The organism is Homoserinimonas flava (genome assembly GCF_054969005.1).
In genome coordinates this window covers 113007-162926 of record NZ_JBUEQS010000004.1, presented here as the reverse complement: position 1 = coordinate 162926, position 49920 = coordinate 113007, and the positions used below count along the sequence as shown (strand labels likewise).

The 49920-nt window shown below is 66.5% G+C and carries 52 protein-coding genes and 1 tRNA gene (1 of these 53 cut by a window edge); 23 read left to right on the top strand and 30 right to left on the bottom strand.

Translation table 11 applies throughout. The features are described from left to right. The coding region (locus ACY48M_RS12965; RefSeq protein WP_462820716.1) for an integrase core domain-containing protein at positions 1-130 on the top strand (130 nt) is incomplete at its 5' end. On the opposite strand, the gene ACY48M_RS12960 is transcribed toward ACY48M_RS12965, so the two are convergent. Beyond that, positions 131-754, bottom strand: coding sequence for a DUF3027 domain-containing protein (locus ACY48M_RS12960; protein WP_462820710.1), 624 nt, complete (start codon positions 752-754; stop codon positions 131-133). Next, positions 747-1127, bottom strand: coding sequence for a cold-shock protein (locus ACY48M_RS12955; RefSeq protein WP_462820709.1), 381 nt, complete (start codon positions 1125-1127; stop codon positions 747-749). The genes ACY48M_RS12960 and ACY48M_RS12955 overlap by 8 nt, the downstream gene beginning before the upstream one ends. 106 nt (positions 1128-1233) lie before the next feature. On the opposite strand from ACY48M_RS12955, the gene ACY48M_RS12950 reads away from it, so the two are divergent. The 3 genes from ACY48M_RS12950 to ACY48M_RS12940 all read left to right on the top strand — a co-directional run bounded on the left by ACY48M_RS12950 (position 1234) and on the right by ACY48M_RS12940 (position 5255). Beyond that, on the top strand, positions 1234-1497 hold the full coding sequence (locus tag ACY48M_RS12950) for a hypothetical protein (RefSeq protein ID WP_462820708.1): 264 nt from the start codon (positions 1234-1236) through the stop codon (positions 1495-1497). A 53-nt stretch (positions 1498-1550) separates the two neighbouring features. Beyond that, positions 1551-3464, top strand: a complete 1914-nt coding sequence (locus tag ACY48M_RS12945; RefSeq protein ID WP_462820707.1) for a helicase-associated domain-containing protein — start codon at positions 1551-1553, stop codon at positions 3462-3464. A 147-nt stretch (positions 3465-3611) separates the two neighbouring features. Then, complete coding sequence (locus tag ACY48M_RS12940) at positions 3612-5255, top strand: DNA repair helicase XPB (protein WP_462820706.1); 1644 nt, start codon at positions 3612-3614, stop codon at positions 5253-5255. 157 nt (positions 5256-5412) lie between these two features. On the opposite strand, the gene ACY48M_RS12935 is transcribed toward ACY48M_RS12940, so the two are convergent. Together ACY48M_RS12935 and folP are read right to left on the bottom strand one after the other, a co-directional pair. Continuing rightward, a complete protein-coding gene (locus tag ACY48M_RS12935; protein ID WP_462820705.1) occupies positions 5413-6147 on the bottom strand; it encodes a pyrimidine reductase family protein in 735 nt (244 codons plus the stop codon). After that, a complete protein-coding gene (gene folP, locus ACY48M_RS12930) occupies positions 6140-7042 on the bottom strand; it encodes a dihydropteroate synthase (protein ID WP_462820704.1) in 903 nt (300 codons plus the stop codon). Before folP ends, ACY48M_RS12935 begins: the two co-directional genes overlap by 8 nt. An 84-nt stretch (positions 7043-7126) precedes the next feature. Here folP and ACY48M_RS12925 point away from each other — a divergent pair, with 84 nt between their 5' ends. The 3 genes from ACY48M_RS12925 to ACY48M_RS12915 all read left to right on the top strand — a co-directional run bounded on the left by ACY48M_RS12925 (position 7127) and on the right by ACY48M_RS12915 (position 9925). After that, positions 7127-7819 carry a response regulator transcription factor gene (locus ACY48M_RS12925; RefSeq protein ID WP_462820703.1) on the top strand — a complete coding sequence of 231 codons (693 nt, stop codon included), beginning with the start codon at positions 7127-7129 and terminating at the stop codon, positions 7817-7819. A gap of 55 nt (positions 7820-7874) precedes the next feature. Then, positions 7875-9554 carry a sensor histidine kinase gene (locus ACY48M_RS12920; protein WP_462820702.1) on the top strand — a complete coding sequence of 560 codons (1680 nt, stop codon included), beginning with the start codon at positions 7875-7877 and terminating at the stop codon, positions 9552-9554. Positions 9555-9634: 80 nt separating this feature from the next. Further along, positions 9635-9925 carry a WXG100 family type VII secretion target gene (locus ACY48M_RS12915; protein WP_462820701.1) on the top strand — a complete coding sequence of 97 codons (291 nt, stop codon included), beginning with the start codon at positions 9635-9637 and terminating at the stop codon, positions 9923-9925. Between the two features lie 108 nt (positions 9926-10033). Here ACY48M_RS12915 and groL read toward each other — a convergent pair whose 3' ends face one another. From groL to ACY48M_RS12890, 5 genes are all read right to left on the bottom strand, one after another. Then, positions 10034-11668: a chaperonin GroEL gene (gene groL / locus ACY48M_RS12910; RefSeq protein WP_462820700.1), complete on the bottom strand. Its 1635-nt coding sequence runs from the start codon at positions 11666-11668 to the stop codon at positions 10034-10036. A gap of 115 nt (positions 11669-11783) precedes the next feature. Then, positions 11784-12818 carry a DUF3048 domain-containing protein gene (locus ACY48M_RS12905; RefSeq protein WP_462820699.1) on the bottom strand — a complete coding sequence of 345 codons (1035 nt, stop codon included), beginning with the start codon at positions 12816-12818 and terminating at the stop codon, positions 11784-11786. A gap of 93 nt (positions 12819-12911) precedes the next feature. Next, positions 12912-13115, bottom strand: a complete 204-nt coding sequence (locus ACY48M_RS12900; RefSeq protein WP_462820698.1) for a cold-shock protein — start codon at positions 13113-13115, stop codon at positions 12912-12914. Positions 13116-13377: 262 nt separating this feature from the next. Beyond that, complete coding sequence (locus tag ACY48M_RS12895; protein ID WP_462820697.1) at positions 13378-13950, bottom strand: LytR C-terminal domain-containing protein; 573 nt, start codon at positions 13948-13950, stop codon at positions 13378-13380. Positions 13951-13989: 39 nt separating this feature from the next. Then, positions 13990-14247 carry a DUF3263 domain-containing protein gene (locus ACY48M_RS12890; protein WP_462820696.1) on the bottom strand — a complete coding sequence of 86 codons (258 nt, stop codon included), beginning with the start codon at positions 14245-14247 and terminating at the stop codon, positions 13990-13992. A 92-nt stretch (positions 14248-14339) separates the two neighbouring features. Here ACY48M_RS12890 and ACY48M_RS12885 point away from each other — a divergent pair, with 92 nt between their 5' ends. Continuing rightward, positions 14340-15470 carry a heme/hemin ABC transporter substrate-binding protein gene (locus ACY48M_RS12885; RefSeq protein WP_462820695.1) on the top strand — a complete coding sequence of 377 codons (1131 nt, stop codon included), beginning with the start codon at positions 14340-14342 and terminating at the stop codon, positions 15468-15470. Here the strand turns inward: ACY48M_RS12885 and ACY48M_RS12880 are convergent. Further along, positions 15425-16423 carry a DUF2332 family protein gene (locus ACY48M_RS12880; protein ID WP_462820694.1) on the bottom strand — a complete coding sequence of 333 codons (999 nt, stop codon included), beginning with the start codon at positions 16421-16423 and terminating at the stop codon, positions 15425-15427. The two genes, ACY48M_RS12885 and ACY48M_RS12880, sit on opposite strands and share 46 nt — an antisense overlap. A 12-nt stretch (positions 16424-16435) precedes the next feature. After that, positions 16436-19330, bottom strand: a complete 2895-nt coding sequence (locus ACY48M_RS12875; RefSeq protein ID WP_462820693.1) for an HtaA domain-containing protein — start codon at positions 19328-19330, stop codon at positions 16436-16438. Between the two features lie 216 nt (positions 19331-19546). Between ACY48M_RS12875 and msrB the strand changes: the two genes are divergently transcribed. Next, positions 19547-19978, top strand: coding sequence for a peptide-methionine (R)-S-oxide reductase MsrB (gene msrB, locus ACY48M_RS12870; RefSeq protein WP_462820692.1), 432 nt, complete (start codon positions 19547-19549; stop codon positions 19976-19978). Positions 19979-20031: 53 nt separating this feature from the next. Next, positions 20032-20108, top strand: a tRNA-Thr gene (locus ACY48M_RS12865). Positions 20109-20147: 39 nt separating this feature from the next. On the opposite strand, the gene ACY48M_RS12860 is transcribed toward ACY48M_RS12865, so the two are convergent. Together ACY48M_RS12860 and ACY48M_RS12855 are read right to left on the bottom strand one after the other, a co-directional pair. Further along, complete coding sequence (locus ACY48M_RS12860; RefSeq protein ID WP_462820691.1) at positions 20148-20675, bottom strand: RNA polymerase sigma factor; 528 nt, start codon at positions 20673-20675, stop codon at positions 20148-20150. Beyond that, complete coding sequence (locus ACY48M_RS12855) at positions 20672-21457, bottom strand: hypothetical protein (RefSeq protein ID WP_462820690.1); 786 nt, start codon at positions 21455-21457, stop codon at positions 20672-20674. The genes ACY48M_RS12860 and ACY48M_RS12855 overlap by 4 nt, the downstream gene beginning before the upstream one ends. A 138-nt stretch (positions 21458-21595) precedes the next feature. Between ACY48M_RS12855 and ACY48M_RS12850 the strand changes: the two genes are divergently transcribed. Together ACY48M_RS12850 and ACY48M_RS12845 are read left to right on the top strand one after the other, a co-directional pair. Next, a complete protein-coding gene (locus ACY48M_RS12850; RefSeq protein WP_462820689.1) occupies positions 21596-22510 on the top strand; it encodes a hypothetical protein in 915 nt (304 codons plus the stop codon). After that, on the top strand, positions 22507-22860 hold the full coding sequence (locus ACY48M_RS12845; RefSeq protein ID WP_462820688.1) for a GntR family transcriptional regulator: 354 nt from the start codon (positions 22507-22509) through the stop codon (positions 22858-22860). Before ACY48M_RS12850 ends, ACY48M_RS12845 begins: the two co-directional genes overlap by 4 nt. Before the next feature lie 58 nt (positions 22861-22918). Here ACY48M_RS12845 and ACY48M_RS12840 read toward each other — a convergent pair whose 3' ends face one another. After that, positions 22919-23122, bottom strand: coding sequence for a hypothetical protein (locus ACY48M_RS12840; protein ID WP_462820687.1), 204 nt, complete (start codon positions 23120-23122; stop codon positions 22919-22921). Positions 23123-23316: 194 nt separating this feature from the next. Here ACY48M_RS12840 and ACY48M_RS12835 point away from each other — a divergent pair, with 194 nt between their 5' ends. Both ACY48M_RS12835 and ACY48M_RS12830 read left to right on the top strand, forming a co-directional pair. Continuing rightward, positions 23317-24216 carry an ABC transporter ATP-binding protein gene (locus ACY48M_RS12835; protein WP_462820686.1) on the top strand — a complete coding sequence of 300 codons (900 nt, stop codon included), beginning with the start codon at positions 23317-23319 and terminating at the stop codon, positions 24214-24216. Further along, positions 24216-25835 carry an ABC transporter permease gene (locus tag ACY48M_RS12830; RefSeq protein WP_462820685.1) on the top strand — a complete coding sequence of 540 codons (1620 nt, stop codon included), beginning with the start codon at positions 24216-24218 and terminating at the stop codon, positions 25833-25835. Before ACY48M_RS12835 ends, ACY48M_RS12830 begins: the two co-directional genes overlap by 1 nt. A 10-nt stretch (positions 25836-25845) precedes the next feature. Here the strand turns inward: ACY48M_RS12830 and ACY48M_RS12825 are convergent, their stop codons facing one another. After that, on the bottom strand, positions 25846-26772 hold the full coding sequence (locus ACY48M_RS12825) for a DsbA family protein (protein WP_462820684.1): 927 nt from the start codon (positions 26770-26772) through the stop codon (positions 25846-25848). A 448-nt stretch (positions 26773-27220) separates the two neighbouring features. Between ACY48M_RS12825 and ACY48M_RS12820 the strand changes: the two genes are divergently transcribed. Together ACY48M_RS12820 and ACY48M_RS12815 are read left to right on the top strand one after the other, a co-directional pair. Then, the gene (locus tag ACY48M_RS12820) at positions 27221-28315 is read left to right on the top strand and encodes an ABC transporter ATP-binding protein (RefSeq protein ID WP_462820683.1); all 1095 of its coding nucleotides are present in this window, start codon (positions 27221-27223) and stop codon (positions 28313-28315) included. Between the two features lie 89 nt (positions 28316-28404). Next, a complete protein-coding gene (locus ACY48M_RS12815) occupies positions 28405-29721 on the top strand; it encodes a DUF4032 domain-containing protein (RefSeq protein WP_462820682.1) in 1317 nt (438 codons plus the stop codon). A 33-nt stretch (positions 29722-29754) separates the two neighbouring features. Here the strand turns inward: ACY48M_RS12815 and rlmB are convergent, their stop codons facing one another. The 8 genes from rlmB to ACY48M_RS12775 all read right to left on the bottom strand — a co-directional run bounded on the left by rlmB (position 29755) and on the right by ACY48M_RS12775 (position 37273). Continuing rightward, positions 29755-30774, bottom strand: a complete 1020-nt coding sequence (gene rlmB / locus ACY48M_RS12810; protein WP_462820681.1) for a 23S rRNA (guanosine(2251)-2'-O)-methyltransferase RlmB — start codon at positions 30772-30774, stop codon at positions 29755-29757. 9 nt (positions 30775-30783) lie between these two features. Further along, entirely contained in the window at positions 30784-32217 is a 1434-nt protein-coding gene (gene cysS, locus ACY48M_RS12805; RefSeq protein ID WP_462820680.1) for a cysteine--tRNA ligase, read from the bottom strand. Between the two features lie 52 nt (positions 32218-32269). After that, a complete protein-coding gene (locus ACY48M_RS12800; RefSeq protein WP_462820679.1) occupies positions 32270-32980 on the bottom strand; it encodes a winged helix-turn-helix transcriptional regulator in 711 nt (236 codons plus the stop codon). Next, a complete protein-coding gene (gene pstB / locus ACY48M_RS12795) occupies positions 32977-33747 on the bottom strand; it encodes a phosphate ABC transporter ATP-binding protein PstB (protein ID WP_462820715.1) in 771 nt (256 codons plus the stop codon). Before pstB ends, ACY48M_RS12800 begins: the two co-directional genes overlap by 4 nt. A gap of 140 nt (positions 33748-33887) precedes the next feature. Further along, a complete protein-coding gene (gene pstA / locus ACY48M_RS12790) occupies positions 33888-34799 on the bottom strand; it encodes a phosphate ABC transporter permease PstA (RefSeq protein WP_462820678.1) in 912 nt (303 codons plus the stop codon). After that, entirely contained in the window at positions 34799-35752 is a 954-nt protein-coding gene (gene pstC, locus ACY48M_RS12785; protein WP_462820677.1) for a phosphate ABC transporter permease subunit PstC, read from the bottom strand. Before pstC ends, pstA begins: the two co-directional genes overlap by 1 nt. Before the next feature lie 46 nt (positions 35753-35798). Beyond that, entirely contained in the window at positions 35799-36767 is a 969-nt protein-coding gene (locus ACY48M_RS12780; protein ID WP_462820676.1) for a PstS family phosphate ABC transporter substrate-binding protein, read from the bottom strand. Between the two features lie 161 nt (positions 36768-36928). Next, positions 36929-37273, bottom strand: a complete 345-nt coding sequence (locus ACY48M_RS12775) for an ArsR/SmtB family transcription factor (protein WP_462820675.1) — start codon at positions 37271-37273, stop codon at positions 36929-36931. A gap of 84 nt (positions 37274-37357) precedes the next feature. On the opposite strand from ACY48M_RS12775, the gene ACY48M_RS12770 reads away from it, so the two are divergent. The 4 genes from ACY48M_RS12770 (at position 37358) to ACY48M_RS12755 (ending at position 41227) form a co-directional block, all read left to right on the top strand. Then, positions 37358-38671, top strand: a complete 1314-nt coding sequence (locus ACY48M_RS12770; RefSeq protein WP_462820674.1) for an FAD-dependent oxidoreductase — start codon at positions 37358-37360, stop codon at positions 38669-38671. A gap of 85 nt (positions 38672-38756) precedes the next feature. Beyond that, positions 38757-39824, top strand: a complete 1068-nt coding sequence (arsB, locus tag ACY48M_RS12765; RefSeq protein ID WP_462820714.1) for an ACR3 family arsenite efflux transporter — start codon at positions 38757-38759, stop codon at positions 39822-39824. Continuing rightward, the gene (locus ACY48M_RS12760; protein WP_462820673.1) at positions 39821-40810 is read left to right on the top strand and encodes a metalloregulator ArsR/SmtB family transcription factor; all 990 of its coding nucleotides are present in this window, start codon (positions 39821-39823) and stop codon (positions 40808-40810) included. The genes arsB and ACY48M_RS12760 overlap by 4 nt, the downstream gene beginning before the upstream one ends. A 15-nt stretch (positions 40811-40825) precedes the next feature. Further along, positions 40826-41227, top strand: a complete 402-nt coding sequence (locus tag ACY48M_RS12755) for an arsenate reductase ArsC (protein ID WP_462820672.1) — start codon at positions 40826-40828, stop codon at positions 41225-41227. Positions 41228-41269: 42 nt separating this feature from the next. Here ACY48M_RS12755 and ispD read toward each other — a convergent pair whose 3' ends face one another. Then, on the bottom strand, positions 41270-42442 hold the full coding sequence (ispD, locus tag ACY48M_RS12750; RefSeq protein ID WP_462820671.1) for a 2-C-methyl-D-erythritol 4-phosphate cytidylyltransferase: 1173 nt from the start codon (positions 42440-42442) through the stop codon (positions 41270-41272). Between the two features lie 137 nt (positions 42443-42579). Continuing rightward, the gene (locus tag ACY48M_RS12745) at positions 42580-43062 is read right to left on the bottom strand and encodes a CarD family transcriptional regulator (protein WP_462820670.1); all 483 of its coding nucleotides are present in this window, start codon (positions 43060-43062) and stop codon (positions 42580-42582) included. A 163-nt stretch (positions 43063-43225) separates the two neighbouring features. Between ACY48M_RS12745 and ACY48M_RS12740 the strand changes: the two genes are divergently transcribed. Beyond that, positions 43226-43687, top strand: a complete 462-nt coding sequence (locus ACY48M_RS12740) for a hypothetical protein (RefSeq protein ID WP_462820669.1) — start codon at positions 43226-43228, stop codon at positions 43685-43687. A 45-nt stretch (positions 43688-43732) separates the two neighbouring features. Here ACY48M_RS12740 and ACY48M_RS12735 read toward each other — a convergent pair whose 3' ends face one another. Together ACY48M_RS12735 and ACY48M_RS12730 are read right to left on the bottom strand one after the other, a co-directional pair. Next, positions 43733-44425 (bottom strand): response regulator, encoded by a 693-nt coding sequence (locus ACY48M_RS12735; RefSeq protein ID WP_462820668.1) that lies wholly within the window; start codon positions 44423-44425, stop codon positions 43733-43735. Next, the gene (locus ACY48M_RS12730; protein ID WP_462820667.1) at positions 44422-45591 is read right to left on the bottom strand and encodes a sensor histidine kinase; all 1170 of its coding nucleotides are present in this window, start codon (positions 45589-45591) and stop codon (positions 44422-44424) included. The genes ACY48M_RS12735 and ACY48M_RS12730 overlap by 4 nt, the downstream gene beginning before the upstream one ends. A 176-nt stretch (positions 45592-45767) precedes the next feature. Between ACY48M_RS12730 and phoU the strand changes: the two genes are divergently transcribed. Further along, positions 45768-46421 (top strand): phosphate signaling complex protein PhoU, encoded by a 654-nt coding sequence (gene phoU / locus ACY48M_RS12725; RefSeq protein ID WP_462820666.1) that lies wholly within the window; start codon positions 45768-45770, stop codon positions 46419-46421. A gap of 86 nt (positions 46422-46507) precedes the next feature. Here phoU and ACY48M_RS12720 read toward each other — a convergent pair whose 3' ends face one another. Then, on the bottom strand, positions 46508-47254 hold the full coding sequence (locus ACY48M_RS12720) for a phosphoglyceromutase (RefSeq protein ID WP_462820665.1): 747 nt from the start codon (positions 47252-47254) through the stop codon (positions 46508-46510). A gap of 146 nt (positions 47255-47400) precedes the next feature. Between ACY48M_RS12720 and ACY48M_RS12715 the strand changes: the two genes are divergently transcribed. Then, positions 47401-47865, top strand: a complete 465-nt coding sequence (locus ACY48M_RS12715) for a hypothetical protein (protein WP_462820664.1) — start codon at positions 47401-47403, stop codon at positions 47863-47865. Positions 47866-47874: 9 nt separating this feature from the next. Here the strand turns inward: ACY48M_RS12715 and ACY48M_RS12710 are convergent, their stop codons facing one another. Both ACY48M_RS12710 and ygfZ read right to left on the bottom strand, forming a co-directional pair. Then, positions 47875-49002, bottom strand: a complete 1128-nt coding sequence (locus ACY48M_RS12710; protein WP_462820663.1) for an FUSC family protein — start codon at positions 49000-49002, stop codon at positions 47875-47877. 29 nt (positions 49003-49031) lie between these two features. Beyond that, positions 49032-49920: the 3' portion of a CAF17-like 4Fe-4S cluster assembly/insertion protein YgfZ gene (gene ygfZ / locus ACY48M_RS12705; protein ID WP_462820662.1), read on the bottom strand. The gene runs 239 nt beyond the window's last position; only the last 889 of its 1128 coding nucleotides appear in the window; its start codon lies off the right edge, out of view; its stop codon occupies positions 49032-49034.

The following is a 49920-nucleotide window of genomic DNA, read 5'->3' as shown; positions in this document are numbered from 1 at the left end:
CAGCGACGAATCACGAGCCGACACCTATCAGGCCTGGCTCCATCACTACAATCACCACAGACCCCACACCGGCATCGGCGGAGCCCGACCCTCAGACCGCGTTCACAACCTCACGGGGAACTACAGCTAGTTAGCGGTCGTCGTCATCCTCATCGGAGTCGTCGTCTGACTCGTCGTCATCCTCGTCCGACTCGTCTTCGTCGTCATCGTCGTCGGAATCATCCGAGTCGTCGTCATCATCCGCGTCGTCATCATCCGCGTCGTCATCATCCGCATCGGCAAGCACGTCGATGTCGACCCCGTCGAGGTCGCCACCGTGCAGCAACGCTTCGTCGTCATCATCCGGGTCGTCGTCGTAGTAGTCGTCATCGTCTGACTCGTCATCATCGGAGTCGTCGTCGTCAGAGCCATCGGATGCAGCATCCGCTTCGGCCGCCGCGGCCCGTTCGGCCTCTTGCGCAGCCTCGTAGTCGGCGAGCCGGTCGGCCCACGGCACCCACTCGGGCGACAGCAGTGCACCATCGCCTGGGGTGAGCTCGGTCTCGAGCACGGTCGGCTCTGCACCCTCGACCTGGGCGATGCTCACCGTCCAACGCCAGCTCGGATACCCGGCCTTCTTCGACTCGAAATACACCGTGACGGTGCCCTGACCCTCATCGATTGAGCCTGCGGGCTCGCCGATGGTCGCCTCCGGCGTCATCTGCAAGAGGGCGGTCTTCGCCAGTGCGAAGGGGTCGGCGAGAGGCTCAGGCATCCAGCTCATCCGCGACCTTGCGCAGCATCGCCGCGATCTTGCGGCTGTGAGCGTTGTCGGGGTAGCGACCGCGTTTGAGGTTCGCACCGATGCCGTCGAGCAGCTTGACGAGGTCTTCGATGATGATCGACATGTCGTCGGCCGGCTTGCGGTTGATCTTGGTGAGGCTCGGCGGGGCTTCGAGCACGCGCACCGACAGTGCCTGGGCACCGCGCTTGCCGTCGGCGATGCCGAACTCGAGTCGTGCACCCGGGCGCACGGTCGTGCCTGCGGGAAGAGCGGACGCGTGCAAGAAAACCTCCTGGCCGTCATCAGATGTGATGAAGCCGAAGCCCTTCTCGTCGTCGTAAAATTTCACCTTGCCGGTTGGCATGGCCCACCCTCTCGATAGTGATCTTGCTGCGCGTGCGCGCGATGTGGTGCGCGGTGCGCTGTGACCTGTAAGCCTAACCGGCTTCGCATGGCCCTATCCTTGTCAGGTGAGCATTTCAACACCGGAACCGGCCAATCGACTGCAGCGCATCCTCGCGTTCATGATCGCTGGGCTCGTCATTGTCGCCCTCATCTGCTTCGCCGCATCCCTCGTTGGCTACGCCACAGGGGCCATCGCCGATGAGGTCACCACCTTCTGGGCGGCCATCGTGATGCTCCCAGGGTTCGCGCTTCCGGTTGCGCTGCTGCTCACCATCGGGCTGCTCGTTGTGACCGCCGTCCGCAGATCGCGCGCCAACCGCCCCAGCTAGACCCACCACCACGACGGTCTCAGCAACGGCGCCGAGACGGAACGCAGGCCACTATGGGCAACACCCTCACGCTCGCAACACGCCTGCGCGCGATGGCCCCCGCAGACCTGCACGACGCCCTCGCCGCACGCGAACTTGGGCTCACCGCCACGGCGACCGCTGGCATCCGTGACTACTTCGACCTCGCCGATGCGCTGCTCGAGCACGGCGCCATCCAACAGACCCTCACGCGGCTCGACCGCCTCACCCTCACCTGCCTTGCCCTGCTCGCCCGCGAACAGCACGCCATGACCGCGTCGCAGGTCGCCGGCGCCATTGCCGCCCTGAGCCCGGATGCCCCGGCGCTCGACAGCGTCGGCGAGCGCCTCGACCGTGCCGCGACACTGCTGCTGCTGCACCGCGTCGATGACACCTACGCCTGCTACGACGGCGTAAGCGAGCAGTTGCGGTCGTGGCATGTTTTTGGCCTGCCGACCCTCGAACAGCTCGCGGGCGACATGGCCGGCGGGGTGCTCGAGCCGGTGCCAGACGTCGAACGACGCTTCGTCGACAAACTTGCCGCCGAGCGGGCGTTCGCCGCGACGAGCGCCGTCACCGAACTGCTGCTCGAGCTGGAGCGGCAGCCGGCCCGCGAACTCGCGAAAGGCGGCGTCGCCCTGCCCGACGCCAAACGGCTCGCCGCCGCCATGCTCGTCGACCTCGACACGGTTGCCGCCTACATTTCGCTCGCCGAACGCGGTCAGCTCGTCTGCCGCGAATCGGGCACCTGGATGACGACCGAAGCTGGCAACGCCTGGCTCGGGCAGGCGACGAGCGCACGCTGGCGCGACCTCACCACCGCGTGGTTCTCTCGACTGCCCGGCGACATCCAGCACCTCCTCGCCGAACGTGCCAACGCGGTGTGGGGCGACGGGCTCCGCTCCTACATCGACTGGCTCTACCCTGTCGGCGGCGAATGGATGGATGAGCGGGTCACCGCCTACACGCGCGACGCCGAACTGCTCGGCATCACGGCCGGTCAGGCGCCGAGCGGGCCGGGCGCCCTCCTGCTCGCCGACCGCGCCGCCGAAGCCGAGGAGGCGATCCGGCCGCTGCTCCCCCGCGAGGTCGACACCGTGTACCTGCAGCACGACCTCACCGTCGTCGCCCCAGGGCCACTCGAGCCGGCGATCGACGAACGCATCCGCGTGCTCGCCGACGTCGAACACCGCGGCCTCGCCACCACCTACCGCATCTCCGCCGCCACCGTAAATCGCGCGCTCACCGCGGGCGAAACCGCTGAGAGCCTGCGCGAGTTTCTTGAGAGCATCGCCAGCACTCCCGTGCCGCAGCCCCTCAACTACCTCATCACGGAGGGCGCGGCCCGCTACGGGCTCATCCGTGTCGGGCATCTCGATGGCGAACAGCTCGACCCCAACGACCCGGCCCACGGCGCACGCAGCTACCTCCGCTCCGACGAGGTCGACCTGCTGCGCACGATCGCCGTCGACCAGTCGCTCTCCTCCCTCAGCCTCACCCGCGTGAGCGACGACCGCCTGGTGAGCCGCTTCGAACGCGACCTCGTGTTCTGGTCGCTCAGCGACGCCCGCTACCCCGTCGCCGCCGAAGGTGACAGCGGCGACATTCTCGCCCTCCGCCGCCACCGGGTCGCGCGCGCCGACCGCAACAGCTTCGCCGACCCGCTCGCCGACCTCGTTGCGCGGCTCGCCCACGACGCCGAAGACACCCCGGACGAGGGCGACGACGCCAACAGTCAGGCCTGGCTCACCAAGCAGATCGAATCCGCGGCCAAACTCAAGACCGGCCTCATTGTGAGCATCCGCATGCCGGGGGGCGAGATCGTCGACTACGAGCTCGAACCCACCAGCGTCGCCGGCGGTCGGATGCGCGCCCGCGACAAGCGCAGCGAAATCGAGCGCACGCTGCCGCTGTCGAGCGTGACAGCGGTGCGCACCCTCCCGTCGTAGCTCGCTGGTTGAGGAGCAGTCCCGCGGGTTGAGTAGCGAGCGCTAGCGAGCGTATCGAAACCCACACGTTCGACGTCCCTGGTTTCGATACAGCCCTGTCGGGCTTACTCAACCGGCGCCCAAACTCCCCGCGTAGACTGACACGTTATGACAAACGGCCCCCTCATCGTGCAGAGCGACCGAACCGTACTGCTTGAGGTGGCGCACCCGCTCGCTGCCGATGCCCGCCATGACCTGTCGATTTTTGCCGAACTTGAGCGGGCGCCGGAGCATATCCACACCTACCGGATCACGCGTCTCGGCCTGTGGAACGCCCGCGCTGCCGGGCACAGTGCGGAGGACATGCTTGCCACGCTGGAGCAGTTCAGCAAGTTCGCGATTCCCCAGAGTGTCGCCGTCGACATCCGCGAGACGGTCGAACGCTACGGTCGTCTACGCATCGAACGCGACCCCGACGGGGTGCTGCTGCTCACCGCCACCGACCCGGCCGTACTTGCCGAGATCGGCCGGGCCAAGAAGGTCGCCGAGCTGCTCTTCAAACGCCGCGACGCCACCACGGTCGTGCTGCAGCAGTGGGCGCGCGGTCAGGTGAAGCAGGAGCTGTTGAAGCTCGGTTGGCCCGCCGAAGACCTCGCCGGCTACACACCAGGCACGCCCCACGACATCGAGCTCGACGTGCGCGACTGGAACCTCCGCCCCTATCAACAGGATGCGGTGCGCAACTTCGCCGACCACGGTTCGGGTGTCGTCGTGCTGCCGTGTGGGGCTGGCAAGACCCTCGTCGGCGCTGGCGCGATGGCCGAGGTGAAGGCGAACACGCTCATCCTCGTCACCAACACCGTGTCGGCACGGCAATGGCGGGCCGAGCTGCTCAAGCGCACCTCCCTCACGGAGGACGAGATCGGCGAATACTCCGGCCAGGTCAAAGAGGTCAAGCCGGTCACGATCGCGACGTACCAGATCCTTACCGCCAAGCGGAAAGGCCAGTACGCCCACCTCGAGCTGCTCGACGCCCTCGACTGGGGCCTCGTCATCTATGACGAAGTGCACCTGTTGCCAGCACCCGTGTTCAAGCTCACCGCCGAACTGCAGGCACGCCGCCGTCTCGGCCTCACCGCCACTCTCGTGCGCGAGGACGGACGCGAGGGTGACGTGTTCAGCCTCATCGGCCCGAAACGGTTCGACGCCCCGTGGAAGGAGATCGAGGCGCAGGGTTTCATCTCGCCGGCGTCGTGCTACGAGGTGCGCATCGACCTGCCACAGGAGGAGCGGTTGCACTACGCGGCATCCGCTGATGATGAGCGCTACCGGCTCGCGGCGACCGCACCGGCGAAACTCGAGGTCGTCAAGCAGCTCGTCAAGCGGCATGAGGGCGAACGCATTCTCGTGATCGGGCAGTACCTCGACCAGATTGACGAACTCGCGGAGGCACTGGATGCGCCGTCGCTCACCGGATCGACGCCGGTTGTCGAGCGGGAGCGGCTCTACCAGGAGTTCCGCGATGGGCGCCTGACGGTGCTCGTCGTCTCGAAGGTCGCGAACTTTTCGGTCGACCTGCCTGAGGCGACCGTCGCCATCCAGGTCTCCGGTTCGTTCGGCTCACGGCAGGAGGAGGCGCAGCGGCTTGGGCGCCTGCTGCGGCCCAAGGAGTCGGGCCTGCCGGCAAACTTCTACACGCTCGTCGCCCGCGACACGGTCGACCAAGACTACGCGCAGAACCGCCAGCGGTTTCTCGCCGAGCAGGGCTACAGCTACGAGATTCTCGACGCGCACGCACTCGACGCCGCGTAAGCCCGGGTCTCTCCTTCACATGGGGTCGTGAGTGGTCACATTCCGCGCTTCAGCGCGCGCCTTGGCGCGAAAATTGACCTCTCACGGCAGGTTGAGGCGCGCCGCGTATCCCGCCGGTTGAGTAGCGAGCGCCAGCGAGCGTATCGAAGCCCCCACGTTAGGCGCGGGCGTAGCGCAACAGGAGGGTGCCGTCGTCGGCCGTGAGCACATGCGCCAGCCGCATGGCGGTGGGCGTGGCATCCGGCCCCGCGGCGATGCGCCCGGCCGGCCCGCCTTCGAGCGTCGGGCTCACCGTGAGGCACAGTTCATCGACGACCCCGCCCGCGAGCAACGCCCCGAACAGGCTCGGCCCGCCTTCGCAGTGCTGCTGCGTGAGCCCGCGTTCGATGAGTCGCTGCTTCAGCAGCACCGGGTCGACGGATGCTTCGCCGCAGTCAACCACGTCGGCCACCGCCTGCAGGGCCGCACGACGGTCGGCAGGGGCGTCGGCACAGGTGAGGATGATCGGCCGATGCACGGCGCGGGCAAAAAGTTCGGGGTCGAGGTCGAGGCTGCGTGACACGATGGCGAGCTGCGGATGCTCGGCCAGCCCTTCTTCGGCCCGCCACGCCATCGATTCGGCGTCGAGGAGTGGGCCGGCGTAGCCTTCGGCCCGCACCGTGCCGGCGGCAACGATGATGACATCGCAGAGTCGGCGCAGCGCGGCAAACACTCGCGTGTCGGCGTCGGTGCCGAGCGCGCCGGAGGTGCCGTCGCGCGTCGCGGCACCGTCGACGCTGGTGACGAAGTTGAGGCGCAGCCAGGGTTCCGCACGGTTGCGCACGGCGTAGACGGCGGCGAGCCCGTCGTCGTCGAGGCGCGTGTAGGGCTGCAGCATCCGGATTTCACTCATTGGCGTCACCCATGTTGTGGCGCAACATGGCGGGCTCGCGCAGCCCGAGCACCGCCTCGGTCATGCGCATGGCGGCGACGGTGGGGGCGACTTCGTGCACCCGCACGATGCGTGCCCCGGCGAGCACAGCCGCGACCGCCGTGGCGATGGACCCTTCGAGTCGTTCCCGTTTGGGGGCGTCGAGGGTTTCGCCGATGAAGTCTTTGTTGGAGAGGGCGGCGAGCACGGGGTGGCCGAGGGCCGCGATTTCGTCGAGGCGACGCACGATTTCGAGCGTGTGGAGGGTGTTCTTGTTGAGGTCTGGCCCTGGGTCGACGATGAGGCGTTCGATGGGGATGCCAGCAGCGACCGCCGCGTCGATGCGGCGACGCAAAAAGTCGATGACCTCTGCCACAACATCGCTGTAGCTCGGCCGCGGGTATTGGGTGCGCGGCGCCGCGAGACTGTGGGTGATCACGAGGGTCGCGTCACTGTCGGCGACGATGCGGGCAAGCGCGGGGTCGCTGAGCCCGGTCGTGTCGTTAATGATGTCGGCACCGGCCGCGATGCTGCGCCGTGCCACCTCAGCGTGGAACGTGTCGACCGAGATCACCACATCGGATGCCGCGCGCACCCGTTCGATCACGGGAACAACCCGTTCAGCCTCCTCGTCGACGGGCAACGCCGGCCCCGGCGCAAAAGGAACCCCGCCAATGTCAACCCAGTCGGCCCCGGCCTGCACCGCGTCGAGGGATGCCGCGACCGCCGCGTCGAGACCGAAGGTGCGGCCCTCGTCGTAGAACGAGTCGGGGGTGCGATTGATGATCGCCATGACGGCGACCTGGTGGCCGAAGTCGAACTCTCGCGCGCCAATTGTGCGCCGGGCGGCGAGGAGGGGCGGCAGCGCAAAGCTCATGCTCCATGTTCTCACTGCGACCCTGACCGCTGCGGCCAGCACGCTTTCAGCATGCACTCAGGAAACACGCAGAGAATGGGCATCATGAGTGACGGACCGAAGATTCTTATCGTTGATGACGAGCCCAACATCCGCGACCTTCTCACCACGAGTCTCCGCTTCGCGGGGTTCGCCGTGCGTGCGGTCGGCAACGGCGCACAGGCCATCTCGGCCGTGCTCGAGGAGGAGCCAGACCTCATCATCCTCGACGTGATGCTGCCCGACATGAACGGCTTTGGCGTGACCAAGCGCCTCCGTTCGAGCGGCTACACCTCGCCCATCCTCTTTCTCACGGCGAAGGATGACACCGAAGACAAGATCACGGGCCTCACGGTCGGCGGCGACGACTACGTCACCAAGCCGTTCAGCCTCGACGAGATCGTCGCCCGCATCAAAGCCATCCTGCGTCGCACGATGCAAGACGAAGAAGACGCGATCATCCGCGCCGGCGAGCTCACAATGGATCAAGACACCCACGAGGTGACGGTCGGCCACGACCAGGTTGAGCTCTCCCCCACCGAGTTCAAGCTGCTGCGCTACCTCATGCTCAACCCCAACCGCGTGCTTTCGAAGGCACAGATCCTCGACCACGTCTGGGAGTACGACTTCAACGGTGACGCGGGCATCGTCGAGTCGTATGTCTCATACCTGCGCCGCAAGCTCGACCAGTACACCGACGAGCCGATGATCCAGACGAAGCGCGGCTTCGGCTACATGCTGAAGGTCGACAAGTCCTGATCGTCGCGGGCGGATTCCGGATGATTCGCCCAGCACGAACCCGTAGCCTGAGCCAGTGAGTCGAGAACAGCCCGTGGAGTGGTGGAACGCCGTTTCGCTGCGAACCAAGATCACCGGGGTGACGGTCTTCATTGTCACCGCCGGGCTGCTCGTCGCCGGCGTCGGCACCATGACGGTGCTCCGCACCTACCTTCTTGAGCGGGTTGACGCGAACATCTCCGCTGCGGCGGCTGAGATCACCACCTGGGAGATCGATTTCGATCAGGATGCGGTCGCGAGCGGCACCCTCGTGCCCTCCTCGTTCTACATGGCGCTCGTGAGCCGCTCGGGTGAGCTCATCGAAGACAACCTCGCCGAAGACGAAGGGCACCTGCGGCCGGTGCTCGACCAGCTCACCCTCTCCGAGGTCATCCAGCTCGACGGTGCTGTCACGCTGCAGAACGTCACCCACACCAGCCAAACTCGTGTGGTCGCGTTCCCGGTCGAGAACGCGAGCACCGGCAACCTTGCGACGCTCGTTGTTGGCCAACGCCTCGACGAGGTGAACGCGACGATCGCGCGCTACACCGCGATCTTCCTCGGCTTCGCCCTGACGGTGGTGGTGCTCAGCGCCGCGCTCACGAGAGTGCTCGTGACCTCCACCTTCCGGCCGCTGCGCGAGGTTGAGGCCACGGCGGCGGCGATCGCCGGCGGAGACTTCAGCCAACGATTGCCGGGGGCGACCCCCAATACCGAAGTCGGGCGGCTCAACCGTTCCCTCAACGTCATGCTTGGCCGCATCGACCGGGCCTTCGCCGACCGCGCCCGCACGATCGACCAGATGCGGCGCTTCGTCGGCGACGCCAGTCACGAGCTCCGCACCCCCCTGGTGTCGGTGCGCGGCTATGCCGAGCTCTATCGCATGGGCGCCATCGAGAAGCCAGAAGATGTCGCCCAGGCGATGGAGCGCATCGAAAAAGAGGCGATCCGTATGGGCGAGCTCGTCGAAGACTTGCTCGAGCTCGCGCGGGCCGACGAGAAGAAGCCGCTCCGCCTCGCCCCGGTCGATCTGCTCCCGCTCGCCCATGACGCCGCGCTCGACGCGATGGCGCAAGCCCCCGACCGTGAAGTGACGGTGTCGGTCGAAGAGCCAGAGCTCGCGGCATCCGACGACCTTGATGCGATCGCTGAACCGACGAACTCGCGCTCGGCGTCGACCGCGACGGGGCCCATCGCCTTTGCTGGCGCGCAGCTTGCTCGGCTTCGTTCGCTGCGCCAGCGCGCGGGGCGTGCCGGTGCTGCCGAGACGCCGCTCATGACCCCGCTGATAGAACGCGAACACATCAGGCTCGTGGTGCCCGCCGTGGTGCTCGGCGAAGAGAACAAGCTCCGCCAGGTCATCACCAACCTTGTCGGCAACGCACTCCGCTTCACGCCCGCCGGCAGTCCCCTCGAGCTTGTCGTACGCGTTGACGCGAAGCGCCGCACCGCACAGCTCGACATCGTCGACCATGGCGAGGGGGTGCCGCCGCAGATCCGCGACAAGATCTTTCAGCGCTTCTGGCGCGCCGATTCTTCTCGCGCGCGTGAGACGGGTGGAAGCGGGCTCGGGCTCGCGATTGTCGCGGCGATTGTCGATGCCCACAAGGGCGAGGTGTCAGTGCTGGAGACGGAAGGTGGCGGTGCCACGTTCCGCCTGACGCTTCCCCTCCTCCCCGACAGCTTCGTCGCCCCCTCACCCACACCGGAGCGCTGAGAGCACACGCATTTCGGATGCCACGCCTAGCGTTGCGGCATTCGGAGGCCGTTGGGGCCCCGATCGACGAAGGGATTCCCATGACGCGCTACCAGGTCGACAGCGATGCAGTACTTGGAGCGGAGGCCGCGCTCCGCGCCTCGGCGTCGCGCATTCAGAGCGAGGTCGCCGGCATGCTCGGCCAGCTCGTGAGCCTCCAGTCCACGTGGTCGGGGCAGGCGGCGACAGCGTTTCAGGGGGTGGTGTCTGACTGGCGCTCCACCCAGCAGCAGGTCGAGCAGAGCCTCGCCGGCATCACGCAGGCCCTCGGCCGCGCGGGGCAGCAGTACGCCGACGCAGAGCAGGCCAACGCAAGCCTCTTCATGCGCTGAGACCCCGCCGGCTGAGTACCGAGCGCCAGCGAGCGTATCGAAACCCAGCGATTGAACGCCAAAGGGCGGCTCCCCGAGGGGAACCGCCCTTTGTTCGTTCGAGACGGACTAGAAGTCCATGCCGCCCATGCCACCCGAGGGGTCGGCCGGGGCCGCGTTCCTCTCGGGCTTGTCGGCGACGACAACCTCGGTGGTGAGGAAGAGGCCTGCGATCGACGCTGCGTTCTGCAGCGCGGAGCGGGTCACCTTCACCGGGTCGTTGATGCCAGCCTTGAGCATGTCAACGTACTCGCCGGTCGCGGCGTTGAGGCCGTGGCCGGTGGGCAGGTTGCGCACCTTCTCGGCGACGACACCCGACTCAAGGCCGGCGTTCGTTGCGATCTGCTTCAGCGGAGCATCAATGGCGACCTTGACGATATTCGCACCGGTAGCTTCGTCGCCGACGAGGCCCGTGAGCGCCTCGCTTGCGAATGCAGCAGCACCGGCCTGGATGAGCGCGACGCCACCACCGGCGACGATGCCCTCATCGACGGCGGCCTTCGCGTTGCGAACGGCGTCTTCGATGCGGTGCTTGCGCTCCTTGAGCTCGACCTCGGTCGCGGCACCCGCCTTGATGACGGCAACACCCCCGGCGAGCTTCGCGAGGCGCTCCTGGAGCTTCTCGCGGTCGTAGTCGCTGTCGGTGTTGTCGATCTCGGCACGGATCTGCTTGACACGGCCTTCGATGGCGGCGGCGTCGCCGGCACCCTCGACGATCGTGGTCTCGTCCTTGGTGATGACGACCTTGCGGGCACGACCGAGCATGTCGAGCGTGGTGTTCTCGAGCTTGAGGCCGACCTCTTCGCTGATGACCTGGCCACCGGTGAGGATGGCGATGTCCTGCAGCTGCGCCTTGCGGCGGTCACCGAAGCCGGGAGCCTTGACGGCGACCGACTTGAAGATGCCACGGATCTTGTTCACAACGAGCGTGGCCAGGGCCTCGCCGTCGACATCCTCGGCGATGATGAGCAGCTGCTTGCCAGCCTGGATCACCTTGTCGACGATCGGAAGCAGGTCCTTGATGTTGGAGATCTTCGAGTTGACGATGAGCACGTAGGGGTCTTCGAAGACCGTCTCCTGGCGCTCGGGGTCGGTGACGAAGTACGCCGAAAGGTAGCCCTTGTCGAAGCGCATGCCCTCGGTGAGCTCGAGCTCGGTGCCGAAGGTGTTCGACTCCTCGACGGTGACGACACCCTCCTTGCCGACCTTGTCGATGGCCTCGGCGATGAGCGCGCCGATCTCGGGGTCTCCGGCGGAGATGGAGGCGGTGGCCGCGATCTCTTCCTTCGTCTCGATGGGCTTCGCCTGCGCGATGAGCGCTTCGGTCACGGCCTTGACGGCCTTCTCGATGCCACGCTTGAGGCTGATCGGGTCGGCGCCGGCGGCGACGTTGCGGAGGCCTTCGCGCACGAGGGCCTGGGCGAGCACGGTTGCGGTGGTGGTGCCGTCACCCGCGACGTCGTCGGTCTTCTTGGCGACCTCTTTGACGAGCTCCGCACCGATCTTCTCGTACGGGTCGTCGAGCTCGATCTCCTTGGCGATGGAGACACCGTCGTTCGTGATGGTGGGGGCGCCCCACTTCTTCTCGAGAACGACGTTGCGGCCGCGCGGGCCAAGCGTCACCTTGACGGCGTCGGCGAGCGTGTTGAGGCCACGCTCAAGGCCACGGCGGGCCTCTTCGTTGAAAGCAATGATCTTTGCCATGTGTGTTTCTCGTCCCTCCCGGACGTCGGAAATGCATCAGCTGTTGGCACTCTCACAAAGAGAGTGCTAAATGATTCTGGCACTCTGCCCCTCCGAGTGCAAGCCGACGAGGATGTCAGGCGGGAGGGGTGATCGTGACCGAGCCTTCGAGCGGCACGAGCTCGACCCAGCTGTTCCCCGCAGCCAGCCGGATGGTGATGCCGCTGTCGTCGATGAGGGTGATGGCATCGTCGATAAAAGCCTTCGACCAGGTGCCGTGCACAGTGCCACCACCGGAGGTGACCCACGCTTCGCCGCTGCCGAGAAGCTCCGTCTTGGGCACGCCGTAGCCGTGCGTCACCGGAACGCGCAGGGTGACGACGTTGGCGGTCGAAAGCTGGGCGCCGTTGGAGTCGAGGTCGGGGGCGCCGTCTTGCCACCGCAGGTAGCGACCGGATGCTGCATCCCAGGTCCAGGCCGGAGCGGATGAACTCGAGAAAACGAGCTGCAGGGTTCCCGTTGGGCTGCCCTCCTTCGCCGCCGTTGATGATTCGGTGTCGAGTGCGTAGGCGAACTGTTGGGGTGGCGCATTGATCTCGGTGTGGGCCGCAAGAAACTCCTGCGCCCGCACAATCACATTGTGAGGAGCACGCCGATCGCTCGAACGATACATATACGCGGCGGTGTCGCTCTGCCCGTGGATGGCGTTGTAGAGCGAGGTGTCGCGCATCATCGACACGAACTGGGGCACCCCGCCCGCATAGAAGATGATGCCGCCGAGCGAGCCGGCGATCTCAGGGTCCATCGGGCGGATCGAGCGGATGGGGCCGAGCAGTTCGGGGATGCCGCTGTGCCACACGGCGACGTAGCGGGTGATGCCGCCCTCGACGAGCTCCTCGAAGACGATGTCTGTGCGTTCGAGCCCGAACTGCGGTCGCGCGTCCCAGTGGTTGTCGATCTTGGCCGACAGTGCGGCGTGGGTGAGGGAGCCGGCCTGCACGGTCACGCCTGTGAGCGGGGCGAGCTCGGTCGGGGCCGGGGTCTCATAGGTCGATTCGTAGTCGGGCGACGGTGAGGCGGTGGGGAGGGCGAGCGGGGAATCGGTCGAGCATCCGGCGACAAGCGCACCGGCCACCACGAGGGCGAGCACGACTGCCCGGCGATGCGCCACCCGCTGCCTCGAAATCACAGGGCACACACTAACGCCGCCCCCGGCTGGGAGCGGCGCTGGTGTGAGGCGTGCCTCGGAATTGGTGCGGCGGTGTCAGGCCGGGCGCACCGACTCCGCCTGCGGACCCTTCGAGCCCGTGCCCACCTCGAAGGTCACCTGCTGACCCTCTTCGAGGACTTTGTATCCGCTCATGTCGATCGCGGAGTAGTGAACGAAGACGTCCTGCTCCCCACCCTCGACGGTGATGAATCCGTAGCCCTTCTCAGCGTTGAACCACTTAACGGATCCGTTCGCCATGTGTTACTCCCTGCTGTGTACCGTTGCTGCGGCGCACGCGATTCGGCGCCGAGTCACCGAACACGGGCGGGTATCCCGTGTTCATCTGGTTCGAATCGAAGCGTCCGAGGGTGCCTCACAGAGCCGGATGGGCGACCATTTCCAGATAGTAACGACCTTGAGCGCAAAAGTGGAGTGTCACTTAACATTGCGCAGCATCGCGCCAGGAGATTAAACCGTGGCGAAATGCGGCGGTGATGTGGAGGGGCCGATTCCAGGCTGGTCAGGCCGCGGGTGCCTGATAGTCGGCACCGATGAGCACGGTGATGGGCGACGCCGGATAGTCGTTCGAGAGACGCAACTCGCCGACACCGAGGTGCTCGATCAGCATGCGAGCGGCCGCCTCGTTGGCCGGGTCGCTGTAGAAGATCTGGGTTGTCTCGACGTCGGTGGTCGACGCGGTCGCACGACTGCCGACGCCCAGCTCGGCGCCACCCCACCCCTGCGTCACGAGAAAGTCACCGACCGTGGTCGCGAGCCCTGCCGTCGGGGTGCCGTTGAGCACCGAAATCGCCACCGCGGGGTCGAGGGCGGGCTCCGCCGCCTCGTCGCCGGTCGGCGGTGCCTCCGCATCAGCGGTCGGCTCGGCCGTGTCGATGCCGGGCACGCGGATCTCGAGGTCAGGATTGAGGAGGGACAGCGCGAAGAGCCCGCCGACGACAAGCACGACGGTGGCGAGCGCCGACCACGCGAACGCGATCCAGCCGCGACCGCGGCGGGCGGGAGCGCGGTGTGCGCCGACACGGTGCAGGTCGTCGGGAATCTCGTCGAAGCGATCTCGGATGCGGGTGGCCATCATGTTCCTCGGGGGTGTTCGTCGGTGCGGTCCCGCACGTCAGGCGTTGCGCCGGCCGTCTCGGATGCGGCGGAGGCGTCGCACCAGCATCGGGTCTTGCGCAAGCGCCGCTGGGGATTCGATCACGGCGTTCAGCAACTGATAGTAACGGGCGGAGTTGAGGCCAAGCTCCACGCGGATGGCCTCCTCTTTCGCGCCGGGATGCGCCCAGTCACGACGCTCAAAGTCGAGGATGCGGGCAGCGCGATCGAGGGGCTCGGGGGTTCCCGGCAGCTCGGTTGCAGCGTTCTGAGGCATCGCGGCCAGCCTAGGGGCGACATCCGCTGTGCCCGGTGTGACGCCCCGATTCCGGTCAGATCGAATCGGTGAACTTAGGGTAGCCTAAGCTTATGCACTCGAGACGGATGCCCTCCGCGATCGCCGCCATCCTCGCGGTCTCGCTGCTTGCCGGATGCTCCGGGGGAACGTCGAACGCGGGCGGTGAGGTGACCGACCCGGAGGCTCAGAGCGTCCCCCTCGCCGAGCTCACCCTCGCCGACGACCCGAAGACGTGGACTGGCGAGTCAACCGCCATGCTCGCATCCGCATCCATTGAGACCGTCACCGACGATCCCGCGCAGTCGCTGCCGACGACCGTCACCTCCCGCGATCTCGACGGTGACGTCGAGGTGACGGTTGAGGACACCTCCAGAGTGCTCGGGCTCGACATGTCCGGCTCGGTCGCCGCGACGATTGTGGGGCTCGGGTTCGGCGACAGCCTGGTCGGCCGCGACGTGTCCTCCACATTTGCTGAGGTGGCAGATCTGCCCGTCGTGACCTCGAGCGGACACAGCATCAATGCCGAGTCGGTCATCGCGCTGCGACCAACCCTCGTCGTGACGGACGGCTCGATCGGACCCATCGACGTTGTGCTCCAGTTGCGCGACGCCGGCATCGCGGTGGTCTTTGTCGAGGCGGAGCCCGGCATCGACGGCGTCGGCACGCTCGCCCAGCAGGTCGCGGAGGCGTTCGGTGCGGCCGACACCGGCGTCATGCTCGCCGAGCAGCTGCAGGCCGACATCGATGCGAAGATCGCCGAGATCGCCGCAATCGCACCCGAGGGCGACGAGCGGGTGCGCATCATGTTTCTCTACATCCGCGGCGGTTCTGGCATCTACTACCTGTTCGGTGCCGAGTCGGGCGCCGATGACCTCATCACCGCACTCGGCGGCATCGACGTGGCTGGCGAGATCGGGTGGACCGGCATGCGCCCCATGACCGATGAGGCGGTCATCGCCGCCCAACCCGACCTTCTACTCGTCATGACATCCGGGCTTGAGAGTGCGGGTGGCGTCGATGGCCTCCTCGCCGAGAAGCCGGCGCTCGCACAGACTCCCGCGGGGCAGCACCGCCGCGTGGTCGACATGTCGTCCGGCCAGATCCTCGGCTTCGGGCCGCGCACCGCTGATGTGCTCGACGCGCTCGCCCGCGCAATCTACGCGCCTGAGGCAACGTCGCAGGCGTCGAGCGTCTCGCCGTAGGGCCCGCTGAACGCGAGCGGATGCCCATCCAACGCCACCACGAAGCGCCCCCGCAGCGCAGCGCCGGCCCAGCCGGCCTCGGTGAGGCGGCGCTCCACGCCGGGCAGCACTCCTGCCCCCTCGAGCGACACCCAGCGCGCGCCTGAGGCGAGGATGCGGTCAACGAGCATGCCGCGCCGCACCCCTGGGATGTAGACGAGCACGCCGGCGGTGACGATGACGGGGGTCGCGCCCGCTGGCACGCCATCGAGGAGCTCGTCGAGGCGCTCCCCCGCGTCGCCCCGCAGCAGCAATGGCGGATGCGCGCGCACCACGTCGCGGGCACCCCGCACCCTCGCGAGGCGGTCGTGCTGTCCCGGCCAGGCGAGGGCGTCGAGCCACGCGGCATCCGCCTCATCGGCGACATCGAGCGGGGCGAGGTCGACCCCGGCGCGCCACACGACCTCGGGCAGGCGGGTGGGTGCGGTGATGCCGTCGCCCACCGCGCAGCTGAGCCGCACGCGACTCGGGCCGTCGGCGGGGTGCAGTTCGACCCCCGAAAAGTTGTAGCTATAGCGGTCGGGCACGAGGCACAGCCCGGCGGATGCCCCGAGCTCAAGCAGCGCGATGGGCCCCTCGATTTGCTCGAGCGCGAGCAGGAGTGCCGAGCACCGCCCCGGCTCGTTCGTCTGCATGGGTCGGCGGGCGAGATCCTGCGCCAGCTCTGCGTGATGCTCGTGAAGAAAGCGAAGAAACTCCCCCGCGTTGCTGCAGTCGCGGGCGCCGAGCAGACTCGCGACGGCGAACACGAGCGGCGGCTGGCGATGCTGCTCCGGGAGGCGGTCGAGCAGCGCGAGGGTGGCACTGTCACCAGCAACCGCGTGCGCCCAGTCTTCGTACGAGGGCGAGACCTCCGCCGCCTGCACGGCGAAAGCGCGATACCAGGCTGCGGTATCGCGCTCTCGACCGGTCATGCGTCGATCATGTCATCGTGTTGCCCCGCGGCGGCGGATCACCAGCATGGTGACGAGCGCGATGAGGGCGAGGAGCACGAGCACCCCGATGATCCACGGCAGCACGCCGGGGCCGTCGTCGGCGACCGGTGCGGCCTCAACCTCGGTGTCGACTGCCTCGGATTCCGCGATCGCGCCGCACGCGGCATCCGTCGCGAATTCCACCGTGATGGGGTCAAGCTCGGTGCCGGGTTCGTAGGTGCCGATCGCGCCAGAACCTGCGGCGCTGAGCTCGGCGGGAGCAGCCGTGATAGTGCCTGTTCCGTCGGTGTGCTCGACAGTGCCGCCGCTGAGGTCGACATCGGCGAAGTGCACGTCACGCTGGTCGACCGCCTCGCCCTCCTGCGTCGTGCCAGCCACGTCGACGTAGAGCCGCGCGGTCTCGGCGTCGATGAACTCGATGCGAGGGTTGCCGACGGTGGTGTTCAGGATGCCGCCGTGGCCGGTGAAGGTCACGGTGCCGGTGAAGGCGAGTTCGCCCTCGTCCGACTCAAGGTCGTACGCGCCGGTGCCGTCGCCCCAGCTGAAGTTCGGCGTTTCATACTCGGCGCCCTCCGCGACGGTCCATTCGCCGTTCGCGATCGTGCCACTGATGTAACTGCGGAACGCTTCTTTGAAACCCCACGTCAGCGTCGCATCCGTCACCTCACAGGCCTCCGTCGAAAGGGTTTGCATGGTGGTTGATGGTGTCACCTCCTGCGCTGGCTGAGTCTCGGCGGGCGAGAACGCGGCGACGACACTGCCCGAACCGCCGGATGCGCTCGCCCCGTTCGGTGCGCCGACCGTGAAGGTCACCGAGTCGAGGGCCGTGCCGGCGCTGTAGAACCCCGCGAAGGCATTGGCCCCGGCTGCGGTGAGGGTTGCGGGCACGTTCGAGTACGTCACGGCGCCCGAGGCATCCGTAGCCTTGCCACCGGCGCCGAGCGCGAGGGTGGCGAAGGCGACGCGGGTTCCTCCAACGGTGGCGGTGAGGGTTGCGCTCGACGCGCTCGTCACCGTGATCGAGGGGTTCGCGATAGATAGGCCGAGCGCGCCGTTGTGTCCAGCGAACGTGACGGTGCCGCGGTAGTCGACCGTGCCGAGCGCGGCACTGCGGTCGAACGCGTCAGCGGAGCCCTGCGGGAAGGCATAGCGCCCGCCGTTCGCGCCCGCGCCGCCCGACAGTGCGATGGTGCCGCGGGCGATCGGGCCCGTGACATACGAAACGAAGGCCTGCTTCACGCCCCAGTGCAGCATGCCGGCCGTCACGGGCGCGGCGGGCGCTGGCGTGCCAGGGGCTGTTGGGGTCGTCGGGGTGCCAGGGGTTCCTGGCTCCGGGTCGATGGGCTCCTCGTCGCTCGCGTACTCGATCGCGACGAAGCGGTCGTGCACCGACTCGGCGGCGGCGAAACGGTGGTCAGGGCGAATGAACACACCGCACGCGGCATCCGCGCACTCGACGTCGCCGATCTTCTCGGGCACCGTGACGGTGGTTTCGACCGTCCACCAACCGTCGGTGACCGTGCCCGAGGCGGGCTGGCCGTAGACGGATGCCGACAGCAGCCACTGCTGCAGCGACGAGTCGCACGCGGCCCCGCTCGGGCGCACACCCTCTTCGGGCTCAAGGCAGAACATGAGGTACGCGCCCGCGGTCGCGACCCCGCCGGCGGTCGTGGCGAGCTCGGCCGGGAGCGACACCGTCACGTCGAGCGTGTCGCCGGCGTTGACGCCGGTCGACGGGGTGACCGTCAGCGTTGCTTCGCGCTCGTCACCAAAGGTGATGGGTGTGTAGGTTTCGAACGGCGCGTAGGTCGCGCCGCCTGCCGCGTAGGTGTAGATGCCGTAGTTGCCGTCGGCGAGCGCATCCTCATATTCGGCGACGTCGATCTCGAAGCTGAAGGTGCCATCGGCCGCGACCGGGATGCCTTGCGCGGCGAAGGCCGAGTTGGAGTCGATGGTCGTCTGGGGCAGCAGCCAGCGCTGCTGGTGCGCTTTGCGAGCTGCACTCGGCGCGCCCTCGCTCGGCTTCCAGGTGTCGGCGAAAGAACCGAAGACGACGTAGGCGCCGGACCACTGGCCCGCGAGTGGAGGGCGGGTGCCGGTAACGGTGGGGTGCTGTTCCACGCCGAAGCCGCTGCCGGAGATGGTGATGGTCTCGCCGCTCGCGTCGAGGCCGCTCGTCTTCGAGACGGTGACGGTCGGCGTGCTCGGCGCTGCGGGCTCTTCAGGTTCGGGCTCTGGCTCGGGTTCTGGCTCGGGCTCTGGTTCTGCGGCCTGCTCGACCGGCCACGAGAAGCTCACGGGGTCGAGCGCCGTGCCAGCGCTGTAGAAGCCGGCGAACGCTTCGGCACCAGCGGCGGTGAGCACGGCGGGGGCCGCGGCGACGCTCGTGACGTCCGCGGCCGTGCTGACACGCCCCGTGAGGTCGACGGTGGCGAACTCGACGTTCGTGAACGTCTCGAACACTCCGGTGGAAAGCCCCTTCGAGACAACATCCGCGACGACCGTTGCGGCGGTGTCGCTCGCCTTGACGATGCGCACATTGCTCATGGTGAGGTCGAGCATCCCGGAGTGGCCCGTGAAGTGCACCGCCCCCGTGTACGTGACGGTTCCGGATGCCTCGGTGCCCGCGCCGCCCGTCCAGGTGAAGGCCGGCTCGCTCGCAACGTGGCCCGACACGGTGATCGCTCCGCTGGCGATCGGCCCGCTGATGTAGCTGCGGAACGACTCTTTGATTCCCCACTGCAGCGTCGCCGCCGCGATGTCGCCCGCTGCGGCGCGGGCCGGCGTTGCCGCTCCGGCAACGACGGTGCCAAGCGCAAGGGCGAGGACAACAAGCAGCGCGACGAATGGTCGCAACGATCGGGGGCGTGCGGATGCTGTGTTCACTGTTGAATGCTCCTGGAGGAACCGGGATGCCCAGTGGCGGAAGAACCGCCCCTGGCATACGACCAGACGACTTAGGGTTGCCTAAGTTCATCTGAACCATAGTAGGTAAGGCTTGCCTAAGTCAACGCACCGGACGATTCAGTGTGCGACGTAACCGGGAACATTCTCGCGGCGACGACGTTTACGCTTAACGAACCCCGACGCGGAAGGCAGCCCATGGACTACGAGGTCAAGAAGAGCGAGCAGGAATGGCTCGAAGAACTCGGCGAAGAGCGCTACGCGGTGCTCCGCAAGGCCGGCACCGAGCGCGCCTGGTCTGGCGAGCTGCTCGACGAGAGCCGCGCCGGCGTCTACACCTGCGCCGCCTGCAACGCCGAACTCTTCAAGAGCGGCACCAAGTTCGATTCCGGATGCGGCTGGCCCAGCTTCTACGAATCGGTGCGCCCCGACGCGGTCGAACTCATTGAAGACACGAGCCTCGGCATGGTGCGCACCGAGGTGCGCTGCGCCGCCTGCGGCTCACACCTGGGCCACGTGTTCCCCGACGGCTTCGGCACCCCCACCGGCGACCGCTACTGCATGAACTCCCTCTCGCTGAACTTCGCGGGAGCAGACGAGGCTGACGCCGAGGACAACACCGGCGCCTAGCCTGCAACGGCGCGCGCGGCCGGGCTAGGATGGCTCGGGCGCACGCGCCATTCGCCTCCTTAGCTCAGTTGGCCAGAGCATCGCTCTTGTAAAGCGAGGGTCGTCGGTTCGAATCCGACAGGAGGCTCCATACCTTTCTTGGAATCGCCTAGCAGGGCCTGCTCCCGGTCTAGGTGAGTTGCGTCCGAAGCCTGGCTCGAGCGCGGGAATATCGCGCACGAGCCGCCTCCGGTCTCACACCGAGAATTCGCCCCGCGTCAGCGACGCTGAACCCATCCCACGCAACCAGCAGGACGAGTTCACGATCGTTTGCGGACAGCGTCTTGAGTGCATTTCGAAGCTCAACATCTGGCAGGGGGTCACTCACCGCGTCCTGCCGCATGTCCATCCTGAGGCGATCCGCCAGTGCGTTCCGCCGCCGTTCACCCCGGCGCGCGGTCGCGAGCACCTTGCGTGCCACGCCGAAGGAGTACCGGCGAGCTTCCTCGTGATCGTTCGGAATGGCCCGCGACTTGCGCCAGAGCACAACCAGGGTGTCGGCCACGGCGTCTGCTGCGTCTTCTCGGTCAGCGAGTCGGGTAACAAAGTACTTGAGTAGGTCAGGCGTGACATCGCGGAGCAACCCCTCAATCGAGAACGCGTCTGCGACCGGGACTAAGAGCGCCTGGCTCTCGACCACATCGCGAGTGCCCGTCACTGTGCTTCCTGAAACTCTTCGAGGTACTTGCCGTAGATCGCCGCCGCGACGTTCGCGCGATCAACTCCGTCCCATGATTGGGAACCCTCGATCTGGGCGAGCTCCTGGGCGGCGTCAGCATTGCCCGCCCCCAGCTCCGCGGCAAATCCGGCCATGATGTAGGTGACTCCTCCGCCGTCGGTTGCCACGAAGGCCGGCCATGTCGGCGCCTCGCTCAGCACCTCGACAGCCGCCGCCTGACGAGCAACGTCCCCTACCCGGTGGGCAGCGATCCACTCATCGAGCCAACCCACGTACACCGCGTGCTCAAGGCTTCGGCGAATGCTGACTTCCTGCGTGAGTCCAGGATTCTCAGCGTGCTTGACGCGCACTTGCTCGATGATTCCGGACTTCGTCTGGCCGGGAGCCAACGGTAACCACTCTGGATATATCCAGTCGATGTAGGCGCCGAGGTCTGATTCCGACGTGTCAATCCACTCGCTCTCTGGGATGACCTCGGTGCCCTCGGATATCCAATTCGTCTGCACGAGAAACTGGCGGATGACGTCCGCTGCTGCGGGTGTCGCGACCACTCCACCGACCACCAGGGCACCGCCAGCCACCCCAGCCGTGATCTTGCGCCGCAGCGATGCCGATGTGGCCTTGCGTCGAGCCTCGAACACCAGCAGCATGACGGAACTGGAGGGCGCGACAATAGCCTGCGCCGGGGCTGCCACCCGCGCGAGTCGTTGGGAGAGTTCCTCATCGGTGATCATGGCGGTGTCCATCCTGTCGTAGGCCATTCACTACAGACATGGCCGGATAGTCGCGAACCGTGACAGCGAATCCGCAGTGGCTCAGAGGCTTCGCACTAGATCTTTTGTAGCATCTCGGTGACACATTTGTGTATCATGTGGGCGACACAAGGGCGAGGAGTTTCAATGTTGTGGTTGTACACCTTGGCGTTCGGGCCGCCCGTGGTGGGCATCATCCTCGCGGTGGCGTGCTGGCTAATATGGGGCCGCAAGGCGAGCCCCCTCAAGGGCCGTGTCGGCATGACCACCCTCATGGCAGGTGTGCTGCTCGTGTTCGGCGAGGCCGTGGTGCGGGTGATCACGTCTCAGCCGGTGATACCGCTCGATATACCGATGGATTTCTGGGTTTGGTACCGCGAGTTCGGATTCTCACTCCCCCTCGCTCTTGCAATCGCCGGGCTGGCAATACTTACGTTCCCAATTGCACGTCGAGTGGGACGCGGCGCTGCTGAGCTGAGGCCCCGAACGCCGATCAGTTTCGCCCGTGCCTGGTGGCTCGCGGTTCCGGGATCCGTGCTCGCCGTGATTCTCACGCTCACAATTGTCACCGGCTTGGCCTCACAGCCAGACCCAACCACAGGCCACTACACGATGTACTTCGTCGATCTCGGCGGTGGACGATCAATGGGCACGAACATCTACGGGTGGTACAACTCGCTGCCGAGCCTAATTTTGATCGCCATCATGATCGCGATGACCGTCGTCAACCTCTCTTTCATTGCCCGCCCCGCGCTCGATGACGACCGTGAACAGGACATACAGATCCGCACCGTCCGCACACGGAACGCGCTCGCGACGGTGACCGGCGCATTGCTACTCCACCTCGGCCTCCTCTTCAGTTCACTCGCTGGCACATCATCGATACGAAGCTCGTTCTCGACATCGGAAGGGCCCGTGCGGTTCTGGACGAGCTTCGCTGCGCTTGGACCAGCGTTCACGGCGGCCGCCTGGGTGACCGCGGCGTTCGGCTTCGCGCTGTGGGTCAGCATCGCTCTGTCGATAGTTCCGTCGCGGCGTCGCGTTAACGCCATCAGCCCATGATCATCACCCTGACGGGGTCCGCTCCGCCCACAGAACAAATCCGGGACCAGATTCGTGGGCTCATCGCAACCGGTCGAATCGCTGCGGACGAGCGCCTGCCCTCGGTTCGTCAGCTCGCGAAGGATCTTGGCGTTGCCCCCGGCACCGTCGCGAAGGCGTACAAAGCCCTCGAAACCGAGGGCTACCTCACCGCGCGTACTGGCGGAGGGACGCGAGTCAGTAAACGCGAAGCCACCACGCCGCGAGCGGTGCTCGACGCCGCCCGTCGACTCGCCGAGACAAGCATCCAGACCGACACTGACCTCGACGAAGCGATTCGCATTCTCCGCGCGATCTGGCCGGAACACTAGCCTCCTGATCAGCCCGCGAGATTGTGAGTCGGCAATCCGATCAGCGAAGAGCGCTCACTTAGAGCAAAGTCGCGATCACCAGGCCCGCAACGACCACGCTCGCACACGCCAGAATCCACGCGCCGATGACAATGCGCCGGCGGCTGACTGTGCCTTTGCGAAAGGCACTCCGCGAAAGCTTGTCGAAGTTCGGCAGAATCGCCTGGAAGGGCGGCTCGGGCGTGGCACTAGGTGGAACCTCCGTGCGCCGGTCTTCGTCCATGGCTCAATCCTAGGCAGGTCGACTTGTATTGGTCATGAAACTCAAGGCCGGCGACCGCAGAAACTGCGTCTTCCCCCTACCCCCGCACAGTCCTAGACTGAGCGCCGGAGAGCCGGGAAGCCTGGTCGGCCCGCGAATCTGCGGAGTACCCCGGCGACCGCCGTGGCACTGTGGCGCGTCGAAAGGGCAGCCAAGTGAGCAGCATCCAGAACCCCATCATCGAAGCCTCCGCGCTCGTCAAGCGTTTCGGCCGCACGGCCGCACTTGACGGGCTCGATCTGTCGGTTGCGGAGGGCGAAGTCCACGGCTTTTTGGGGCCGAACGGCGCCGGCAAGTCGACGACCATCCGCATCCTGCTCGGTCTCGTCAAGGCGAGTGCCGGCACGGCGAGAGTGTTCGGCCGCGACCCGTGGGCCGAACCGGTCGCCACACACCGCGACATCGCGTACGTGCCCGGCGATGTGAGCCTCTGGCCGGGGCTCACCGGCGGCGAGGCGATCGACCTGCTCACCTCGCTGCGCGGTGGGGCGGATGCCACGCGCCGCTCCGAGCTCATCGAAGAGTTCGAGTTCGACCCGCGCAAGAAGGCCCGCGCCTATTCGAAGGGCAACCGGCAGAAGGTTGCCCTCATCGCCGCGTTCGCGCGCCCCGCGAGGCTCTACATCTTTGACGAGCCGAGTGCCGGGCTTGACCCGCTCATGGATGCGGTGTTCCGGCGCCAGGTCGAGCGGGCCTGCGCTGACGGTGCGACGGTGCTGCTGTCGAGCCACATCTTGAGCGAGGTCGAGCAGCTGTGTGACCGGGTCACGATCATCCGTTCGGGCGTCGCGGTGGAGAGCGGCACGCTCACCGAACTGCGGCACCTGAGTCGAACGACGTTCCGGGTGACGGGGGCCGCCGAGCGGGCCGACGTCGAGGCGATCGCCGGCGTGCACGACCCGCGGATGGCCGGGGGTGCTCTCGAGTTTGAGGCCGATGCATCCGCCGTCACCGCTGTGCTTGGCGCGCTCGCCAGTCGCGGGGTCGAGGGCATCACGGTGTCGCCGGCCTCCCTCGAGTCGCTCTTTTTGCGGCACTACAGCGAGACACGCTGATGCGACAGTTCACTCGGGTGTTCGCCGCCCAGGCGCGCCGCGACCGCTGGGTGCTCACCGCGTGGGTGCTCGGAATCGGGCTGCTCGGTCTCGCTGCGGCGAGCGCCGTCGCCACCGAGTTTGACAACGAGATGGAGCGCACGGCGATTGTCGCGGTCGCCGCCGCGAACCCGGCGTTCCTGTTTCTTCGCGGACTCCCCGACGGCACCACTGTCGGCGCTGTCGTGTTCTTTCAGGCGTACTCGTTCACGGCTGTGCTCGCGGGCCTCATGAGCACGTTCCTTGTGGTGCGGCACACCCGCGCCGATGAGGAGCTCGGACGCTCCGAACTCATCGGGTCGACCCCCATCGCCCGCTCCCTCCCCCTCGGTGCAACCATCACGCTCGGCGTGCTCGCGAACCTCGTGCTCGGCGTCGTCGTCGCGCTCGGCTACATTGGCGGCGGGCTGCCGACAGAGGGTTCCATCGTCGCGGCGATTGCGGTCGCATCCGTTGGTCTCGTCTTCGTCGGCTTCGCCGCCGTCATCGCACAGATCATGCCCACCGGGCGCGCCGCCAACGGCCTCGCCGCCTCCCTCGTCGGTGTGGCCTACCTGGTGCGGGGCGTGGGCGATGCCCTCGGCGACCCGAATGCCACGTTCACGACGGTCGAACCGCTCTGGGTGTCGTGGCTCTCCCCCATCGGGTGGGGGCAGGCGACCCGGCCGTTCTCGACAGCAGACCTGAGCCCGCTCCTGATCGCGATGGGGGTGTTCATCGTGTGTGCCGTTGGGGCGCTCGCACTCCACCGCGGGCGCGACCTCGGCTCGAGCCTCATCGCGCAGCGTGACGGTCGCGGCGACGCGGGGCTCGGCGGCCGCAGCACGCTGGGGCTCGCCTGGCGACTGCAGCGGCCGGCCGTCATCGGCTGGTGCGTCGGCGGGGCCGTGCTCGGGCTCGTCGCGGGCGGGCTCGCACCCACCGTCGCCGATGTGGCCGACGGCAACACCTCGCTCAGTGACCTCATCGCTCGCCTCGTGCCAGGGACTCGGGCCGAGATCGTCGATATCTTCACGGTCGGCCTGCTCGGCATCGCCGGGGTGCTCGCCGCCGCCGCCGGCGTACACGCGATCGTGCGCCTGCGAGCAGAAGAAGCAGAAGGGCGCGCAGAGCTGCTGCTCGCAACCCCGGCGTCACGGTTGCAGTGGATCGGCAGCACCCTCCTTGTCGCGGTGGCCTCCGTGCTCGCCGTGTGCGTCGCCGCCGGCGCTGCTGCTGGCACGGCGATCGCAATGACGGATGCTGATGCAGCGGCCCTGCCCCGCTTCGTTGGCGCCGCGCTAGTTCATGCCCCGGCCGCCCTCGTGCTGGTCGGTGCTGTCGCACTCGCGTTTGCCGTCGCCCCCCGACTCACGAGCGCGATCGGGTGGGGATTTCTCGTCGTTGCCCTCGTCATCGGGCAGTTCGGCGAACTCCTCAACCTGCCCGAATGGCTGCAGAATGTGAGCCCGTTCCACCACACCTCGGCCGTGCCGATCGAGTCATTCGACGCAGCATCCGCCCTCATTGTCGTCGCGGTCGCCGCAGCGGCCACCGCCGCGGCGATCGGGTTGGTGCAGAGGCGGGACGTGGGCGTGTGACCGCGGGAGACTATTCTGCCGGCTCGGCGCTTGGGCTCGGCGACGGGGTCGACTTGAGCTCTTCGGTGAACGCGTTGCCGCTCGCCGTGCTCACAAACTTGGCAAATTCGGCCGGGTCGCTGAGGTCTTCCGGCGTGTAGGTTACTCCGTTGACAATCACGGTGGGGGTGTTGGTCACCTGCGAGATGTCGGCGTTGGGCAGCGGACCATCGAAGGCCCGCGCGGTCGCGGCGTTCACCCACTTCTTGAACCGCACCTCATCGATGCACTCCTCAACCGAGCCGACATTCGTCACCCCGGCATCCTCCGCGAGCGAGACCAGCTCGGCGTCGTCGAGACCGGTCGTGTTCTCGGCCGGCTGGTTTTCAAACAGGAGTGAGTGGAAGCTGAAGAAGCTGTCGGGCGAATAGTGGGCAACACACGCCGATGCGTTGGCCGCCCTGCTCGAATACTGTGTCCCGAGCGAGCGGTGGTCGAGGAACGAGACCGGATGCACCTCAAGCGTTGCCGCGCCGGATTCGACCCACGTCGCGATCTGCTCTTCGTTCGCCTCCTCAAAGACACCGCACGCCGGGCAGAAATAGTCAACGTAGATGCGGATATCGACCACATCGGGGTCATCGGATGGCACCGATGCGACCGGCTCGGCACCAGGTTCAAGCCCCGGCGTCACTTCGGCCTCGAAGTTGGCACCGATGCGGATGCCGTCACTGAGCATGTTGCGGGGGCCAGAACTGTTTTCGGGGATGGCGCTCATGACACCGACCACGACCGCGCCCACGATGACGAGCACGCCGGCGATGATGCCGCCCTGAATGAGCAGGCGGTTGCGGCGGTCTTTCTTCTTGCGCTCGAGCCGCGCCTGTTGCGCCTTCTCTCGAGCCGCGAGCCGCGTTTCGTTCTTCGTCGGCTTCGGCCCTGGCACGCCGTTCGTCATGAAACCTCACTCATTTGCGGTGCGAGCACGGGGGTGCCACACGTGTTTGACACTCCCCCGGNCCTTCTCTCGAGCCGCGAGCCGCGTTTCGTTCTTCGTCGGCTTCGGCCCTGGCACGCCGTTCGTCATGAAACCTCACTCATTTGCGGTGCGAGCACGGGGGTGCCACACGTGTTTGACACTCCCCCGGGCGTGGTGACCGACCGATACATCACACGTCGGCACGCTGTTCTGATGCTAGACATCCTGTCTGGGAGTTGACCAGAAGGGATGCTGAACCACCCTACCGAGGCGGCCAGCGGCCGCCGCACCCCGAAGTGGTCACGCAGGGGTATCCCTCCCATGAGGCCGATGACATAATAAGCCAACTGTTCCTTGCGGAACGGCACAACATCCATTCACTACGGATCGTCCGGCACGTACCTGCCGGTGAAGGAGAAATACAGTCATGGCATCAGTCACGTTTGAGAAGGCCACCCGGCTCTACCCTGGTTCGACCCGTCCAGCGGTCGACCAGATCGACCTTGAGGTCGCCGACGGCGAGTTCCTCGTGCTCGTCGGCCCGTCCGGGTGTGGCAAGTCCACCACCCTCCGCATGCTTGCCGGCCTCGAAGAGGTCAACGACGGCCGCATCCGCATCGGTGACCGCGACGTCACCGACGTCCCGCCAAAAGACCGTGACATCGCGATGGTCTTTCAGAACTACGCCCTCTACCCGCACATGACGGTCGCCGAGAACATGGGCTTCGCGCTCAAGATTGCCGGTGTGCCGAAGGAGGAGCGGGCGAACCGCGTGCTTGAGGCCGCGAAGCTTCTCGACCTCGAGCCCTACCTCGGCCGCAAGCCGAAGGCGCTCTCTGGCGGTCAGCGTCAGCGCGTCGCGATGGGCCGCGCCATTGTGCGAAGCCCTCAGGTGTTCCTCATGGACGAGCCGCTGTCGAACCTCGACGCGAAACTCCGCGTGCAGACCCGCACGCAGATCGCGTCGCTCACGCGGCGACTCGGCGTCACCACGGTCTACGTGACGCACGATCAGACCGAGGCACTCACCATGGGCGACCGCATCGCGGTGCTCAAGGATGGCGTGCTGCAGCAGGTCGGCACCCCGCGCGAGCTGTATGCGGAACCGACCAACGTGTTCGTCGCCGGCTTCATCGGCTCACCTGCCATGAACCTGTTCCCCGCCGACGTTGTCGACGGCGGCATCAAGTTCGGCACCGCCGTCACCCCGGTCGACCGTGAGACGCTCAGCGCAACCAAGGCGACGAAGGTCACGATCGGTGTGCGCCCAGAAGACGTCAGGGTGTCGACGACCGGCGAGGGCCTCCCCGTCGAGGTTGACATCGTTGAGGAGCTCGGCGCCGACGGCTACCTCTACGGCCACACCGAGGTCGACGGCAACCGTGTCGACCTCGTCGCGCGCGTGGATGGTCGCTCGCACCCCGTCGCCGGGGACAAGGTGTTCATCCTCCCCACCGACGAGCACCTCCACGTCTTCGACCCTGAGACGGGCCTGCGCATCAGCAAGCCCATCGTCGACTGACACCCGGGGCGTTGATGTCACGCTGATCGGGCCGGGTCGAACGACCAGGCCCGATCAGCCATCACCTCCAGAATTCGAGGCCACACCACATGTCTGGTGCACTCAGCATTACGTCGGCGACCGCAGATTCCGCGCTCCTCGACCTGCCATGGTCACTCCCGCTTGAGGAGTGGCCAGACTCTGTGATCGCCGCCCTGCCCAAGGGCATCTCACGCCACCTCGTGCGGTTCGTGCATCTCAGCGGCTACGTGATCGCCATCAAAGAGACATCCGAAGAGCTGGCGAAGCGTGAATACGAAATGCTGCGCACCCTGCAGCGGATCGACATCCCCTGCGTCGAACCGGTTGCCGTCATCACCAACCGGGTTGACGAATCCGGTGAGCCGCTCAACGCGGTGCTGGTCACTCGGCATCTGAAGTTCTCGCTGCCCTACCGCGCGCTCTACTCGCAGACCCTGCGGCCCGACACGGCAACACGGCTCGTTGATGCCCTCGCCGTGCTGCTCGTGCGCCTGCACATGATCGGGTTTTTTTGGGGGGACGTGTCGCTCTCGAACACGCTCTTCCGACGCGACGCGGGCTCGTTTGCCGCGTACCTGGTTGACGCTGAGACCGGCAAGCTCTACAACGGCCTCTCGAACGGGCAGCGCGAGAACGACCTCGAGATTGCGAGGGTGAACATCGCTGGCGAGCTGCTCGACCTTGCGGCCGGCAACCGGCTCGACGAGAATCTCGACGCCGTCGAGGTGAGCAGTGGCATCGTCGCCGCCTACCGCAGCCTGTGGAACGAGCTCACGGGCTCCGAATCGTTCGCGGCCGCCGAACGCTGGCGCATCTCAGAGCGGGTCGAACGCCTCAACGAGCTCGGCTTCGACATCGAAGAGTTGGCAATCAAGACGGATGACACGGGCACCGAGGTGCGCATCCAGCCGAAGGTCGTCGACGCTGGCCACCACCAACGTCGCCTGCTGCGGCTCACCGGCCTCGACGCGGGCGAGAATCAGGCGAGGCGCCTGCTCAACGATCTCGACTCCTACGCCGCGACCTTCAACGCGAAGGATGCCGATGAGGAGATGGTCGCCCACGAGTGGCTCGCGCAGGTGTTCGAGCCGGTGGTGCGGGCGATCCCACGCGAACTCAAAGGCAAGCTCGAGCCGGCTGAGGTGTTCCACCAGCTGCTCGACCACCGCTGGTTTTTGTCGCAGAACGCCGGCCGCGACATCCCGCTCGCCGAGGCCGTCGCGTCGTACATCGACAATGTGCTGCGGCACCGGCGCGACGAGGCGACCGTGATCGAACCGCTCACCGGGGCGATCACCCTGCCCGTGCCGGTCTCACTCGACGCGAACGGCACTGAACGCTCAGACGACGCCGACGATGAGGTCGACTGGCGCACGCTCGTGTGAACTGCGCCCGCAGCGCTCAACCAGCGCTGCAGGTCAACCAGCGCTGCGCTGACGCGCGACCTCATAGAGGGTGACGCTCGCGGCGATGCCAGCGTTGAGCGATTCGGTCGAGGCCCCGATCGGGATCGAGACGATGGCATCACAGGTCTCGGTGACGAGTCGGGAGAGCCCTTTGCCTTCACTGCCGACAACGATGACGAGCGGCTCTTTGGCGAGCTGCAGTTCGGGCAGGCTGATCTCGCCGTCGCCGTCGAGCCCGAGCACGAACGCCCCGCGCTCTTTGAGCGCCTTGAGGGTCTGCGTGAGGTTCGCCGCCATCGCGACGGGCGTGCGGGCGGCAGCGCCGGCCGAGGTCTTCCAGGCGGATGCCGTGAGGCCGACTGAGCGGCGCTGCGGCACGATGACGCCCTGGCCACCGAACGCGGCGGTCGAGCGGATGATTGCACCGAGGTTGCGCGGATCGGTGATGCCATCGAGCGCGACGAGCAGCGGCACTTTGTCGCGGCTGACGACGAGGTCGAAGAGGTCGACGGGGTGCGCGTACTCATACGGCGGCACCTTGAGCGCGACACCCTGGTGCACGGAGTCGAAGCCGCCCATGCGGTCGAGCTCAGGCCGCATCACCTCGAGCACTGGCAGCCCGCGCTTCGTGGCGATCGACATGATCTCTTTGACGCGGTCGTCGTATTCGATGCGCGTCGCGACGTAGAGCGCGGTGGCGGGAATCTTGGCCCTGAGCGCCTCGAGCACCGAGTTGCGACCCGTGACGACCTCGACCGAGTTCGCGCCCTGCTCCGAGTTGCGCTGGCGCGGCTGCTGGCGCGACTGCTGGGGTGCGCCACCATCGGAGCCGCCGCGGCCGCCGCGCTTCTCAGCGAGACGGTCTTGCGCGATCTTGCGCTTGCCTGCGGGGTGGTACGGGCGATCTTCGGCCTTTGGCGTGGGCTTGCGGCCCTCGAGTGCCTGGCGTCCTTGGCCACCAGATCCGACCTGTGGGCCTTTGCGGCCCTTGCGCACGGCACCGGCCCTGGGCTTGTTTCCGCTGCTCTTCATGGGGTGTCCCTACTGGTGGTCGGTGGCCGAACTGGCCAGGCTCCAGTGGGAGCCTTCAGGTGTGTCTTCGATCTGGATGCCTGCTGCCGCGAGTTCGTCGCGGATGCGATCGGCTTCGGCGAAGTCGCGTGACTCGCGTGCGGTCGTGCGGGCGCCGAGCAGCCGCTCGACGAGCGACGCGAGGGCTGTGACGGCCGGCTCGTTTGCCGCAGTCTGCCACTCTACGCTGACCGGGTTGATTCCGAGGATGTCGGTCATCGCAAGCACTGCACCTTGAGCGCGTGCCGCACCGGCAAGGTCTTCGCCGTCGAGCGCCGCGTTGCCGGCCCGCACCGTGTCGTGAATCACGGCGAGCGCCTGCGGCACCGAGAGGTCATCATCCATGGCGGCGGCGAATGCTTCGGGCACATCGAGCAGCACTTCGGTCGCGAAGCGGGTGTCGGAGAGTCGGCGGTGTGCCCGACGCAAGAACCCTTCGATGCGGTCGAGGGCCGATTCCGCCTCGGCGAGCACGCCGTCGTGGTAGTCGATGGTCGAGCGGTAGTGGGCGGAGCCGAGGTAGTAGCGCACAACGAGCGGGCTCGCCTTCTCGAGCATCTCGCTCGCGAAGATCGAGTTGCCGAGTGACTTCGACATCTTCTGCCCGTTGACGTTGACGAGACCGTTGTGCACCCAGTAGGTGGCGAAGTCGTCGCCGGCGGCGGCCGACTGTGCAAGCTCATTCTCATGGTGCGGAAACCGCAGATCGAGCCCCCCACCGTGGATGTCGAAGGCTGTGCCGAGGTAGCGCGACGACATGGCGGAGCATTCGATGTGCCAGCCCGGTCGTCCGTCGCCCCACGGCGAGGGCCATCTTGCCGAGGCGGGCTCCCCCGACTTGTGCCCCTTCCAGAGTGCGAAGTCTCTGGGGTCGCGCTTGCCGCGCGGGTCAGCATCCGTCGCCGGTGCCATATCGTCGAGGCCTTGCCGGGTGAGCTCACCGTAGGTGGGCCACGACTGCACGTCGAAGTACACGTCCCCAGAACCGTCGGCGGCGGCATACGCGTGGCCCCTGGTGATGAGGCGCTCGATGATCTCTTGCATCTGGCCGACGCTCGCGGTCGCGCGCGGTTCGTAGGTGGGGGCGAGCACGCCGAGGGCACGGTAGCCGGCCGTGAATTCGAGCTCGAATCGGTAGGCGAGCGCCCACCACTCCTCTCGCTCACTCGCGTTCGCGAGGATCTTGTCGTCGATATCGGTGACGTTGCGCACGAGCGTCACGTCGAAGCCACGCCACGTGAGCCAGCGGCGCCACAGGTCGTAGACGAGTGCCGAGCGCAGGTGGCCGATGTGGGGCGATGACTGCACGGTCGGCCCGCAAACGTAGATGCCCACGCGTCCCGGTTCGAGGGGTTCGAAGTCGAGCAACTCCTGGGCACGGGAGTCGTAGAGGCGCACGGTCATGCCCCAAGCCTATTCGAGGCGGGCTCGCCGATGGCTGGCCCTCCGCCTGCCATCACACGCGGATGCGGTAGCCGACGCCCCTCACCGTTTCGATCACGGGCTCGACGTCGGGAAACTGCGCGGCGAACTTGCTGCGCACCCGACGGATTGAAACCCTCATCGAGGCGGAATGCAACGCCTGCTCGTCCGCGCTCGGCACGCGTTCGGCGAGATCATCGAGCGTGGCGACGCGGGGGTGGATCGCCATGAGGTGTTCGAGCACTTCGAACTCTTTGCGGGCGAGCACGAGCTCCTCACCCGCGTAGGTCACGCGGTGCTGGCCCTGGTCGAGTTCGAGGTCTCCGCAGCGCAGCACACAGGGCTGCGGATGCCGCCGCACACCGAGACCCGCAATGACAGATGCGAGTCGCGCCGGTGCAGCCGGGAGCTCGACGACACCGAGTGCACCCCGACGCATCGCGACGGCGACGTCATCGGTGTTCGAACCGGGAGCGAGACCGAAGATCACGGTGGCGTGCGCGAGACGCGCGCCGAGATCGATCACCTCGCCAAAGGGGATGCCGTTGACGTCACTCGGCACGAGCAAGATCGAGCCCGGCTCTTCACCCACGTCGAGCAGCGCGCTCGTCGCGGAGGCGGCACGAGTGAGGCTAATGCCGTGGTGCCGGTACTCGACGTCCTTCGCACGAGGAGACGACGCCTCGGTGTCGATGGTGACGACGTGGATCGGCCATGCAGGAGCGCCGATCCGCGTGGATGTCACCCAAATCTCCCCGAGATGTAATCCTCCGTGCGCTTGTCCGAGGGGTCTTCGAAGATCTTCGTGGTGCGGTCGAACTCGACCAGCACGCCGGTCCGGTCGCCCGTTGTTTCGTCGGGCAGAGCGGTGAAGAACGCGGTGCGATCGGCGACTCGGGCTGCCTGCTGCATGTTGTGGGTCACGATCACGATCGTGTAGTCCTTCTTGAGTTCATGCATGAGGTCTTCGATGCGGGTTGTCGCGATCGGGTCGAGAGCCGAACACGGTTCGTCCATGAGGATGACATCGGGTCGCACGGCGATCGTGCGAGCGATGCAGAGACGCTGCTGCTGCCCGCCCGAGAGGCCGAAGGCGCTCTGCTTGAGCTTGTCCTTCACTTCGTCCCAGAGCGCGGCGCGGGTCAGCGCCTCTTCGACCAGATCATCCATCGATGCTGGCTTCATGCCGGTCACCGAGGGGCCGTAGGCAATGTTCTCGTAGATCGACTTGGGGAACGGGTTCGGCTTCTGGAACACCATGCCGATGCGACGACGAACCTCGATCGCGTCAACGTCGCGACCGTAGATCTCTTCACCCTGGAAGGTGATGGAGCCTTCGACGCGGGCGCCGTCGACGAGGTCGTTCATGCGGTTGAGTGAGCGAAGTAGCGTCGACTTCCCACAGCCGGAAGGGCCGATGAGGGCGGTGATCTCGTTCTCGCGGAAGTCAAGATCGACACCGGTCACGGCGCGGAAGTCGTTGTAGAAGACGTTGACGTCGCGGCATTCCATGATCGGCTTGGCGAGATCATCGAGCACCTCGTGCTTGCTCGCATCGAAATGCACGGCAGGCTTGCGTCCGCTGCCAACCGAGTATTCGGCCGGCTTGGAGGTGGAGGATGTGGTCATTGTGGATGTTCCGTTCTCGATGCTCACCAGCGCTGCTGGTAGCGGTTGCGGATGATGATGGCGACGGCATTCATGGCAAGCAAGATTCCCAACAGCAGAATCGAGGTCGCCGAGGCGAGGATCGCAAACTCCTCTTGAGGACGACCAACCCAGTTGAAGATCTGGATCGGCATGGTCGTATACCCACTGAGCAGGCCGTTCGGGTCAAAGCTTACGAAGACGAGAGCTCCCAGGAGGAGGAGCGGCGCCGCCTCACCGAGCGCTCGCGAGAGGGCGAGGATCGATCCCGTGGCGATGCCGGGCACAGCCGACGGAAGCGTCTGGCGCATCACCGTCTGCAGTTCGGTTGCCCCAAGCGCCAGCGAGCCCTGACGGATCTCAAGCGGCACCGCCCGCAGGGCTTCCCTGGTAGCGATGATGATGACGGGAAGGATCAGCAGGCTGAGCGTGAAGGCCCCCGCGATGACGATGTTGCGGTCACGAACCCCGAGCATCACGAGGAATGCCAGTGCGAGCAGGCCGTAGACGATGCTGGGCACGGCCGCGAGGTTCTGGATGTTGAGCTCGACAAGCCTGTTGAACCAGTTCTTCTTGTCAGCAAATTCTTCGAGATGTACAGCGGCCGCGACCCCGAGCGGAATCGTCATGACGGCGGTGGTGATAATCACCCAGATGGAGCCGAGGATAGCTGGGCGTGCGCCCGCGTTCTCGGGGCTCGACGAGGGGAACTCGGTGAAGAGTCTCCAATCGAGTCGGGGGGCGCCGTCGATGGCCGTCGTAACGATGAGCACGACGAGAAAGCCGAGGGCGAAGAGGAGGCTGAACCAGAGCAGCACGAGGAAGATGATCGACTTCGGACTGTTCTCTCCCCCCTTGACCTTGCCCCTGATGCTGGCACCGCGAATGTGCCCGCCCATGCTGGTCGTGATCGCCATTAGTAGGCCTCCCGGAAGCGCCGCACAATACGGATCGCAATGATATTGATGAAGAGCGTGATGACAAAGAGGAGCAGGCCGACCGCGAACAGGGTGTTGTACTCGATCGAGCCGACTCGCGAGTCACCGAGCGCGGCGTTGGCAATGAAGCCGGTCATCGTCTGACCCTGCTCGAGCGGCCCTCCGACGACGCGGGCCTGGTTGCCCGCGGCGATTGCCACGATCATGGTTTCACCGACGGCGCGAGAAATGCCGAGCACGATCGCCGCGATGATGCCCGACAGTGCAGCGGGGAAAACCACTCGCAGGGTCGTCTGCATCTTGTTGGCGCCGAGTGCCGCAGAGCCCTGGCGCATGCCTTGCGGCACCGCAGACATCGAGTCTTCGCTGATGGACGCGATCGTCGGGATGATCATGACGCCCATGACGAGTCCGGCCGCCAGGACGCTGAAGGCACCCGTGTTGAGCTGCAGCCAGTCGCGGAGCACGACGGTCTGCACGAACTGGAGGGCGAAGAGGCCGTAGACGACGGTAGGGATGCCGGCGAGGATCTCAAGGACGGGCTTGAGTACCTTGCGCACGCCGGGGCGGGCGTATTCGGAGAGGAAGACCGCGGCGCCGAGACCCAGAGGGATCGCGACGATCAGGGCGATCACCGTCGTCCAGAGGGTGGCACTCACGAGCGGCAGCACGCCGAACGAGGAGTCCGCGAAGCGTGGTGCCCAGCGGTCCCCGAAGAGGAACTCCCAGACGGGCACCTCGGCGAAGAATTCGAGCGACGGCTCGATGAGCGCGATGAGGATGCCGAGGGTGATGAGGATCGTGATGATGGCGGCGAGCCGGAACACGCCGCGGACGACCATCTCGCCGTAGCGGGGACGGCGGTTGCTGAGGGACGCCGCAGGGCGGCTCGACGTGGTCGTCGAGCCGCCCTGGGTGGTGAGTGTGCTCATCGAGTGCACTCTCTCCTTTGTTTCGTGTTAGAGGAAGGGTGGTTGCTTATCCGTGAAGAGCCGCGAACTGCTCAGTCGCCGTCGCGATCTGCTCGTCGGTCAGGGGGACGAACAACGCCTCGTCAGCGATCGCAGCAGCCTCGGCGACATAGAAGTCCATGAAGCTCGCCACTGCGGCGTTCTCGGTGTACGAGCTGTTCTTCACGTAGACGAACAGCGGGCGTCCAAGCGGCTGGTATTCACCCGACTGCACGGTCTCGGTGCTTGCCTCGACACAGCCTTCGCCACCGTCGACGGCCACCGCGCGGATGACGTCAGCATTCTCCTCGACGTAGCTCAGGCCGAAGAAGCCGACGCCGCCGAGTGCGCCGGACACGCCCTGCACGGTGATGTTGTCATCCTCGGAGGGGCTGTAGTCGGTGCGGATGGCACCCTCTTCGCCGTTGATGGCGTCGGTGAAGTAGTCGAAGGTGCCCGAGTCGGTACCGGCGCCGAAGAGCACGAGCTCCTCATCGGGGAAGGACGGGTCGATGTCCGACCAGCTGGTGACGGTGCCCTCAGCCTCGGGTCCCCACATGGTGGCGAGCTGCTCGGTGGTGAGGCAGTCGGCCCAGTCGTTCTCGGTGTTGACGACGACCGAAAGACCATCGTTCGCCATGATGACTTCGGTGTACTCGACGCCGTTCTCCTCGCAGAGGGCCATCTCTTCCTCATCGATCGCACGCGAGGCACTCTGGATGTCGCTCTCGTCGGCACAGAACACGGCGAAGCCACCGCCGGTGCCCGAGGTGGCGACCGTGACGTTGATGCCCGGCTCGACGTCGCGGAACAGGTCAGCCGCAGCCTCGGTCAGGGGGGCGACGGTCGACGAGCCATCGGCGACGACCGAGCCGGTCGCGCCGCCATCAGCATCCGTGCCGGCCTCGGTGTTCTGGCCGCCGCACGCCGTCAGCGCGAAAAGTGTGACGAGCACGCCAGCGGTGATGCTGGCGGACTTCATTGAAAGCTTAGACACTCTCGGTTTCCCTTCTCTGGTCGGCTTGGCGCCGATCCTGGAATGTGATGTCGACCATCGGCCGACGAACCCATCGAAGGATGCGAGAGTGAACGGGGGGTAAACGAAGAGCGACGAGACACTATCCATCGCGCGGCGATTGCGCCGGCGACTGCAGAGGGTCAGACGGTGCGGAGCGCGTCTGCGGCGGCATCGAGAGCGCCATCCGTGATCGCATAATATGCCCACCTGCCGCGCTGCTCGCGAGTGACGAGTCCAGCATCCGTCAGGAGCTTCATGTGGTGGGAGATGGTGCCCTGGGAGAGGCCGACGGGCTCGGTGAGATCACAGACGCAGGCCTCACCACCCTGCCCGGCGGCGATGAGGGAGAGCAGTCGGACGCGCGTGGGATCGCCGAGCGCCTTGAACACGCGGGCGATGCGTTCTGCGTCGTCCACCGTGAGCGCTGACGTGATGCGCGGGATGCAGCACGGGGCTTCGGCGGCGATGGCGGCTGGGAGGCTCATGCCCACATCCTCTCACGCATTGACAAACTTCGATAGATCAGCGATAGTCTTCACATTGAAGAATTTCGATCTGAGGAGTACGGAATGGCAGAGCTTCCCGTTGTCGTGATCGGCGCTGGCCCGCAGGGGCTCGCCGCCGCCGCACATCTCGCCGAACGCGATCTCGACGTCATCGTGCTCGAGCAGGGAGACGCGCCAGCCGCCGCCGTGGCGGAGTGGGGACACGTTCGGATGTTCTCCGCCTGGCCCGAGCTGATCGACAACGCCGCTCGGCGCCTGCTCGAACCGACGGGATGGCGCGCACCGAAGCAGGGCTACCCCACCGGCGCGAAATGGGTAGCCGAGTACCTCTCGCCACTCGCCGACGCTCTCGGTCGCCGGGTCCGGTATGGCACCAAGGTCACCGGCGTGAGCCGCGCCGGCCGCGACAAGTTGGTCGACGGCGGCCGGGCGAAGCAGCCATTCGTCGTCCACACGGTCGACGCGCACGGGCGTGAAGCCCGCGTCTCCGCGCGCGCCGTGCTCGATGCGAGCGGCACCTGGCATCAGCCCGCACCCGCCGGGGCCGATGGCCTCCCAGCGATCGGCGAGAGCGCCGCGAAGCGCTCTATCTCCTACCGAATCCCCGAGGACATTTCCGCGTGCGCCGATCGCCACCTCCTCGTGGTGGGCGCAGGGCACTCGGCGACGCACGCTGTGCTTCGCCTCGCCGAACTCGCCCAGCGCCATCCAGGCACCACCGTGACGTGGGCCCTGCGGCGAGGATCTGCGACCACGGTATTCGGTGGCGGGGCCGGGGATGAGCTCCCGGAGCGCGCCGCACTCGGCGCGCGGGCGAAGAAACTCGTCGACAGCGGTCTCGTGACGCTCGTCACCGGATTCCGCGTCGCGGAGTTCCGCCAGGAGGGCGAGCTCCTGTCGGTGATCGCTGAGGATGGCCGCGAGATATCGCGGGTCGCACACGTCTTCGCCCTCACGGGATTCCGACCCGACACGACAATGCTCTCCGAGCTCCGCATCGACCTCGACCCCGCCCTCGAGGCCGTGACCGGCATCGCCGCGGAGATTGACCCCAACCTTCACTCCTGCGGCTCCGTGTCGGCGACGGGCGCGCGTCAGCTTGCGCAGCCCGAATCCGACTTCTTTATCATCGGCGCCAAGAGCTATGGGCGTGCGCCAACGTTCCTGGCGCTGACCGGCTTCGAGCAGGTGCGCAGTGTCGTCGCTCACCTCGCCGGAGATCACGCGGCCGCCGAACGCAATGAGCTCGTGCTGCCTGACACGGGCGTCTGCGGGGGCGCGGGCGACTTCGACGGCGGGAGCAGCTGCTGCACGCCACCGCTGCTGCAACTGGGCACACGTCCCGCGTCGGTGGATGCTGTGGCCGAGCGAGTTTGATGCCTGATTCGATGCGTGTCAATATAGACAGGTGTCGAATCAAGCCCTGACCACTCCCGTCGAACGTCCGTCCGCGACCGGGCGGATGTCGACCCTTGACCGCTGGCTGCCCCTCTGGATCGGCCTCGCGATGGTCGCCGGTCTCGTGCTCGGTCGCTTCGTTCCGGGCGTCTCCGATCTGCTCGCGAGCCTCGAAGTCGGAGGCATCTCGGTGCCGATCGCGCTCGGCCTGCTCGTGATGATGTACCCGGTGCTCGCGAAGGTGCGATACGACAAGATCGCTGCCGTCACGGGAGACAAGCGGCTGCTCATCTCGTCGCTCCTGCTGAACTGGATCGCAGGCCCGGCGCTCATGTTCGCCCTCGCCTGGATCTTCTTGCCAGACCTGCCCGAATACCGCGCCGGCCTCATCATCGTCGGCCTCGCGCGCTGCATCGCGATGGTCGTCATCTGGAATGACCTCGCCTGCGGTGATCGCGAAGCGGCCGCCGTCCTGGTGGCCATCAACTCGATCTTCCAGGTTTTCGCCTTCTCCATTCTCGGCTGGTTCTACCTGACGGTGCTGCCGGGCTGGCTCGGCCTCGACACCCAGGGCCTCGAAGTGTCTGTCGGCGAAATCGCGCTCAACGTGCTGATCTTTCTCGGCATCCCCCTGCTCGCGGGTTTCGCCTCCCGCTGGATCGGCGAGCGCCGCCGCGGTCGCGCCTGGTACGAGGAGAAGTTCGTGCCGAGAATCGGCCCATGGGCCCTCTACGGCCTGCTGTTCACGATCGTGCTGCTCTTCGCGCTCCAGGGCGAGCAGGTCACGTCGCGGCCACTGGATGTCGCGCGCATCGCCCTGCCGCTGCTCATGTATTTCGCGGTCATGTGGTTCGCGGGTCTCGCCACCGGCAAGGTGCTCGGGCTCGGATACGCCCGCTCGTCAACACTCGCGTTCACCGCCGCCGGCAACAACTTCGAGCTTGCGATCGCCGTCGCCATCGGAACCTTCGGCGTCACCTCCGGGCAGGCCCTCGCCGGTGTTGTCGGCCCCCTGATCGAAGTCCCCGTGCTCGTCGGCCTTGTCTACGTCTCACTCTGGGCTGCCCGGGCTTGGTTCGGCACCGACCCGTATGCCACACCGGCAGTGACGCCCGAAAAGAGCCGATCATGACCACCGTCGCACCCGAGGACTGCACGCCGGCCCGCACCCACGCGATCAGCGAATCCGTCGCCACCACCCTCGCCGCGACGCTCAAGGCGCTCGCCGAACCGCTACGGCTGCGGATGCTCTCCGCCATCGCCTCCGACCCCCGTGGCGAGTCGTGCGTGTGCGACCTCGCGGAGCTCGCCGATGTGTCACAGCCGACCGTGTCACACCACCTCAAGGTGCTCCGAGACGTCGGTGTCGTCTCGTCGGAGCGGCGCGGCACCTGGGTCTGGTACCGCATCGCCCCCGCGCTTCGCCCGGCCGTGACGACACTGCTCGACTCCCTCGCGCCGGCGGTGGTGCATCCGGCCCCACGCGCCGAATACGGCGGTCTCGCTGATGTCGACCACGCGCTCTCCCAGCTCGCGGTGACGTTCATGACGCGATTCCCCAGCCTCAGCGGCGAACTCGTGACCGCCGTCGTTCGTGAGTCTTACGCCTCCCTGGCCCGATCAGCGCGCATCTCCACCCACCTCGTCGCCCTCACCAAGCACTTTGCTGCCCAGCGGCTCAGCGACATCTCGCGTGATCGCGAGAACGGCATCCCACAGGTGCTCTTCGTCTGCGTCGCCAACGCCGGGCGCTCTCAACTCGCCGCCGCCCTGCTCAACCGGCAGTCTGGTGGAAGGGTGGTGGCCCGATCGGCCGGGTCAGCCCCGGCAGCCGAAATCCACCCGAGCGTGCAGCCGTTCCTCGCGGAGATCACCGGACCCGGCGAGCAGCACCAGCAGCCGTTCCCCAAGCCACTGACCGACGACGCCGTGAGAGCTGCCGATGTTGTCATCACCATGGGGTGTGGCGATGTGTGCCCCATCATTCCCGGCGTCCGCTACGAGGACTGGCCCGTCGGGGATCCCGCGCTCGCCTCCCCTGACGGCGTTGCGGCCATTCGCGACGAGATCGACTCTCGCGTCAAGGATCTGCTCGACACTCTGCTCACCACCGACTGAATCAGGAACGCCCGCATGAATGCTCCCAAGCCCTCCGTCCTCTTCGTCTGCGTGCACAACGCTGGGCGCTCACAAATGGCCGCCGGGTTCTTGCGGCACCTCGGAGGCGACCGGATCGAGGTGCGCTCCGCCGGCTCGCTGCCCGCCGAGCAGATCAACGCGGTCGCGGTCGATGCCATGGCCGAGCTCGGCATCGATATTGCCGCCGAACAGCCCAAGGTGCTCACGACGGAGGCGGTCGAGGTCTCAGATGTGGTCATCACGATGGGGTGCGGTGACGTGTGCCCCTACTTTCCCGGCAAGCGCTACGAGGACTGGAAACTCGACGACCCGGCCGGGCAGGGCATCGACGCCGTCCGCCCCATCCGCGATGACATCCGCAGACGCATCGAGCAGCTCGTCAGCGAGCTCGTCTGACGCAGCGCGGCCGGGCCCGAAGCGGCCCGCCGTCGGGTGCACCTACGCCGAGCGAATGAGTGCCGTCGCGATGGCGGTGACGCCCTCGCCACGGCCCGAGAATCCGAGCCCATCAGCGGTGGTCGCCGAGACGCTCACGGGCGCGCCGACGAGTCGGCCGAGCGCCTGCTCCATCTCGACGCGACGACCAGAGAGCTTCGGATGATTCGCGATGAGTTGCACCGCCACGTTGACGATCTCGAACCCGGCGCCTGACACGAGTCGCACCGTCTCGGCGAGGAACACCTCCCCGTGTGCACCCGCAAAGCGATCGTCTGCGGTGCCGAAACGCCCGCCGATGTCACCCAACCCGGCGGCGGAGAGGAGCGCATCGCAGATCGCATGGGAGAGCGCGTCACCGTCGCTGTGCCCTTTGAGCCCCGGTTCGTCTGGCCAGTAGAGACCGCCCAGCCAGAGCGGGCTGTCGTTGTCGAACGCGTGCACGTCGAGGCCGATGCCACTGCGGAATGCGGTCGGCGTTGCCACGACGGTGCCGAACAGCGTTTCGGCGCGGCCGAGGTCCCACGGCGTCGTCACCTTGAAGGCGAGCGCATCACCATCGATCGCCACGACACGGTGCCCGGCAGCGGCGAAGAGGGCAGCATCGTCAGTGTGCACGACCGTGGTGGCGGTGTAGGCGGCAAGGAGTTCGGCTTTCGGGAACCCCTGCGGCGTCTGAGCGGCGGCGAGATCCGCACGATCAGGAGTCTCGACCACCGTGTGATCGAGAGCGATGCGCTTGATGGTGTCGGCGACGGGGAGCACCGGCAGCACGCCGACTCCCGAATCAGCGACGGCGTTCACGACGGCGTCGAACAGGCTCGACGGAGTGAGCGCCCGCGCTGCGTCGTGCACGAGCACGGCGTCCACCGCATCACCAACGACGGCGAGCCCGGCGGCCACCGACTCCTGGCGCGTCGCTCCGCCGGCGACGACCGTCACGAGATCAGCGACTGGGCCGGCGACAGTGCGGGCGATGGCCTGCGCCTGATCGAGGCGCTCGCGCGGCGCGACGACAACGACCTGCGCGGGTGCAGACATCCCAAAGACGGATGCGAGGGCGTGCGCGAGGAGCGTGCGTCCCGCGATCTTCACAAACGCCTTCGGTTCACCGAGCCCCAACCGGGTGCCGCTGCCGGCGGCGACGATGACAACGGCGGTACGAGGCTCAAGCATGGATATGAGCGTAGCGCTGGCCGCGACGTATTACCTCAGACGACGTCGGCCCCGTCTCGCCGTGATGGCGAACCGGGGCCGACGTGTCGGCTGAGGCCGACAGTGTCTTAGGAGACGGTGCCTTCGGAGGCGGTGTCTTAGGAGGCGAGGACCTCGTCGAGCACGCTCGACGCTTTGTCTTCGTCGGTCTTCTCGGCGAGCGCAAGCTCGGAGACGAGGATCTGCCGCGCCTTCGCCAGCATGCGCTTTTCGCCGGCAGAAAGGCCACGGTCCTGGTCACGGCGCCACAGGTCGCGGACGACCTCAGAAACCTTGATGACATCGCCAGAGGCGAGCTTCTCAAGGTTGGCCTTGTAGCGGCGGGACCAGTTGGTGGGCTCTTCGGTGAACGGCGCGCGAAGCACCTCGAACACCTTGTCCAGGCCGTCCTGGCCGATGACATCGCGAACGCCGACGAGGTCGACATTGTCGGCCGGTACCTCGATCGTCAGGTCACCCTGGGTGACGTTGAGCTTGAGGTACAGCTTCTCCTCGCCCTTGATGACGCGCTTCTTGACCTCAATAATGGTTGCAGCACCGTGGTGCGGATAAACGACGGTTTCGCCGACCTCGAAAAGCATGGGTAGAGCTCCATTCCGTGACCCCCAGTTTACCACAGCGGTGCCCCCCTCAGCCCTGCCCGCCCGGGGCGGCAGGCATCGGCCCGTAGGATAAACTCTGAAGCGCCGCCAATGGGTCTCCCAGGCGCCCATCACCCCTGTCTCATCACCTGGAGGGTTCCCCGTGAGAGCTCGCATTGTCGCCACCATCGCCCTCTCGGCGAGCATCGCCCTCATCGCCACCGGATGCGGCTTCATCACCCCTCAGGCGACGACCGATGACTACACCCCGAGCGACGGCACGGGAGCGACCATTGGCTCCCTCAAGGTGCTCAACGCGATGATCATCAGTGCAGATGGCGAGAACGGCAACCTGGTCGCTGGATTCGCCAACCAGGGCACCGAGCGCATCACGGTCGCCCTGCAGTGGGAGGGCAGCGACGGCACAGAAGACCGCACGGTCACAGTCGCGGCGGGCGAGGTCGCGAATATCGGCGTCGATGAGGTGTTCGAGCTCGAAGGCATCGATGCCGACCTGGGTTCACTCTTCCCCGTCTTCGTGCAGCACGGCGACGAGACCGGCAAGCAGCTGCTCGTCCCGGTGCTCGACAACGCGCTCGAGGAGTACCAGGACCTGCTGCCCTAGGGCCGCATCCCCGGCCTATTTGCGGCCTATTCGCCGAAGTCCCGCCTATTCGCCGAAGTCTTCGAAGCGATAGCCGAGCCCACGCACTGTCACGAGCAGCACTGGCTCAGACGGCACCTTCTCGATCTTCGATCGGATGCGCTTGATGTGCACGTCGAGCGTCTTGGTGTCACCGAAATAGTCCGAGCCCCAGACTCGGTCGATGAGTTGGCCGCGGGTGAGCACGCGCCCAGCGTTGCGGAGCAGCACTTCGAGCAGCTCGAATTCTTTCAGCGGCATTGCGATCTCGGCACCGTCGACCTCGACCGTGTGCCGGTCGGTGTCCATGCGCACTGACCCGACCTCAACGATCGCGGGGTCGAAGTCCTCAACCGGCTCGACCCGACGGCGGAGCACCGCCCTCACCCGAGCGAGGAGCTCGCGCGAGGAGTACGGCTTCGTCACATAGTCGTCGGCCCCAAGCTCAAGACCAACGACGATATCGACCTCGCTGTCTTTTGCCGTGAGCATGATGATCGGCAGCGCCGACACAGCACGGATGCGGCGGCACACCTCGGTGCCCGGAATGCCGGGAAGCATGAGGTCGAGCAGCACGAGATCGATGCCACCGCGTTCGAAGGCGTCCATGGCCGATGGGCCGTCGTCGGCGATCGTGACGTCGTAGCCTTCCTTCGAGAGCAGGTATTCGAGCGGTTCGCTGAGCGAGCGCTCGTCTTCGACGATGAGGATGCGGGTCACGAGACTCCCTTAAGTGGTTCTGATGGTCGTGCGGTGAGCGTGGCGGTCGAGGCCTCTGGCAGGCGAATGGTGAAGGTCGACCCTTTGCCGACCTGTGACCACACCCGCACGTCGCCCCCGTGGTTTTGCACAGCGTGCTTGACGATACTCAGGCCGAGGCCGGATCCTCCCGTATTGCGTGCACGCGCCGGGTCGATGCGATAGAAGCGCTCGAAGACGCGCTCGAGGTCTTCTTCTGGAATGCCGATGCCCTGATCGGTGACGGAGATCTCGACCACACCGTCGCGGCGGGCCACGCCGACGCCGACTCGCGAATTGTCGGGTGAGTAGCGGACGGCGTTCGACACCAGGTTGTGGACGGCGGCGATGAGCATGGGTTCGTCACCGTAGACCTGCGCACCCGCATCGCCACCGCTGACGAGGCTGATGCGGTGCTTGTCGGCAAAGACACGCGTTGCATCCATCGCCGCGACGACGACATCGTCGACCTCGAGGAGCTCCGGTTTGGCGAGCGCATCCGCCGCCTGCAGCCGCGACAGCTCGATGATCTCTTTCGTCATTCGGGCGAGACGGTCGGATTCTTTCGTGAGACGCTTCGCGAAGCGGCGAACTTGCTCCGGGTCGTCGGATGCCGACTGCAGCGCCTCAGCAAGGAGCCCGACTGCGCCGATCGGGGTTTTGAGCTCGTGGCTGATGTTCGCCACAAAGTCGCGGCGCACCTCGTCGAGCCGATACGCCTCCGTGCGGTCTTCGGCGAGGAGCAACACGTAGCGGGAGCCGATGCGAGCGACCCGCACGAAGAGAAACACGGTGACGTCACCGAAGGGCCCGCGCGAGAGCTGCACCTCTTCTGACACGGCTTCACCGTCGCGGCGCACCCGATCGACAAGTTCGAGAAGCTCCGGATGCACGAGCGATTGGTTCCAGACGAGGCCAAATGCGAGCGCACCCGGCGACGCCTTGATGACGTTGTTCGAGGGGTCGAGCACCACACCGGCGGACTCGAGCGCGTCGAGCACCTGGTCGACTCCGTCGGGCACACCGCCGCGCACCACAGCAACCGCGCGCTCGCCTCGTTTGGCGGCGTAATGAAGCAAGCTGACCAGTGCAGCGCCCACGGCAACGCCGAAGAGCAACGACAGGGCAACCAGCACGCTGGGTTCCATAGCGACTAGATTAGTTACATCTCGACCCCGTCCGATCGGGGAGACGCAGGTTCGACGTGTGAAGCCTCGGTGTTCACGGAATGCTCACCACCCGTTCACCTCCCCAAGTCAGGATGGCCGGGATCGTGCGGGGCTCACTGCGCCTGCACCGAAAGCCTAGGAATGAGGAACGGTCGATGCGCGAAGTTTTCCAGCAGGAGCTCCAGGAGGTCCAGGAGCGACTCGTCGAGATTGCAGATCTCGTTGCCGTCTCAATCGACAATGCCACGCGAGCATTCAACGAGTCGGATGTCTCACTTGCCGAGCAGGTTATCGCTGACGACGACAAGATCGACGAGCTCACCGTGAGCCTCGATGAGCTCGCCATCAAGATCCTCGCTCGTCAGCAGCCGGTCGCACGCGACCTCCGCATCGTCGTCAGTGCGCTTCGCATTTCGGCATCGCTCGAGCGCATGGGCGACATGAGCGAGCACATCGCCCAGCTTGCCCGCTACCGGTTCCCCGAGAAGGTCGTGCCGAAAACGCTGCGACCCACCTTCGCCGAGATGGGCCAGCTCGATGTTGCGATGGCACGCAAGCTCGCCGAGCTTCTCAGCAGCGAAGACGTGCGTCTCGCCGAAGAGATCCGCAACGACGACGACAAGGTCGACGCCCTCCACCTCAGCGTCTTCGACACCGTGCTCGGCGAGAAGTGGAAGGGTGGGGCCGAAGACACCGTTGACGCCACGCTCGCTTCGCGCTACCACGAGCGTTTCGCCGACCACGCCGTCTCGATCGCCAAAAAGGTGCAGTACCTGGCGACCGGCGACTGGGTCTCGAACGACTTCTAGACCGCACGCTCACGCTGGTTGAGCGCAGTCCGCGCAATCGCTGGCGCGATTGCCACCGAGCGAACCGCGCTCAACCAGCGAAACGGTCAGTGCTTGGTGCCCTGTGCCGCGACCGCGGCCGCGCCTGCGGCCGCGGCCTCAGGGTCGAGGTAGCGTGACGGCGCCACCGGCATGAAGTCGTCACCGAGTTCGTAGACGAGCGGGATGCCGGTGGGGATGTTCAGGGCGGCGATGTCCTCATCCGAGATGCCGTCGAGGTGCTTGACGAGCGCGCGAAGCGAGTTGCCGTGGGCGGCGACGAGCACCGTCTTGCCTGCCGCGAGATCTGGCGTGATGTCTGACTCCCAGTAGGGGAGCATCCGCTCGATGACATCTTTGAGGCATTCGGTGCGTGGCACGGCGTCGCCGAGGCCGGCATAGCGCGGGTCGCCGACCTGCGAGAACTCGTTGTCGTCGTCGATGGGCGGCGGAGGCGTGTCGAAGCTTCGGCGCCACGTCATGAACTGCTCTTCGCCGTACTTTTCGAGCGTCTCGGCCTTGTCGAGCCCCTGCAGTGCGCCGTAGTGACGCTCGTTGAGTCGCCAGTTGCGCGTCACGTCGATCCAGTCGCGGTCACACGCTTCGAGCGCAATGTTCGCTGTGTGGATGGCGCGCTTCAGCAGCGAGGTGTGGAGGATGTCTGGGAGCAAACCAGCCTCGGCCATGAGCTCACCAGCGCGGCGGCCCTCAGCGCGCCCCTCCTCCGTGAGCGGCACATCCACCCAACCTGTGAAGAGGTTCTTCTCGTTCCAGTCGCTGCGGCCATGTCGAAGGAGGATGAGGGTGTAGGTCATGGGGCAATTGTATCGAGCGCCCACATTGCGCGGTGATGTCATCCCTCCGCCGTATGCCGGTTGCGCCCTCCGGGCGATTCGCCCAGGCTCCATAGGCGATGGACTGGATGAGTCACCGCATGTGGCACAGACCAGGAGGAACCACCGTGAACATCACCCGCTCGCTCGCCGCCATCGCCGGCATCACCCTCGCCGGCGTGACCCTGACCGCCTGCAGTGGGCTCGACGCCGCATTCGAAGACGGCCCGCCGAAAGATCCGGAAGACGCGCAGTTCGAAACCTACGACGACGCTCCGACCTCCGGCCAGATGAAGTTCGCGATGCCGTCGTTCGTGCCGAGGGACGCCGAAGACATCGATGTGCACCTGCTGCCGAGCGCCGAACCCGGCTACCTCATCCGCTACAGTTCCGACACCGGCATCATCGACCGGGGCTGCACACCGGTCGATGACGCCCCCGAACCGGCGATCACGACCGACTGGTGGCCAGAGGAGGCCGCAGCCGAGATCGCCGATGAGGTACTCGAATGCGAGCCGAAGCGCTTCAACCGCCCGATCTACGTGGCTAACGCGGGCGACTACGTTTACGGCTGGGCCGCCGCAGACGAGTAGGTTGCACCGTCACACCGGCGGCAGCATTGCCCGTGCCTCAACACTGGGCATGCCCGTCGCGACCGCGAGGTCGACGAGAAGCGGGCGCAGCAGGTGCACGACGATCGAGGTGGGCATCCGCGCCTCCGGCAGCATGATCGCAGGGTCGAGCAGCGGCATGATCGCAACGAACTCCTCCCGCGCCTTGACCGTCGCCGTCGGGTCGCGGAGGCTTTCGCCCAGCAGGTCGATGCCCTTCGCTATGCGAGCGAAGAGGTCGGCAAGCACAGGGCGCTTCTCGCCATCGCGCACCAGAAAGTCGATGCGACGCGTGGCGACCCGCAGGTGACGCGACGCGAGGTCAAGCCCCGCAAGCACCCGCGCCTGGTGCCGCAACATGGGCAAGTGACGGCGGAGAAACGGCGAGATGCGGGCAATCGCGATCGCCGATTCAAGCGACGCCGTCCACGAATCGAGGTGCCCCTGCGTGCGCCGCAATCGTTCGAGGGCGAGGCCGGCCGCCGGTTCGTGCGCCTCGCGCAGCGCTGTTTCGACGGAGCCGAGCGCCTCGGAGAGGGTCGCGACGAGCCGGCGAGCGTCACGGTCGGCGATGCGTCGAGGGTCGCGCGGGATGAGCGCCGTGACGACAAGGGCGACAACCCCGCCCACGACACCGTCGATGCTGCGGAGAAAGACCCCGCCATCGGGCGCGGGCATGAGCATCACGAGAGCCCCCTGCACTCCTGCTGCGATCGCAAACGGCGCACTCGGCGACACAATGCGGGCGACCAGCAGCGTGATGAACAGCACGAGCGCAAGCTGCCACCAGCCTGTGCCGAGGAGCGTGAGCACGACTTCGCTCAAAACAATGCCGGTGAGGATGCCAACGGCCGACTCGAGCACGCGGCGCGGCCTCGCATCCCGCGAGAACCCGAGGATCGAGATTGTGACGGTCACGGCAATGGCGGGCATCTCGTGACCAAGCAGGTCGTGAGCAATGAAATACGCGATCGTACCGGCGATGACGATCTGCGCGATCGCGGGCAGCGACTGCACCGTGCGGTCGAATGCTGCCTTCGCGTCGAGCCGACGGTTGAGGGCACGCTCGATGCGCGCCGCGTTGGAACGGCGGGCAGGCTGGTCACCTGGTGTGCTCATGCGCTCCGCCCCCGCAGCGAGGTCAACACTCAGGCTCCAGGGCGGCTCGGCCGGGTTGCGGCACCGAGCCGCGGAAGACGCGGCACTCCGGCCGTCGCGCCGGCGCCAGGCGGCACAATGATTTCCTGGCCGGCGGCGACAACACCATCGGCGGTGGTCACCGTCAGCGTCTCGTGCGGGTCGACCGTGCGTTTGATGATCGCGAGCGCAATCGGGCCGAGCTCGTAGTGCCGCGCCACCGAGGTCACAGCACCCACAACCCGGCCATCGGCCGTCGTCGTCTCATCCCCCGGCGCCGGCAGCACCTCATCGGAGCCGTCGAGGTGCAACATGACCAGCCGTCGTGGCGGGTGCCCAAGGTTGTGCACCTTGGCGACCGTCTCCTGCCCGCGATAGCAGCCCTTCGCAAGGTGCACTGCGCTGCGAAGCCAGTCAACCTCGTGGGGAATCGACCGCTCATCCACCTCAAGCGCGAACCGCGGACGCCAGGCGGCGATGCGGAGGGCCTCGAGCGCGAGCGTGCCAGCGGCAGGCACGGTGGAGGCCGCAAGGGACTCGCGAAGCACGAGCGCCTCGCGGTAGACAAACGACAGGCCCGGATGCTCAGCCGCCGCATACTGCCAGCCACCCTCGACAACCGCCGGCCACGGGTCGAGCCACACAAGCGGCACCCCCGCAGGGGCCGCCAGCGGAAGGCCGATGACGCTCGGGTCGGCGAACGCACCGACGGTCGCGACATCCGCCGTGCGATCGGTGATCTCGACACGGAGCATGAATCGCATGCGCAACAGCCACGCCGCAAGCGGTTCGACCTGCGCTGCCTCGACAAGCAGCCAGAGGGTCTCGCCGTCGTCGATGAGCCGCACGGCGTGCTCGATGCGCCCATTCGGGTCGAGGATGAGGGTTTCGGCGGAGTCT

What these genes read in the sequence shown, in the direction of transcription:
- ACY48M_RS12710 (WP_462820663.1), bottom strand. Translation starts at nt 49,002, where the DNA reads ATGAGCACACCAGGTGACCAGCCTGCCCGCCGTTCCAACGCGGCGCGC.
- groL (WP_462820700.1), bottom strand. Translation starts at nt 11,668, where the DNA reads ATGGCAAAGATCATTGCTTTCAACGAAGAGGCCCGCCGTGGCCTTGAG.
- ACY48M_RS12915 (WP_462820701.1), top strand. Translation starts at nt 9,635, where the DNA reads ATGACGCGCTACCAGGTCGACAGCGATGCAGTACTTGGAGCGGAGGCC.
- ACY48M_RS12745 (WP_462820670.1), bottom strand. Translation starts at nt 43,062, where the DNA reads ATGCTTTTCGAGGTCGGCGAAACCGTCGTTTATCCGCACCACGGTGCT.
- ACY48M_RS12755 (WP_462820672.1), top strand. Translation starts at nt 40,826, where the DNA reads ATGAATGCTCCCAAGCCCTCCGTCCTCTTCGTCTGCGTGCACAACGCT.
- ACY48M_RS12890 (WP_462820696.1), bottom strand. Translation starts at nt 14,247, where the DNA reads ATGCCTCAGAACGCTGCAACCGAGCTGCCGGGAACCCCCGAGCCCCTC.
- ACY48M_RS12815 (WP_462820682.1), top strand. Translation starts at nt 28,405, where the DNA reads ATGTCTGGTGCACTCAGCATTACGTCGGCGACCGCAGATTCCGCGCTC.
- ACY48M_RS12885 (WP_462820695.1), top strand. Translation starts at nt 14,340, where the DNA reads ATGCACTCGAGACGGATGCCCTCCGCGATCGCCGCCATCCTCGCGGTC.
- cysS (WP_462820680.1), bottom strand. Translation starts at nt 32,217, where the DNA reads ATGACCGTGCGCCTCTACGACTCCCGTGCCCAGGAGTTGCTCGACTTC.
- arsB (WP_462820714.1), top strand. Translation starts at nt 38,757, where the DNA reads ATGTCGACCCTTGACCGCTGGCTGCCCCTCTGGATCGGCCTCGCGATG.
- folP (WP_462820704.1), bottom strand. Translation starts at nt 7,042, where the DNA reads ATGAGCTTTGCGCTGCCGCCCCTCCTCGCCGCCCGGCGCACAATTGGC.
- ACY48M_RS12945 (WP_462820707.1), top strand. Translation starts at nt 1,551, where the DNA reads ATGGGCAACACCCTCACGCTCGCAACACGCCTGCGCGCGATGGCCCCC.
- ACY48M_RS12830 (WP_462820685.1), top strand. Translation starts at nt 24,216, where the DNA reads ATGCGACAGTTCACTCGGGTGTTCGCCGCCCAGGCGCGCCGCGACCGC.
- ACY48M_RS12720 (WP_462820665.1), bottom strand. Translation starts at nt 47,254, where the DNA reads ATGACCTACACCCTCATCCTCCTTCGACATGGCCGCAGCGACTGGAAC.
- ACY48M_RS12850 (WP_462820689.1), top strand. Translation starts at nt 21,596, where the DNA reads ATGTTGTGGTTGTACACCTTGGCGTTCGGGCCGCCCGTGGTGGGCATC.
- ACY48M_RS12820 (WP_462820683.1), top strand. Translation starts at nt 27,221, where the DNA reads ATGGCATCAGTCACGTTTGAGAAGGCCACCCGGCTCTACCCTGGTTCG.
- ACY48M_RS12880 (WP_462820694.1), bottom strand. Translation starts at nt 16,423, where the DNA reads ATGACCGGTCGAGAGCGCGATACCGCAGCCTGGTATCGCGCTTTCGCC.
- ACY48M_RS12775 (WP_462820675.1), bottom strand. Translation starts at nt 37,273, where the DNA reads ATGAGCCTCCCAGCCGCCATCGCCGCCGAAGCCCCGTGCTGCATCCCG.
- ACY48M_RS12845 (WP_462820688.1), top strand. Translation starts at nt 22,507, where the DNA reads ATGATCATCACCCTGACGGGGTCCGCTCCGCCCACAGAACAAATCCGG.
- ispD (WP_462820671.1), bottom strand. Translation starts at nt 42,442, where the DNA reads ATGCTTGAGCCTCGTACCGCCGTTGTCATCGTCGCCGCCGGCAGCGGC.
- ACY48M_RS12760 (WP_462820673.1), top strand. Translation starts at nt 39,821, where the DNA reads ATGACCACCGTCGCACCCGAGGACTGCACGCCGGCCCGCACCCACGCG.
- pstA (WP_462820678.1), bottom strand. Translation starts at nt 34,799, where the DNA reads ATGGCGATCACGACCAGCATGGGCGGGCACATTCGCGGTGCCAGCATC.
- pstC (WP_462820677.1), bottom strand. Translation starts at nt 35,752, where the DNA reads ATGAGCACACTCACCACCCAGGGCGGCTCGACGACCACGTCGAGCCGC.
- ACY48M_RS12770 (WP_462820674.1), top strand. Translation starts at nt 37,358, where the DNA reads ATGGCAGAGCTTCCCGTTGTCGTGATCGGCGCTGGCCCGCAGGGGCTC.
- ACY48M_RS12895 (WP_462820697.1), bottom strand. Translation starts at nt 13,950, where the DNA reads ATGGCCACCCGCATCCGAGATCGCTTCGACGAGATTCCCGACGACCTG.
- pstB (WP_462820715.1), bottom strand. Translation starts at nt 33,747, where the DNA reads ATGGAATGCCGCGACGTCAACGTCTTCTACAACGACTTCCGCGCCGTG.
- phoU (WP_462820666.1), top strand. Translation starts at nt 45,768, where the DNA reads ATGCGCGAAGTTTTCCAGCAGGAGCTCCAGGAGGTCCAGGAGCGACTC.
- rlmB (WP_462820681.1), bottom strand. Translation starts at nt 30,774, where the DNA reads ATGAAGAGCAGCGGAAACAAGCCCAGGGCCGGTGCCGTGCGCAAGGGC.
- ACY48M_RS12940 (WP_462820706.1), top strand. Translation starts at nt 3,612, where the DNA reads ATGACAAACGGCCCCCTCATCGTGCAGAGCGACCGAACCGTACTGCTT.
- ACY48M_RS12730 (WP_462820667.1), bottom strand. Translation starts at nt 45,591, where the DNA reads ATGGAACCCAGCGTGCTGGTTGCCCTGTCGTTGCTCTTCGGCGTTGCC.
- ACY48M_RS12955 (WP_462820709.1), bottom strand. Translation starts at nt 1,127, where the DNA reads ATGCCAACCGGCAAGGTGAAATTTTACGACGACGAGAAGGGCTTCGGC.
- ACY48M_RS12925 (WP_462820703.1), top strand. Translation starts at nt 7,127, where the DNA reads ATGAGTGACGGACCGAAGATTCTTATCGTTGATGACGAGCCCAACATC.
- ACY48M_RS12960 (WP_462820710.1), bottom strand. Translation starts at nt 754, where the DNA reads ATGCCTGAGCCTCTCGCCGACCCCTTCGCACTGGCGAAGACCGCCCTC.
- ACY48M_RS12855 (WP_462820690.1), bottom strand. Translation starts at nt 21,457, where the DNA reads ATGGCCTACGACAGGATGGACACCGCCATGATCACCGATGAGGAACTC.
- msrB (WP_462820692.1), top strand. Translation starts at nt 19,547, where the DNA reads ATGGACTACGAGGTCAAGAAGAGCGAGCAGGAATGGCTCGAAGAACTC.
- ACY48M_RS12840 (WP_462820687.1), bottom strand. Translation starts at nt 23,122, where the DNA reads ATGGACGAAGACCGGCGCACGGAGGTTCCACCTAGTGCCACGCCCGAG.
- ACY48M_RS12935 (WP_462820705.1), bottom strand. Translation starts at nt 6,147, where the DNA reads ATGAGTGAAATCCGGATGCTGCAGCCCTACACGCGCCTCGACGACGAC.
- ACY48M_RS12900 (WP_462820698.1), bottom strand. Translation starts at nt 13,115, where the DNA reads ATGGCGAACGGATCCGTTAAGTGGTTCAACGCTGAGAAGGGCTACGGA.
- ACY48M_RS12825 (WP_462820684.1), bottom strand. Translation starts at nt 26,772, where the DNA reads ATGACGAACGGCGTGCCAGGGCCGAAGCCGACGAAGAACGAAACGCGG.